The sequence below is a fragment of the Streptomyces sp. NPDC052042 genome (assembly GCF_044548345.1).
Classification (GTDB): Bacteria; Actinomycetota; Actinomycetes; order Streptomycetales; family Streptomycetaceae; genus Streptomyces.
Map to the genome: position 1 here is coordinate 57,196 of NZ_JBIUBU010000025.1, position 43,308 is coordinate 100,503.

General features: G+C 72.8%; 37 protein-coding genes and 2 pseudogenes (1 of these 39 only partly in view). 8 read left to right on the forward strand and 31 right to left on the reverse strand.

Translation table 11 applies throughout. The annotated features are described in order from the left end of the window. Positions 1–1,172, reverse strand: partial view of an MFS transporter gene (locus ACIHCL_RS30135; protein ID WP_399866857.1) — the 5' portion only. 574 nt of this gene lie to the left of the window's left edge; the window shows 1,172 of its 1,746 coding nt (coding positions 1–1,172); it begins with the start codon at positions 1,170–1,172; its stop codon lies off the left edge, out of view. A gap of 564 nt (positions 1,173–1,736) precedes the next feature. On the opposite strand from ACIHCL_RS30135, the gene ACIHCL_RS30140 reads away from it, so the two are divergent. Then, positions 1,737–2,759 carry a phosphatase PAP2 family protein gene (locus ACIHCL_RS30140; protein WP_399866859.1) on the forward strand — a complete coding sequence of 341 codons (1,023 nt, stop codon included), beginning with the start codon at positions 1,737–1,739 and terminating at the stop codon, positions 2,757–2,759. 97 nt (positions 2,760–2,856) lie between these two features. Here ACIHCL_RS30140 and ACIHCL_RS30145 read toward each other — a convergent pair whose 3' ends face one another. The 3 genes from ACIHCL_RS30145 to ACIHCL_RS30155 all read right to left on the reverse strand — a co-directional run bounded on the left by ACIHCL_RS30145 (position 2,857) and on the right by ACIHCL_RS30155 (position 5,963). After that, positions 2,857–3,072, reverse strand: a complete 216-nt coding sequence (locus ACIHCL_RS30145; protein WP_399866861.1) for an I78 family peptidase inhibitor — start codon at positions 3,070–3,072, stop codon at positions 2,857–2,859. 741 nt (positions 3,073–3,813) lie between these two features. Then, positions 3,814–4,683: a transferase gene (locus ACIHCL_RS30150; RefSeq protein ID WP_399866863.1), complete on the reverse strand. Its 870-nt coding sequence runs from the start codon at positions 4,681–4,683 to the stop codon at positions 3,814–3,816. Then, positions 4,680–5,963, reverse strand: a complete 1,284-nt coding sequence (locus tag ACIHCL_RS30155; protein ID WP_399866865.1) for a glycosyltransferase — start codon at positions 5,961–5,963, stop codon at positions 4,680–4,682. Before ACIHCL_RS30155 ends, ACIHCL_RS30150 begins: the two co-directional genes overlap by 4 nt. 353 nt (positions 5,964–6,316) lie before the next feature. On the opposite strand from ACIHCL_RS30155, the gene ACIHCL_RS30160 reads away from it, so the two are divergent. Beyond that, positions 6,317–7,117 carry a hypothetical protein gene (locus ACIHCL_RS30160; protein ID WP_399866868.1) on the forward strand — a complete coding sequence of 267 codons (801 nt, stop codon included), beginning with the start codon at positions 6,317–6,319 and terminating at the stop codon, positions 7,115–7,117. A 136-nt stretch (positions 7,118–7,253) separates the two neighbouring features. Next, on the forward strand, positions 7,254–7,625 hold the full coding sequence (locus ACIHCL_RS30165) for a hypothetical protein (RefSeq protein WP_399866870.1): 372 nt from the start codon (positions 7,254–7,256) through the stop codon (positions 7,623–7,625). Between the two features lie 71 nt (positions 7,626–7,696). Here the strand turns inward: ACIHCL_RS30165 and der are convergent, their stop codons facing one another. From der to aroH, 5 genes are all read right to left on the reverse strand, one after another. Next, a complete protein-coding gene (gene der / locus ACIHCL_RS30170) occupies positions 7,697–9,166 on the reverse strand; it encodes a ribosome biogenesis GTPase Der (protein WP_399866871.1) in 1,470 nt (489 codons plus the stop codon). A gap of 110 nt (positions 9,167–9,276) precedes the next feature. Continuing rightward, positions 9,277–9,936: a lysophospholipid acyltransferase family protein gene (locus tag ACIHCL_RS30175; RefSeq protein ID WP_399866872.1), complete on the reverse strand. Its 660-nt coding sequence runs from the start codon at positions 9,934–9,936 to the stop codon at positions 9,277–9,279. Next, positions 9,933–10,649: a (d)CMP kinase gene (cmk, locus tag ACIHCL_RS30180; protein WP_399866873.1), complete on the reverse strand. Its 717-nt coding sequence runs from the start codon at positions 10,647–10,649 to the stop codon at positions 9,933–9,935. The genes ACIHCL_RS30175 and cmk overlap by 4 nt, the downstream gene beginning before the upstream one ends. 208 nt (positions 10,650–10,857) lie before the next feature. Beyond that, the gene (locus ACIHCL_RS30185) at positions 10,858–11,943 is read right to left on the reverse strand and encodes a prephenate dehydrogenase (protein WP_399866876.1); all 1,086 of its coding nucleotides are present in this window, start codon (positions 11,941–11,943) and stop codon (positions 10,858–10,860) included. After that, positions 11,940–12,302 carry a chorismate mutase gene (gene aroH, locus ACIHCL_RS30190; RefSeq protein ID WP_399866877.1) on the reverse strand — a complete coding sequence of 121 codons (363 nt, stop codon included), beginning with the start codon at positions 12,300–12,302 and terminating at the stop codon, positions 11,940–11,942. The genes ACIHCL_RS30185 and aroH overlap by 4 nt, the downstream gene beginning before the upstream one ends. Before the next feature lie 246 nt (positions 12,303–12,548). On the opposite strand from aroH, the gene ACIHCL_RS30195 reads away from it, so the two are divergent. Further along, positions 12,549–13,274 (forward strand): DNA polymerase beta superfamily protein, encoded by a 726-nt coding sequence (locus ACIHCL_RS30195; RefSeq protein ID WP_399866880.1) that lies wholly within the window; start codon positions 12,549–12,551, stop codon positions 13,272–13,274. A 117-nt stretch (positions 13,275–13,391) separates the two neighbouring features. Here the strand turns inward: ACIHCL_RS30195 and ACIHCL_RS30200 are convergent, their stop codons facing one another. The 13 genes and pseudogenes from ACIHCL_RS30200 to ACIHCL_RS30260 form a co-directional block, all read right to left on the reverse strand. After that, complete coding sequence (locus ACIHCL_RS30200; RefSeq protein WP_399866931.1) at positions 13,392–14,408, reverse strand: ADP-ribosylglycohydrolase family protein; 1,017 nt, start codon at positions 14,406–14,408, stop codon at positions 13,392–13,394. Between the two features lie 189 nt (positions 14,409–14,597). After that, on the reverse strand, positions 14,598–15,329 hold the full coding sequence (locus tag ACIHCL_RS30205) for an NUDIX hydrolase (protein WP_399866883.1): 732 nt from the start codon (positions 15,327–15,329) through the stop codon (positions 14,598–14,600). After that, positions 15,326–16,411 carry an AAA family ATPase gene (locus ACIHCL_RS30210; RefSeq protein WP_399866884.1) on the reverse strand — a complete coding sequence of 362 codons (1,086 nt, stop codon included), beginning with the start codon at positions 16,409–16,411 and terminating at the stop codon, positions 15,326–15,328. Before ACIHCL_RS30210 ends, ACIHCL_RS30205 begins: the two co-directional genes overlap by 4 nt. Next, positions 16,408–17,064 (reverse strand): nicotinamide riboside transporter PnuC, encoded by a 657-nt coding sequence (pnuC, locus tag ACIHCL_RS30215; RefSeq protein WP_399866886.1) that lies wholly within the window; start codon positions 17,062–17,064, stop codon positions 16,408–16,410. The genes ACIHCL_RS30210 and pnuC overlap by 4 nt, the downstream gene beginning before the upstream one ends. 194 nt (positions 17,065–17,258) lie before the next feature. After that, positions 17,259–18,365: a pseudouridine synthase gene (locus ACIHCL_RS30220; protein WP_399866887.1), complete on the reverse strand. Its 1,107-nt coding sequence runs from the start codon at positions 18,363–18,365 to the stop codon at positions 17,259–17,261. Next, on the reverse strand, positions 18,365–19,012 hold the full coding sequence (gene scpB / locus ACIHCL_RS30225; RefSeq protein ID WP_399866889.1) for an SMC-Scp complex subunit ScpB: 648 nt from the start codon (positions 19,010–19,012) through the stop codon (positions 18,365–18,367). Before scpB ends, ACIHCL_RS30220 begins: the two co-directional genes overlap by 1 nt. A 155-nt stretch (positions 19,013–19,167) precedes the next feature. After that, positions 19,168–20,430 (reverse strand): annotated as a pseudogene (locus ACIHCL_RS30230) (segregation/condensation protein A); the annotation flags it as partial. 134 nt (positions 20,431–20,564) lie between these two features. Then, positions 20,565–21,158 (reverse strand): hypothetical protein, encoded by a 594-nt coding sequence (locus ACIHCL_RS30235; RefSeq protein WP_399866891.1) that lies wholly within the window; start codon positions 21,156–21,158, stop codon positions 20,565–20,567. Continuing rightward, entirely contained in the window at positions 21,155–22,192 is a 1,038-nt protein-coding gene (locus ACIHCL_RS30240; protein WP_399866892.1) for a ParA family protein, read from the reverse strand. Before ACIHCL_RS30240 ends, ACIHCL_RS30235 begins: the two co-directional genes overlap by 4 nt. Positions 22,193–22,674: 482 nt before the next feature. Beyond that, entirely contained in the window at positions 22,675–23,799 is a 1,125-nt protein-coding gene (gene ald / locus ACIHCL_RS30245) for an alanine dehydrogenase (protein ID WP_399866894.1), read from the reverse strand. A 135-nt stretch (positions 23,800–23,934) separates the two neighbouring features. Then, positions 23,935–25,998 carry a tetratricopeptide repeat protein gene (locus tag ACIHCL_RS30250; protein ID WP_399866897.1) on the reverse strand — a complete coding sequence of 688 codons (2,064 nt, stop codon included), beginning with the start codon at positions 25,996–25,998 and terminating at the stop codon, positions 23,935–23,937. Between the two features lie 199 nt (positions 25,999–26,197). Further along, positions 26,198–26,824, reverse strand: coding sequence for an NUDIX domain-containing protein (locus ACIHCL_RS30255; RefSeq protein ID WP_399866900.1), 627 nt, complete (start codon positions 26,822–26,824; stop codon positions 26,198–26,200). A 90-nt stretch (positions 26,825–26,914) separates the two neighbouring features. Beyond that, a complete protein-coding gene (locus ACIHCL_RS30260; RefSeq protein ID WP_399866901.1) occupies positions 26,915–28,606 on the reverse strand; it encodes a CTP synthase in 1,692 nt (563 codons plus the stop codon). A 415-nt stretch (positions 28,607–29,021) separates the two neighbouring features. On the opposite strand from ACIHCL_RS30260, the gene ACIHCL_RS30265 reads away from it, so the two are divergent. Beyond that, positions 29,022–30,824 (forward strand): glycoside hydrolase family 15 protein, encoded by a 1,803-nt coding sequence (locus ACIHCL_RS30265; RefSeq protein ID WP_399866934.1) that lies wholly within the window; start codon positions 29,022–29,024, stop codon positions 30,822–30,824. 463 nt (positions 30,825–31,287) lie between these two features. After that, positions 31,288–32,916: a PucR family transcriptional regulator gene (locus ACIHCL_RS30270; protein ID WP_399866904.1), complete on the forward strand. Its 1,629-nt coding sequence runs from the start codon at positions 31,288–31,290 to the stop codon at positions 32,914–32,916. A gap of 25 nt (positions 32,917–32,941) precedes the next feature. Here ACIHCL_RS30270 and ACIHCL_RS30275 read toward each other — a convergent pair whose 3' ends face one another. The 6 genes from ACIHCL_RS30275 to ACIHCL_RS30300 all read right to left on the reverse strand — a co-directional run bounded on the left by ACIHCL_RS30275 (position 32,942) and on the right by ACIHCL_RS30300 (position 38,418). Continuing rightward, positions 32,942–34,039: a glycosyltransferase family 4 protein gene (locus ACIHCL_RS30275; protein ID WP_399866906.1), complete on the reverse strand. Its 1,098-nt coding sequence runs from the start codon at positions 34,037–34,039 to the stop codon at positions 32,942–32,944. Between the two features lie 256 nt (positions 34,040–34,295). After that, positions 34,296–34,481, reverse strand: a complete 186-nt coding sequence (locus tag ACIHCL_RS30280) for a hypothetical protein (RefSeq protein WP_399866908.1) — start codon at positions 34,479–34,481, stop codon at positions 34,296–34,298. A gap of 13 nt (positions 34,482–34,494) precedes the next feature. Further along, a complete protein-coding gene (gene recN / locus ACIHCL_RS30285) occupies positions 34,495–36,240 on the reverse strand; it encodes a DNA repair protein RecN (RefSeq protein ID WP_399866909.1) in 1,746 nt (581 codons plus the stop codon). A 108-nt stretch (positions 36,241–36,348) separates the two neighbouring features. After that, the gene (locus ACIHCL_RS30290; protein WP_399866911.1) at positions 36,349–37,254 is read right to left on the reverse strand and encodes an NAD kinase; all 906 of its coding nucleotides are present in this window, start codon (positions 37,252–37,254) and stop codon (positions 36,349–36,351) included. Beyond that, a complete protein-coding gene (locus tag ACIHCL_RS30295; RefSeq protein WP_399866914.1) occupies positions 37,251–38,066 on the reverse strand; it encodes a TlyA family RNA methyltransferase in 816 nt (271 codons plus the stop codon). The genes ACIHCL_RS30290 and ACIHCL_RS30295 overlap by 4 nt, the downstream gene beginning before the upstream one ends. A 7-nt stretch (positions 38,067–38,073) precedes the next feature. Then, on the reverse strand, positions 38,074–38,418 hold the full coding sequence (locus tag ACIHCL_RS30300; protein WP_399866916.1) for a hypothetical protein: 345 nt from the start codon (positions 38,416–38,418) through the stop codon (positions 38,074–38,076). A gap of 43 nt (positions 38,419–38,461) precedes the next feature. Between ACIHCL_RS30300 and ACIHCL_RS30305 the strand changes: the two genes are divergently transcribed. Next, positions 38,462–38,812 carry an SCP2 sterol-binding domain-containing protein gene (locus ACIHCL_RS30305; RefSeq protein ID WP_399866918.1) on the forward strand — a complete coding sequence of 117 codons (351 nt, stop codon included), beginning with the start codon at positions 38,462–38,464 and terminating at the stop codon, positions 38,810–38,812. Positions 38,813–39,370: 558 nt separating this feature from the next. Here ACIHCL_RS30305 and ACIHCL_RS30310 read toward each other — a convergent pair. Beyond that, entirely contained in the window at positions 39,371–40,402 is a 1,032-nt protein-coding gene (locus ACIHCL_RS30310) for an HAD hydrolase-like protein (protein WP_399866919.1), read from the reverse strand. Between the two features lie 73 nt (positions 40,403–40,475). Between ACIHCL_RS30310 and ACIHCL_RS30315 the strand changes: the two genes are divergently transcribed. After that, the gene (locus ACIHCL_RS30315; RefSeq protein WP_399866921.1) at positions 40,476–41,753 is read left to right on the forward strand and encodes a DUF1015 domain-containing protein; all 1,278 of its coding nucleotides are present in this window, start codon (positions 40,476–40,478) and stop codon (positions 41,751–41,753) included. Positions 41,754–41,853: 100 nt separating this feature from the next. On the opposite strand, the gene ACIHCL_RS30320 is transcribed toward ACIHCL_RS30315, so the two are convergent. Both ACIHCL_RS30320 and ACIHCL_RS30325 read right to left on the reverse strand, forming a co-directional pair. Continuing rightward, the gene (locus tag ACIHCL_RS30320; protein ID WP_399866923.1) at positions 41,854–42,687 is read right to left on the reverse strand and encodes a hypothetical protein; all 834 of its coding nucleotides are present in this window, start codon (positions 42,685–42,687) and stop codon (positions 41,854–41,856) included. Beyond that, a pseudogene (locus ACIHCL_RS30325) lies at positions 42,672–43,308 on the reverse strand (hypothetical protein); the annotation flags it as partial. The gene ACIHCL_RS30320 and the pseudogene ACIHCL_RS30325, both read right to left, overlap by 16 nt.

Sequence of the window (43,308 nt, forward strand, 5' to 3'; positions counted from 1 at the left end):
TCGTACGCCCCGAAGAGCGTGGTCTGCAGCCCGAAGCCGAGTGCGACGAAGGCCACGGCCAGCAGGGCGGGCCGGTCGTGCCGTCCCATCGCGGTCAGGACCAGCACCGAGGCGGCGGTGAGCAGGAATCCCCAGCCGACCATCCGGCGCGGCCCGAGGCGGTGCAGGGTGTACGAGCCGGTGGCGCCCGCGGCCACGGCCGCGAACGTGAGCGGCAGCAGCCGCAGACCGGTCTCCAGCGGGCTCAGACCGAGGACGAGCTGGAGGTACTGCACGGCTATCAGCTGGAGACCGACCAGGGCCAGCATGGCGAGGATGATGCAGCCGACCGAGGTGGAGAAGGCGGGCCTGGCGAACATCCCGATGTCGATCAGCGGATGCGTACGCCGTCTCTGACGGCGCACGAAGAGGACGAGCAGCCCCGCCCCGACGAGCAGCGGTATCAGCGCGGTCGGGCTGAGCAGCCCCTCCCCGGCGCCCGCCCGCTTCACTCCGAGCACCACCCCGAGCACTCCGGCCGCGGCCGTCAGCGCGCCGAACACGTCCCACGGACCGTCGCCGCCGCCGTGGGACTCCGGGAGCAGCAGGCGGCCGACGGGGAGCACCAGTGCCATCAGCGGGATGTTGATCAGGAAGACCGAACCCCACCAGAAGTGCTCGACGAGGAAGCCACCGACCACCGGCCCGGTGGCGGCCCCGGCGGCGGCGACCGCCGACCAGACGCCGATCGCCACGGCCCGCTCGCGGCGGTCGGGAAAGACCTGGCGGAGGATCGACAGCGTCGCGGGCATGATCATCGCCCCGCCGACCCCGAGCAGGGCACGCGCCGCTATGAGCACCCCGGGGGCCTCGGCCAGCGCGGCGGCCGCCGAGGCGACGCCGAAGAGCGCGTAACCGAGCAGCAGGACGCGGCGGCGGCCGACCCGGTCGCCGAGTGTCCCGAAGAGGATCAGCAACGAGGCGCAGACCAGCGGGTAGGCGTCCACGATCCACAGCAGATCGACGGCGCTGGGCCGCAGGTCCTCGGTGAGGGAGGGAACCGCGACGTGGAGCACGGTCGCGTCGAGCGCGACGAGCAGCAGGCTGAGACAGAGGACGACGAGGACGACCCATCGATTGGCACCGCCGGCCGCCGGGCGTGACCGGGCTCGGGCTCTGGTCGTCCCGGACATGCATGTACCTCCCAAAAGGTCCCTCGCGATCGGCGGGCCGGCCGGAAACACGGCGGGCCCGCGCCGCCTCTCGGGGCCCGGCATCGACAGGCGAGTGGTCCGTCAGCGTACGCGAGTTCGGGGAACTCACACGTGGTCCACCTCATACGCGGTTGAGCAGTGGGGTGTGGCCTGCGCCACGCCGCGGGCCGTGCTCGCCCCCTCCCGCCCGCGCCGACGATCTCCGTGCCCGGCACAGAAGGTACTCGCTCCGCGCCGCCCGGCGATCGTCGGGCCCGCCGTCAGCAGCCGGGGCCTGCGGGGCCGAGCGTCCGGTGACCGGGCAAACACCGTCCGTTTCACTTCCCGGGGTGCCGGTTGAATTCATGCCACCGCCCGCCAGGCACTTCCACCCTCGGCAAACACCCTTCCGAAATGAGTGCGAAATGAAAGGGGTGCAGGCATACCGATACGCTTCTCCGGGTCAGGAATTAAGGCGCGCCGAGACGCAGCCCACATCACATCGTCATCACAAAGAGACCTGAATGTCCTGGTCGCGAACTCACTCGCTGTAACGTCGATTGGGTGCGTACCGACATCTTTGCCCGCTTGGACCGGGAGCCGGAGCCGCCGAAGATAGAGCCGCCACGGATGAGCCGTCACCGCGTCGCGCTCTTCGGCGGCACGTTGGCGTTCTACGTCGCCATCGTCGTCGCCGTGCTGGTCTCCTCCTGGCTGGTGGCGCTGGACTGGAAGGTCATGCTCTTCCGGCCGTATCAGCAATGGCCGGACATCCATGCGTTCCTCGACTACTACGTCGTGCTCGGCCAGCGCGGTCCGACCGCCACCATGGTCGCCTGCTGGCTCGGCTGGCGCTCTTGGCGGCAGCACACGCTCCGCCCCCTGCTGACGCTCGGTGCGGCACTGCTGCTGCTGAACGCGACGGTCGGCGCGGTGAAGATCGGTCTGGGGCGGCTCGGCCCGCACTACGCGACCCAGATCGGTTCCGCGGAGCTCTTCGCCGGCGGCGATATATTCCCCTCGGGTCACACCGCCAACGCTGTGGTGACCTGGGGGATCCTCGCCTATCTGGCCACCACCCCGAGGGCCAGACGCTATCTGTCGGCCCTGTCGGCGATCGTCTCGCTCGGCGTCGGGCTCACCACCGTCTACCTCGGCACGCACTGGCTCAGCGACGTGCTGCTGGGCTGGGCCGCGGGGCTGCTGATCCTGCTGGGGCTGCCCTGGGTCGAGCCGCTGATCGCCCGGACGGAGGCATGGATCTTCGCCCAGCGCGAGGGCCTGCGCGGGCTGGGCCGTCCGGTGCCCGCCGCGCCCGTCACGGTCGCGGGTCCCCGGACCGAGACGCTCCCGCTGCCGGACGGCGGCAGCCCGGTCCTGGAACCGGCCGGCGCGGGCGGACACACGGCGGCCCCCACGGTCACGGGCACACGCCCGCGCGCCCATGCGCCCGCGCCGTCGCACCAGATCCACCTGCCGCGCTCGGAGCGGGCCCCGGTCACCCCGGTCGGCAGCCGCCGCCCGCCGAACCCGGACCGGGTGACGCACGGCGGAGCGGCACCGGCCAGTCCGGTGACCGGCGGCTGATCCGCCGAGACGGGCGAGGCGGTACGCACACCCCGCTTCCCGCACGTGTGAGGGCCCCGACCGCGTCGGGGCCCTCACACGTTCCCCGTGCCGGGACTCAGCCCACCCAGCAGCGGGTGACGACCGAGTCCGCGACCTCGAAGTTGATCCGCCCCGCCCGGAACTCCATGGTGATGATCGTGCCCGGCGGCAGGGATCTGACGGTGGTCCAGCCACGTTCGCGGGCCCGCCGTTCGGCCGTGTCGGCGTCGAGTCCGACGTACGCGCCGGGTGAGTCGTCGGGCTGGACGGGAGGGTTCGACTGGGACGCCATACCCCTCACCGTAGGCGGCCGGGCGCCGCGGGGAAAGCCGGGGCCGAGACCGTCGCACGGCATCCCCACACCCCCCGCCGGTCACACTTGTGTCACAGGATCACGACATCCGCTCCGTCACGATCACCCGCCCGGAACACGCGGTCCGCGACCCGACGGACAGTAAGCGGAAATCCCGCGAAAGGGCACGCGAAGAGACCGGGAAAAATTGCTGAATACACCACCGGAAGAGGTCGGAATTTCGCCGCCCTAAATCCGGCACGAACGCCCGCGCCATCAGGAATTCACGCTTCCTTATGGCACCCTTATCCTTTGGTCACAAAATTCGCATCACGGGACGGGAGGGCGACGGGATCGGGGCCCGGGCGGGCGGCGGCCGGTCGCGGTACGGGGAGACCCGGGCGGGCAGCGGGTACGCCCACGCCGCCCGCGACGGCCTCTCGCGCACGGGACGGACCCGGACGGCTCCGGCGACGCGGCGGACCTGCCCGCCGGACGTCATGTGCCAGGCGCGGATGGGCCGGACCCGGTCCGGTGCCGTGGCAGGGAGGGTGCCGGGAAGCCCGTGGCGTCCGGGCGCCGCACCACGCGGCGGTGCGGCACACAACGGAGCATCATCCGTACCGGGTGTGCTCGGGTGACGCGCCGACGCGGCGAGGGACCGGGCCCCTGCTCGAACAGGGCCGAGAGCGCGGGGAAGCACCGGACGCCGCGAGCCGGTGCCCTCTTCCGGTCACGGCGCTACCGGCCCGGCGCCGGCCCGGGCCCGACCCGTACGCAGAGGTCGTTGTCGCCCGTGTAGCAGGGGATGGCCCGCACCCCTCCCCCGATGTCGCGGCCCGGGTAGACGAAGACGTTCTTGCGGTCCCACACATCATCGAGGAGGCGCGAGATCCGCACCGCATCCGTTCCTCCGCCGACGGCCTCCCCGGGGACCAGCCAGAGCGTCCACAGCCGCCCGTCCCGCCCCGGCTCGCCCCCGAGGCGGTCCAGCGGCAGCGTGAAGGCGAACGCACCCTCCTCCCCGGTGACCGGGACCCGGCACACCCGGTCGGGGGCGCCGGCCCGTCTCGCCTCGACGCGGGCACCGTCACCGAGCCGGACGCCGTACAGGGCGCCCCGGACGGTCATCCCGTTCCCGTCGAAGGTCACCGGCCCGGCCTCGGCATGCGGCGAGCGGATCCAGCAGTGCAGGGCGAGCCGGCCGTCAACGGTCGGGTACGGGATGCGGACCACGACCCGCCCGCCCTCGGGCGTGCGGTCCATGAGGCACCGCAGGTCCCTGATTCCGGGCTCGACCGCCGCCTCCCCTCCGCCGCCCGCGCCCGGCCCGCGCACCTGGACGTCCCAGCGGCCCTCCGCGGGCTCCACCGCGCTCGGCAGCACCGCCCGGAACCGCCCCTCCCCGGCCGGGGCCAGGGGGAGCCGGAGCATGGCGCCGTCGCCCTTGCCGCCGCGCAGCCGGAGGAGCAGTTCGGACACCTCGCCGTCGCGGCCGGGCCCGGGGAGGTCGAGTTCGAAGGTGAGCGTCCCGTCCGGGCCCGCGACGCAGTCGGCCCTCGGTGTCCGCCGCTCCGCGGCGCCGGTCGTGCGATCCGTGGAAACGGTCATGCGGACCTCCTTGCGCGGATGACGTCGGCGGCCTTGTGGCGCAGGGCGTACGCCCCGTCCAGCAGGGTGCTCCGGGCCCGGTGCAGCGTGGTGCGCAGCGCGCCGTGCGAGCGGTCGCACGGGGGGCGGGAGACGAGTTCGGTGAAGAGCCGCTCATGGCGCTCGGCGATCCGCGCCGGATCGAACCGCGCGGACGCGGCCAGCGCGGCGCCCCCTAAGCGCCGCCGGGCCTCGTCGTCCTCGATCAGGCCGAGCAGGGCGTCCGTCAGCGCCCCCGGATCGCCGACGGGCACCAGTCGTCCGTCGGTGCCGTCCCCGATGATCTCCCGGGGGCCGTGCGGGCAGTCGGTGGCGACGACCGGCAAGCCGCAGCGCATCGCCTCGACGATGGTCATGCCGAAGGACTCGCGGTCCGACGTGACCGCGGCGATCGAGCCCTTGGGCCACTCGGCCTCCAGGGGATCGATCGCCCCCATCAGGAACACATGGTTGTGCAGGCCGAGTTCGCCGATGAGCCCGAGCAGTGCCCGGCGTTCGTTCCCGGTCGCGTCACCGGCCCCGTAGATGCGCAGCCGCCAGTCCGGGCGGACGGCGACCACGCCGGCGAACGCGCGCACGAGCAGGTCGTACCGCTTGACCCGGTGCAGCCGGCCCGCCGCGATGACCCACTTTCCGGAGCCGTCGGCGGGCGCGATCCGCGGCGCGGGCACGCTGTTGGGGATGGCCTCGATGCGCACACCGGGCAGCTTGAGCCCGGTCCGGTAGGCGCGGGCGTCGGCCTCGGTGACGGTGGTGACCGCGTCGAGCAGGGCGTAGCGGTGTCCGATCTCGCGGCGCAGCCGGTAGCCATGGCTGTCGAGGGTGAGGTGCTCCTGCCCGATGCGCACCGGGCCGCGCCGGACCTGCCGGGTGATCTGCACGTTGAGCCCGGGGCGGGTGCCGACGATGACATCCGCGTCCAGGGAGCGCAGATGGTCCGCCACCCGGGCATCGGTCAGTCTGCTGTACTGCCGGTACCTGCTGTCGCCGCGGGGGAACACGGAGGCGGGGCGGGCGTGGTCGGCGGCGTCGCCGTCGTACGACGGACTCTTCTTGCGCAGGTCGACGAGGTGGCCGAGGCGGACGCCCACCGGGGCGCCCAGTACCGGGACGTCCCGGTGCCGGAAGACGGACACGATCTCCACGTCATGGTGCTCGGCCAGCGTCCCGGCGAGGTTGAACGTCGTACGGATCGTGCCCCCGACCCCGTAGGCGTTGTGGAGCAGGAAGGAAATGTGCATGAAATGCCATGACTCCTGGTTCGCTGGTCGACGGCGGGCGGCACTTGCCAGGACGGGCCGATTCGACTGCGGGTTCACTCCACACTGGACGAGTTTCGGCCATCCTCGCATTCACCCGTTTTCCTGATTTATCGATGTATCGGCGGCCCATTGCTCAGCAGATTGGCCCATCTCACTCGGCACCAACCGTCACGTACAGGGCGCAATCACCCCTCGGATCGTCAGATTCACCCTTTCCGTCAGATGGTTCGATTACGTTCCCTTTCTCGCGTGACTCCGGCCGCGGATCGCCCGTTGTCCCTTTCATGAGCCGGGAAGCGCCCGGCGCACGCACCGAGTTCGAGGAGCCTTCCGTGCCGCGCATGCTCGACGTCAGCGAGGACGTACGCGCCGAGATCGGCGACGCCGAAGCCGACCGGCTGCTCGTCGGCGACAACGCCCCAGGCAGTTACGACTGCACCTCGTGCCGCACCCCCGGCGACTCCGCACAGGAACGCACCAGCACGGTCCTCTTCGTCGGCGAGGAGACCGCCGTCCTGGCCTTCGCCCATGCGAGCTGCATCCCCTCGCAGGTCGTCAGGGTCGCGGAGGAGCAGTTGCAGGGCGCGGTGCGCAGCATCACCGGCGGGCAGACGGAGCAGCGGGCGCGGCCGACGCCGCCGGAGGGCGTCGGCGCCGAGCAGGCCGTCCTCGGGATCACCAGTGGACTCGTGCTGATCGGGGACGATCTCCACCCCGCCCTCGTCGTCGAACCGACGGGCGCGATCGTCCGCCCGGGCACGGACGGCAGCCAGGGCGACGAGTTCCTGCACCTGCTGCTGGAGCAGGGCTTCCATCCGGTGCACCGGATGGAGGAGGTCCCCTCGGCCCTGCCCGGCTGGTCGATCCTGCTCGCCATGGGCAAGCTGCACGCCGTGCTCCAGCCGGGCACCAACGGCGGGCCCCAGGTCGCCTGGTGGCAGGCGCACGCCCCGCTCCAGGTCACCGAGGGCTGGCGCACCGCGGCCAACAAGACGCGGACGGTGCTCGTCTATGCCGCCCCGGCGGGGGCGATCGGCCAGCAGCCCCGTGAGGATCTGATGCGCGACGCCCTGGACAAGGCCGCCGCGAACGGCCTTCTGGTCGCCGTGGCGATGCCGCTGGCCGGAACCTGATCACGTCCGCCGGGCGCTCGGGCTGCGGCGAACAGTTAATTCTCGGCCGGGACCGCATCCGACGGACCTCGGGGTCGTTGGCAGATACGTGCACTCATACGACTCCTCCCACCAGCGCCCGAGTCCGATCCCAGCCATGCGCCCCTCGCGGGAGCCCTCGGGCGGTCAGTCCCAGACCCCGATCTACGACGCGCTGTACTCCGAGTACCGCCGGTCGTTCCGGGCGCTGCCGGGCGACCGCAGCGGTGAGGAGAATCTCGGCTTCGTGGCCTTCGGCCTCGGGCCCTTCGGCGGGCGCGCCCCCCTGAACGGCCATGCCTCCGGTCAGCCGGCGGGCCTCTCCACCGGCCTGTCCGTCCACGGCGCCTCCGCCGCGCACGGCGGGGCCTCCGGGCGGCATGGCGGCGGCTCGGCCGCCCATACCGGCGGTCCGGGCGCCTGGCAGCGGGTGGGGCGGCATGCCGGACGCGCCCAGGCCGCCCTGCCACCGGGATCACGGGGCGTCTGAACCACGCGGCAGAGCCCCGGACCGTATCCCTACCGGTCCGGGGCTCCGTCACGCACGTGTGGGCGTGGGTGTCACTTGTTGCGGCCGCGCTTCTCGCGGACCCGCACCGAGATGTGGATCGGGGTGCCCTCGAAACCGAACTCCTCGCGCAGCCGGCGCTCGACGAAACGCCGGTAGCCGTGCTCCAGGAAGCCGGAGGCGAACAGCACGAACCGCGGCGGCTTGGTGCCCGCCTGGGTGCCGAAGAGGATGCGGGGCTGCTTGCCGCCGCGGATCGGGTGCGGGTGCGAGGCGACGAGTTCGCCGAGGAACGCGTTCAGCCGTCCGGTGGGCACACGCGTCTCCCAACCGGCGAGCGCGGTCTCGATCGCCGGGACCAGCTTCTCCATGTGGCGACCGGTGACGGCGGAGATGTTGACCCGCGGGGCCCACCCGACCTGCGCCAGCTCCGTCTCGATCTCGCGCTCCAGGTAGTAGCGCCGCTCCTCGTCGAGGTTGTCCCACTTGTTGTACGCGATGACCAGGGCGCGCCCGGCGTCCACGGCCATGGTGATGATGCGCTGGTCCTGGACGCTGATGGACTCGCCCGCGTCGATCAGGACGACGGCGACCTCGGCCTTCTCCACGGCGGCGGCGGTGCGCAGCGACGCGTAGTAGTCCGCGCCCTCCTGGAGGTGGACGCGGCGGCGGATGCCGGCCGTATCGATGAACTTCCAGGTGACGCCGCCGAGTTCGATGAGCTCGTCGACCGGGTCGCGCGTGGTGCCCGCGAGTTCGTTGACCACGACGCGTTCCTCGTTGGCCACCTTGTTGAGCAGCGAGGACTTGCCGACGTTCGGACGGCCGATGAGGGCGATCCGGCGGGGTCCGCCGATCGCGGTGCCGAAGCGCTGCGCCGGGGCCTCGGGCAGTGCTTCGAGTACGGCGTCGAGGAGGTCTCCGGTGCCGCGGCCGTGCAGCGAGGACACGGGATGCGGTTCGCCGAGGCCCAGCGACCAGAGCATGGCCGCGTCCGCCTCTCCGCTCTGTCCGTCGACCTTGTTGGCGCACAGCACGACGGGCTTGCCGGCCCGGCGCAGCAGCTTGACGACGGCCTCGTCGGTGTCGGTGGCGCCGACCTTCGCGTCGACCACGAAGACGACCGCGTCGGCGGCCTCGATCGCGTACTCGGCCTGGGCTGCGACGGAGGCGTCGATGCCCAGCACGTCCTGCTCCCAGCCGCCGGTGTCGACGACCTTGAAGCGGCGGCCCGCCCACTCGGCCTCGTAGGTGACGCGGTCGCGGGTGACGCCGGGCCGGTCCTCGACGACCGCTTCGCGGCGGCCGATGATCCGGTTCACCAGGGTCGACTTGCCGACATTGGGGCGGCCGACGACGGCGAGTACGGGCAGCGGTCCGTGTCCCGCCGCGTCGATCGCGCCCTCGACCTCCTCGGTGTCGAAGCCCTCCTCCGCGGCGAGCTCCATGAACTCCGCGTACTCGGCGTCGCCAAGTGCTCCGTGCTCGTGGTCCGAGCCCCCGGAGTGAATCTGGTCGTTCATGAAGTCCGTACCTCTTTGCCTCATCATCGATGGGCCGCCGTCGAGCGGCCCACTGCTCAAGTCTTACCGAAAGAGGCCCCGTGGTCCCTCGCGGGCGCCCGGGACCTCCCTCAGCGCCCGGTGAAACGCCGGGCCTCGTCCAGGTGGGCGGTCAGCCGGGCCCGGATGTGCGCCGTCGCCTCGTCCAGCGCCGCGCGGGTCCGGCGGCCGTTCGAGGCGGCCGCCTCGAAGGGGTCGCCGAACACGACGTCGACCCGGCTGCGCAGCGGCGGCAGCGCCGACATCAGCCGGCCGCGGCGCTCGGCGCTCCCGAGGACGGCCACGGGCACGATCGGCGCCCCGCTGCGCACCGCGAAGTAGGCCAGCCCGGCGCGCAGTGCGGCGAAATCGCCCTCGCCCCTGGTGCCCTCGGGGAATATCCCGAGGACACCGCCGTCGGCCAGCACCCCGAGGGCGCTGGTGATGGCGGTGCGGTCGGCGGCCGCACGGTCCACCTTCAGCTGACCGATTCCGCGCAGGAACGGGTCGAGCGGACCGACGAACGCCTCCTTCTTGATCAGGAAGTGGACGGGCCGGGGTGCGGTCCCCATCAGCATCGGACCGTCGATGTTGTGGGAATGGTTCACCGCCAGTATGACCGGCCCGCCGGCGGGCACCCGCCATGCGCCGAGGACACGGGGCCTCCACAGCCCGTACATCAGGCCGATCCCGATCCCGCGTCCGACCGCCGCGCCGCGTGGTGAGGGCGAGCCCGTGGTGGCTCGGGTCACTTCGCGGTCCGCTTCTCCTCGACGAGGGTGACGACGCACTCGATGACCTGCTGGAGGGTCAGCTCGGTGGTGTCCACCTCCACGGCGTCGTCCGCCTTGGCCAGCGGGGAGGTCTTGCGACCGGAGTCCGCCGCGTCGCGCTTGATCAGCGCCTCCTTCGTGGCGGTGAGATCGGAGCCCTTGGTCTCCTTGCTGCGACGGGCGGCGCGCGCCTCCGGCGACGCCGTGAGGAAGATCTTCAGGTCGGCGTCCGGCAGCACCGTGGTGCCGATGTCGCGGCCCTCGACGACTATGCCCCGCTCGGCCGCGGCGGCGATGCCGCGCTGGAGCTCGGTGATCCGGGTGCGCACCTCCGGGACGGCGCTGACGGCGCTGACGTTGGCGGTGACCTCCTGGGTGCGGATCGGGCCCGAGGCGTCCGCGCCGTCGACGGTGATCGTCGGGGCGGACGGGTCCGTGCCGGAGACGACGGCCGGCTTGGCAGCGGCGGTCGCCACCTCCGCGGCGTTCTCGACGTCGATGCCGTTGTTCAGCATCCACCAGGTGATCGCCCGGTACTGGGCGCCGGTGTCCAGGTAACTCAGGCCGAGCTTGGCGGCGACGGCCTTGGACGTGCTCGACTTGCCGGTGCCGGAGGGGCCGTCGATGGCGACGATCACTGCGGCCGGGGCCGTCCGGGCGGCGGCGCTTGCGGTTTCCACGGTGGTGGACACCTTCCTGATGACACGGGGTGGGCGAACGGGGGCGCGCGAACCCGCCCCGCACAAGGTTACCGAGTGTCGAGCCGGTCCTCCGCACCCCTGTGGACAACCGCACACCGCCCCGGCCCTCGCGCCCGGGGCCGCCGCCCGATTCCACCGCCCCGTGCCCCGGTCCCGCGCTCCGCGCCCCGCCCGTCCCGGTCCGCTGCCGGGCGCCGGCCTACTGCCGTATGGCCCAGCCGCGCTCGCGCAGCGCCGCGGTCAGCCCGACGGCGGTGCTCGGCTCGACCATGAGCTGGACCAGGCCCGCCTGCTGCCCGGTGGCGTGCTCGATGCGCACGTCCTCGACGTTGACCCCGGCCCGTTCGGCGTCGGCGAAGATCCGGGCCAGTTCGCCCGGCCGGTCGCTGATGAGCACGGACACCGTCTCGTACGAGGCGGGAGCCGCCCCGTGCTTGCCGGGCACCCTCACCCGCCCCGCGTTGCCGCGGCGCAGGACGTCCTCGATGCCCTCGGCTCCGCCGCGGCGGCGGTCGCCGTCGGCGGACTCCAGCGCACGCAGCGCACGCACCGTCCCGTCGAGATCGGCGGCGACCCCGGCCAGCACGTCGGCGACCGGACCGGGGTTGGCGGAGAGGATCTCCACCCACATCCGCGGGTCGGACGCGGCGATCCGGGTGACGTCCCTGATGCCCTGCCCGCAGAGGCGTACGGCGGTCTCGTCGGCCTCCGCCAGGCGGGCGGCGACCATCGACGAGATCAGCTGCGGGGTGTGGGAGACCAGGGCGACGGCCCGGTCATGGGCATCGGCGTCCATGACCACCGGGACGGCCCGGCAGAGCGCGACCAGTTCCAGGGCGAGGTTGAGGACCTCGGTGTCGGTGTCGCGGGTCGGTGTGAGGACCCAGGGGCGGCCCTCGAAGAGGTCGGCGGTGGCCGCGAGCGGGCCGGACCGCTCCTTGCCCGCCATGGGGTGCGTTCCGATGTACGGGGCGAGATCGACGCCGAGCGCCTCCAGCTCGCGGCGCGGGCCCCCCTTGACGCTGGCCACGTCGAGGTAGCCGCGGGCGACGCCGTCCCGCATGGCGGTGACCAGCACCGAGGCCACGTGGGCGGGCGGCACCGCGACGACGGCCAGGTCGACGCGGCCCTCGGGCGCCTCGTCCGTACCGGCGCCGAGCGCCGCCGCGGTGCGGGCCGACTCGGGGTCGTGGTCGACGAGGTGGACCCGGATGCCGCGCCCGGCCAGGGCGAGGGCTGCGGAGGTGCCGACGAGGCCCGTTCCGATGACGAGGGCGGTTCTCACTGGGCGATGTCCTTGCGGAGGGCGGCGGTGGCGCCGAGGTACACGTGCGTGATCTCGGACTTGGGAAGGTAGGTCTCGATGTGCGCGAGGATCCGCACCACGCGGGGCATGGCCCCCGCGACGTCCAGCTCCTGGGCGCAGATCAGCGGCACGTCGACGATACCGAGCCCGCGTGCCGCGGCGGCCGGGAAGTCGCTGTGCAGGTCGGGTGTGGCGGTGAACCAGATGCTGATCAGGTCGTCCGCGACCAGGCTGTTGCGCTCCAGGACGGCGGTGAGCAGGTCGCCGACCCGCTCGGCCATGTGCCCGGCCTCGTCCTGCTCCAGCTGGACGGCTCCGCGGACCGCTCGAACCGCCACGTCGTGCTCCTGACTCTCGTGTACATGATCCTTCCGCACGACCAGCCTAAGGGCTGTGGCCGGGGAGGACGCCGGGATGCTCTCCCCGTGGGACGGAGGGCGATTCATCGACAATGTCGGCGAGAACCGGGGCCTCCGCCACCGGAACGCGGTGGGACCGCACCGGCCGGCCCCCGAGGCGCGGGCCGGTCCGGCCCCCGGAAAAGGCGCGGCGCGGCGCACGGCCGCTCGCGTAGCCTCGCGGGCATGACGAGCCCCGAGGCCGAAGCCCTCGTACGCGATCACACGGTCTACTCGTGCGTGATGGGCTCGCACGCCTTCGGGCTCGCCACGGACGGCAGCGACACCGACCGGCGCGGCGTCTTCCTCGCACCGACCCCGCTGTTCTGGCGGTTCGACAAGCCGCCGACCCATGTCGAGGGGCCGGCGGAGGAGCAGTTCTCCTGGGAGCTGGAGCGCTTCTGCGAGCTGGCCCTGCGCGCCAACCCCAATGTGCTGGAGTGCCTGCACTCGCCGCTGGTGGAGTACGTCGACGACGTGGGCCGTGAACTCCTCTCGCTGCGCGGGGCGTTCCTGTCGCGACTGGCCCATGGGACCTTCGTCCGGTACGCGTCCGGGCAGCGAAGGAAGCTGGAGGCGGACGTCCGGCAGTACGGGGCGCCGCGCTGGAAGCACGCCATGCATCTGCTGCGGCTGCTGACCAGCGGCCGGGATCTGCTGCGCACGGGCGAGCTCGTGATCGAGGTGGGGCCGGCCCGGGAGGAGCTGCTGGCGGTGAAGCGCGGCGAGGTGCCCTGGACGGAGGTCGAACGCCGGATGACCCATCTGGTGGAGGAGAACGACGAGGCCGCGCGGACCTCACCGCTCCCCCCGCACCCGGACCGCTCGCGCGTGGAGGACTTCCTCGTCCGCACCCGCCGGGCGTCTGCGCTGTACTCGGCCGCCCCGTTGGTGACACGTAGCCGTCGGTAGGGCGGCGTCCGCGCCCGGGAGTGCCCGGTGCCCGGAGCGTTCTGCCCGGACGGCCGACCGGGCCCGTTCCGCGAGCGAGGACGGGACGAGGAGGCGCTGCGTCTCCGTACGCACGGATCAAGCGTCCCAGAGCGCCCCCAGCGCCAGCAGGTCGCTCCGGTACTCGATCCGCTCCGCCCACTCCTCGGGCCAGGCGCCCGCGCCCAGACGCGCACCGGCGAACGCGCCGGTGAGGCAGCCGAGGGAGTCCGAGTCGCCGCGGGTGCAGGCGGCCCGGCGCAGGGCGGTGACGGGGTCCTCGGGGAAGAGCAGGAAGCAGTGCAGGGCCGTGGCCAGTGCCTCCTCGGCGACCCAGCCGTCGCCGGTGGCCTCGCAGGGGTCGGTCTCCGGGGACGGGTCGCGCAGCGCGTCCTGGACGCGGGCCAGGGCGGTGAGGCATTCCTCCCAGCCGCGCCGGATGTACTGCTCCGGGGAGGAGTCGCCCGCGTGGCGCCAGAGGTCGCCGAGCCAGCGCGTGAGGTAGCGGCCGCTGTTCTCGTACGCGTAGCTGCGCAACTGCCCGATCAGGCCCTTCGGCTCGGCGCCCCTCGCCAGCAGGTACACCGCGCGGGCGGTCAGGTCGGACGCGGCGAGCGCGGTCGGGTGGCCGTGGGTGAGGGCCGCCTGCAACTGGGCGGCTCCGGCACGCTGCTCGTCGCTCAGACCGGGGGCGAGTCCGACCGGCACGACCCGCATGTTGGCGCCGCAGCCCTTGGACCCGGTCTGGCTGGCCTCCTGCCACAGCCGGTCGCTGTCGAGCAGCCGGCAGGCGGTCATGCAGGTGCGGCCGGGGGCGCGGTTGTTGTCGGGCGAGTGGTACCAGTCGACGAACTCCTCGCGCACCGGGCGGACCAGTCGCAGCGGGGTGAGCAGCCCGCGGTCCATCGCGGTGCGTATGCCCCGCGCCAGGGCCAGCGTCATCTGGGTGTCGTCGGAGACGTACGCCGGCTTCGGCAGCCGCATCTGCCGCCACGGCCCGCACTTGGCGAGGATCGACGGCACGTTGTTGAACTCGGTGGGGAAGCCCAGGGCGTCGCCGAGCGCCAGCCCGGTCAGCGCGCCGGTGGCGGCCTGTTTGGTGGTGGTCCTGGTCATGGTCACGGGGTTCTTCCTTCCGGGGTGAGAAACGGCCTTTCGATGTCGGGGGCGGCCTTCCGGGGTGGCCGTCCGGAGGCAGGGCGGCCTTCGGGGACGGGAGCGGGCTTCCGGAGGCGGGGGGCTGTGGTCGGAGGGGATTCCGCGGCCTCGGGGTGCTCCCCGGGCCTCAGCGGTGGGCGAGCGCTCTCAGTGGTGGTCCTCCGGTCTCAGGAGCGGAGGGTGCAGGGCGGTGGCGGCACCGGCCCGGTAGAGCGCCGCGGGCTTGCCCCGTCCGCCGGTGCGGCGCGGCGCTCCCTCCACGGCCTGCACGAAGCCGGGTGTGGTGAGGACCTTGCGCCGGAAGTTGGGCCGGTCCAGCGTGACGCCCCAGACCGTCTCGTACACCTGCTGGAGTTCCCCCAGGGTGAATTCGGGCGGGCAGAACGCGGTGGCCAGGCAGGTGTATTCGAGCTTGGCGCAGACGCGGTCGTACGCGTCGGCGAGGATCCGGTCGTGATCGAAGGCGAGCGGTCCGGTGGCCCCGGTGTCCCACCAGCGGGCGCCGGCGGCGTCTCCGCCCCCGCGCGGTTCGGGCAGGTCGGGGACGAGCGCGGCGTAGGCGACGGAGACGACCCGCATCCGCGGGTCGCGGTCCGGGTCGCTGTAGGTCCGCAGTTGTTCCAGGTGGAGGGCCGAGGCCGTGTGCGCGGCCAGCCCGGTCTCCTCGGCGAGTTCCCGGCGGGCGGCTTCCTCGGCGGACTCCCGGGGCCGGACGAAACCGCCGGGCAGCGCCCAGCAGCCCCGGTACGGCTCCTCGCCCCGCTCGACGAGCAGGACGTTCAGTCGGGCGTCGCGGACCGTGAAGACGGCGAGGTCCACGGTGACCGCGAACGGTTCGAAGGCGTACGGGTCGTAACCCGCGGGGACACCGGTGCTCATCGGTGCTCCGGGAGGGGCGGGGCGAAGTCCCAGCCGGCGGTGAGCAGGGCGTCGACGGCCGCGACGGCGGTGGCCAGGCGTTTCGGGTGGGGCCCGGTGAGTTCGACGAACCGCCTTCCGGTGCGGGTGAGTTCGGCCCGGAACCGGTCGGTCGTCCAGGGCCGCAGTTCCTCCCCGTCGCGCAGCCCGTCGTCCTCGAACCCCACGCCCTCGTGGTCGGTGAGCAGCCACAGGTGGTGCGGGACCCGGTCGGCGATCTCCTCGACGAGGGGGTTGCGGCCGCCGACGTAGCGCTCGTGCCAGACGGTGGTGGCGAAGGAGTCGGTGTCGCAGAAGAGCACCGGCGAACCAGCGCGCGCGGCGGCGTCCTCCGCGTCGTTCTGCGCCCGGGCGATCAGTGGGAAGTCCTCGGTGCCGAAGGTGACGTCCGCCCACCGGGCGTCGGGCCGGCGGGCGCGCAGCGCGGCCAGCTTCCGTTCGCTGAACTCCCGTCCGTACTCGGCGACATACCCGGTCCGCGCCCAGACCCCGCCGCGCCTTCGGTAGTGGTCGGTGAGCGCGCGGGCCATCGTCGTGGTGCCGGTGGATTCCGCGCCGAGGACGACGACCCGGCGGGTGAGGGCGGCCCGTACGGGCGGTTCGAGGAAGTCCCAGCAGCCGACCGGGTCCTTGCGGACGGCGGTGCCGGAGACCGGGAAGACCGTGCGGTCGGGGTCGACGCAGACGGAGGCGGAGGCGGCGCCGAACCGGCGGGCCAGCTCGTCCCCGTACGGCTCGGAGGTGAAGACGGCGTCCACCGGCTCCGGCACGGCCCGGGTGAAGACGGCCATGTGCGCGTCCCAGACGGCGGGGTCGTGGAGGTCCATGGGGATGTCGTCGACGGCGCCCACGACCCGCACGTCCGGGTGCGTCTCCCGCATCCATGCCACCCGGTCGGCGAGCGGCACGGACTCGACCGAGGCGGCGCAGACCAGGACGGTCAGCCGCTCGCACCGGTCCTGCGCGGTGCGGACGAGGTGGTGGTGGCCGGCGTGCGGCGGATAGAACTTGCCGAGGACGAGCCCGTGTCCGAAGCGCTTCACGCCGCCACCTCCACCGGTCGCCGCCGCTGCGGCGTGGCGAGGTCGCGCCGCCAGCCGCGCAGGCCGATCAGGCACAGCATCAGGAAGCCGATGTACAGCAGGGAGGTCAGATAGAGCTCCTTGTGCGCGTAGAGCGGGATGTACACCAGGTCGGCGGCGATCCAGAGCCACCACGACTCGACGAGCTTGCGGCACTGCCCGTACGTGGCCGTCAGGGACAGCGCGGTCGTCAGGGCGTCCCAGAAGGGCACGGTGGAGTCGGTGGCCCGGTCCAGCAGGACGGTGAGGGCGAGCGTCCCCACCGCCCCCGCCGCGAGCAGCAGGACCCATTCGGTGCGTGTGGTGCGACGCACCGGCAGGTCGGGCGCACCTGGTCCACCCCCGTGGGTCCAGGTCCACCAGCCGTACGCGGCGAGGGCGATGAAGACGAGTTGGAGGCCGGCATCGGCGTACAGGCCGGACTGGGCGAACAACACGATGAAGAAGAGGTTGTTGGCGATGCCGATCGGCCAGTTGGCGATGTGCTGGCGGGCCACGAGCCACACGCACAGCGCCCCGCTGCCGAATCCGAGCACCTCGGTCCAGCTGACCGGGGTGCCGAGGACCGTGACCAGGGGTTGCTGCAGGGGATCAAGGACGTCCGCGGGACTCACTCCGCCTCCTTTATAGTCATCCTGACTATAAAGGAGGAACCCACACGACGAAAGGCCCGCGGCTGGTTCCTGTCCGACTTTCGACGACAGGAACCGGCCGCGGGCCTTGGATACGGGCGAAACCGGAGCGCCGCGGGCGCGAGGCACCGGAACACGTGCCCGCCCCGTCACCGCGGACGGGGACGGGGACGGGGCTACAGACCGACCTCGTGCATCAGCATGCCCACCTCGGTGTTGGTGAGACGGCGCAGCCAGCCCGACTTCTGGTCGCCCAGCGGGATCGGCCCGAAGGACGTGCGGACGAGCCGTTCGACCGGGAAGCCGGCCTCGGCCAGCATCCGGCGGACGATGTGCTTGCGGCCCTCGTGCAGGGTCACCTCGACCAGGTAGTTCTTGCCGGTGTTCTCGACGACCCGGAAATGGTCGGCGCGGGCGTAGCCGTCCTCCAGCTGGATGCCGTCCTTGAGCCGCTTGCCCAGGTCGCGCGGGAGCGGTCCCTGGATGGCGGCCAGGTAGGTCTTCTTCACCCCGTACTTGGGGTGGGTCAGACGGTGGGCCAGCTCCCCGTGGTTGGTGAGCAGGAGGACGCCCTCGGTCTCGGTGTCGAGCCGGCCGACGTGGAAGAGCCGTGTCTCGCGGTTGGTGACATAGTCGCCGAGGCACTGACGGCCGTCCGGGTCCTCCATGGAGGAGACGACGCCGGCGGGCTTGTTCAGTGCGAAGAAGAGGTACGACTGGGCGGCGACGGTCAGCCCGTCGACCTTGATCTCGTCCTTGTGCACGTCCACGCGGCGGCCCTGCTCCAGGACGATCTCGCCGTTGACCTCGACGCGCCCCTGGTCGATCAGCTCCTCGCAGGCACGGCGCGAACCCAGCCCGGCCCGGGCGAGGACCTTCTGCAGCCGCTCGCCCTCCTGCTCCGCTCCCGGGAAGGTCTTGGGCGTCCTGCGCTCGGGCCGGTTCGCGTACCGGTCCCGGTTGCGCTGCTCGATCTTGGCGTCGAGCTCGCGCGGACGGGACGGGGCATCCTGCCGACGCTGTCCGCCGGTCCGGCCGTCACGGGACTGCGGGGCCCTGGGGCCGCCCTTGGCGCCGCCGCGGGCCGCCGTGCCCCGGCCCTTGCGGGGGCCGTCGCCGTCCTGGCCTCCCGGAGCGCCCGCGTCGTAGCGTCGCTCCTCCGGCCGTGGCCTGCGGGGACGCTGTCCCTGCCCGCCGTCGCGCCCGGCACCGGCACCCCGGGGATTCCGGTTGCCGCCGCTCCGGCCGCCGCCGCTTCCGCTGTTCCTGCCACTGCTTCGCATCAAAATTCCGTCTTGTCGTCTGCGTGGGTTTCGAGGGTGTCCGGTGCGTCCGGATCGAACGACGGCACACCCTCTCCCGTCTCGGCCTCGATCGCGTCCGCCTCGGGGAGGAAGGGCGCGAGCTCCGGGAGCTCGTCCAGGCCGCGCAGGCCCATCCGCTCCAGAAAGTAGTTCGTCGTCCCGTACAGGATCGCACCTGTTTCGGGTTCCGCGCCCGCCTCCTCGACGAGTCCCCGCTGGAGGAGGGTCCGCATGACCCCGTCGCAGTTCACGCCGCGGACCGCGGAGACCCTCGACCGGCTGACGGGCTGGCGGTACGCGACCACCGCCAGGGTCTCCAGCGCCGCCTGGGTGAGCCGGGCCTGCTGGCCGTCCAGTACGAAGCCCTCGACGGCCGCCGCGTACTCGGGGCGGGTGTAGAAGCGCCACCCTCCGGCCACCAGCCGCAGCTCGAATCCCCGGCGCTGGGCGGTGTAGTCGTCGGCCAGCTCGCGCAGCGCGTCGGCGACGGCCGCACGGGGCCGCTGGAGCACCTTGGCGAGGTGTTCCTCGGTGGCGGGCTCGTCGACGACCATGAGGACGGCCTCCAGAGCGGGCTTCAGCGCGAGCTCCGCGACGGCGGGGCCGGTGATGTGCTGCTGCGTCATGCCTTCCCATCCTCCTGGGCTTCCCGGGCCTCGCCGCCGGTGCCGGTGCGACCGCCGTTGCCGCTACCGCCCTTCCGGGAGTGTGCGGCGGACGCCTCCGCCCCGGCCTCGTTCCTCCGCGCGTCGCGCTCCCCGGTGCCGTTCCCGGCCTCGGTCTCGTTGCCGTCCTCGTCCCCGGTCCCGCTGCCCGCCTCCGCGTCGAACTCGTCGGTGACGACGGGCTCGGTCCCCTCTCCCCCGGCCCAGCGCACCAGGAGTTCCCCGAGGGCCTCGTCCTGGTCGAGCGCGACGGCCTTCTCCCGGTAGAGCTCCAGCAGCGCGAGGAAGCGGGCCACGACGGTGAGGGTGTCCGGGGCGTCCCGGGTCAGCTCCCGGAAGCTGATTTCCCCCGCCTCGCGCAGCCGCGCCACCACCACCTCGGCCTGCTCCCGCACGCTGACCAGCGGTGCGTGGATGTGCTCGACGTACACCCGTGGCTCGGGCTTCGGCCGCATCGCCTTCACGGCGAGCCGGGCGAAGCCCTCGGCCCCGATGCTGATGACGACCTCGGGCAGCAGTTCGGCGTGGTGCGGCTCCAGCCCCACGGTGCGTGGGAAGCGCCGCCCCTCCGAGTCGAGCCGGCCGTCGAAGATCTCCGCGATGCGTTTGTACGCGCGGTACTGGAGCAGCCGGGCGAAGAGCAGGTCCCGTGCCTCGAGCAGCGCCAGGTCGGCCTCGTCCTCCACCTCGGCGGCGGGCAGCAGCCGGGCGGCCTTGAGGTCCAGCAGGGTCGCGGCGACGACGAGGAACTCCGTGGTCTGGTCCAGGTCCCAGTCCGGTCCCATCGCGTGGATGTGCGCCATGAACTCGTCGGTGACCCTGGACAGCGCGACTTCGGTCACATCCAGCTTGTGCTTGGAGATGAGCTGGAGGAGCAGGTCGAACGGTCCCTCGAAGTTGGCCAGCCGAACGGTGAACCGCCCCTCGCCCGGCTGTGCCTCACCGGGCTGCTCGCCGTCGGACGGCCCGTGGTCGGACGACCCGCCGTCGCCCGGGACGGGGAACCGGCCGGATACCGCTGTTCCGGAACCGGACGCGGCCGGACCGGGCACGGTCGTGGCGGACGGCTCCGGTACGGGCCCGGTCGCGGCGTTCCCGGGCGGACCCGCGGGCTCGGGGGACGGATCGGGTGCCGCCTCGGCGCGGCCGGACGCAGCGGGTCCGGACGCGTCGGATCCGGGCGCGCAGGCTCCGGGCCGAACCGGGCCGGGTTCCCCCGGGCCCGAGGGTGCCTGGCCGTTCCCGGTCCGCGGCACGGCGACCGGCTCGCGCCCGGCCCCTCCGCCCTCTCCCTCACCCGGCGCCGGCGCGGCCCGGCCGCCCGGACCGCGCCCCAGGGGGCGGCGAGGGGTACGGGCGGGCTCGTCGGTCGTCGGCATGGGGGTCCTGGGGCATGGGGATACGGACGGCGGGCCGTGGCCCGTACGGAGCGGTCCGGCCGATCGGCCTGCGGCGGCGTCCTCGGCAGGCGGCCGGCCGCGTCGGCACTCCCGGCAGGCTACCGGCGCTCCGGTCAGCGACCGCGCAGCCGCCGTACGAGGATGCTCGCGTCGCCCCGCGATTCCAGGTCGGCGAGCACCACCGCGACCGCCTCCCGGACGATCCGCCCCCGGTCGACCGCGAGCCCGTGCTCCCCGCGCAGCACGAGACGGGCGTGTTCGAGGTCCATCAGTTCCTCGGCGGAGACATAGACCGTGATCTTCTCGTCGTGGCGCTCCCGCCCGCTGGGCCGCCGGTTCGCCCCGCGCCCGCTGCCGCGCCTGCGCTGCTGCTGCTGCACGGCGGAGACGGGCGCCGTCTCCCGGGCCGGGGACGAGGCCGGCCGGGACCTGCGCGCCGGCTGCCGGGCCGCCGTCCCCTGGTCCCCGTCTGCGTCGCGCCCACGCGGTTCCCCGGTACCGGCGTCCGCCGCCGCTCCCTCTTCCCGGCCGTCGGCCTCCTCGGCCGCGTCCGCCCCGGTCCCCTCGGCCCCGGGATCGTTCTCACCGGCGGGGCCCGGCACCCGGGCCCCGCCGTTCGCCTTGCGCCGCCGGTCCACCGGGGACGAGGGCTGCAGCCCCGTCCCCCCGGTGGTACGGAACAGTTCGTCGGCTCCAGGCAGACTCACTCGGCGTGACACCGGGCGAGCACCTCCCTGGCGAGCTGGCGATAGGCGGCGGCACCGACCGAGTTGGAGGCGTACGTGGTGATGGGCTCACCGGCGACCGTGGTCTCGGGGAAACGCACGGTGCGCCCGATGACGGTGTGGTAGACGTGGTCGTCGAACGCCTCGACGACGCGCGCGAGCACCTCGCGGCTGTGCACCGTACGGGAGTCGTACATGGTCGCGAGGATGCCGTCGAGCTCCAGCTCGGGGTTGAGCCGCTCCTGGACCTTCTCGATGGTCTCGGTGAGCAGCGCCACTCCTCGCAGGGCGAAGAACTCGCACTCCAGCGGCACTATGACCTTGTGCGCGGCCGTCAGCGCGTTCACCGTGAGCAGGCCGAGCGAGGGCTGGCAGTCGATCACGATGTAGTCGTAGTCGGCCATCAGCGGCTTCAGGGCGCGCTGCAGCGTGGACTCCCGGGCCACCTCGCTGACCAGCTGCACCTCGGCGGCCGACAGGTCGATGTTGCTCGGCAGCAGGTCCATGTTCGGGACCGCGGTCTTCAGCAGGACCTCGTCGGCCGACATCCCCCGCTCCATGAGCAGGTTGTAGACCGTGAGGTCGAGCTCCATCGGGTTGACGCCGAGCCCGACCGACAGGGCGCCCTGCGGGTCGAAGTCGACGAGCAGCACCCGGCGCCCGTACTCGGCCAGCGCGGCACCCAGGTTGATGGTCGACGTGGTCTTGCCGACGCCGCCCTTCTGGTTGCACATCGCGATGATCTTCGCGGGACCGTGGTCGGTCAGCGGGCCCGGGATCGGGAAGTAGGGCAGGGGCCGACCGGTCGGGCCGATCCGCTCGCGGCGCTGGCGGGCAGCGTCGGGCGCGAGGGTGGCCGCGTACTCCGGATCGGGTTCGTACTCGGCATCGGGGTCGTGGAAGTGCCCGTTGGACACCTCGTCGAAGTCGGCGAAGCGGGCGGTCTCTCGGCCACTCTCGTTGCCGGCCATGGCGTTCACGTGTAGGCCGTCCATCATCTGGGGGGCTGTCGTCATGTGCTGATTAGTGGCGAAGGTGCGGACAGCGACGGAGCCGACAGCCTGCGGCCCGTGCGGGCCCCGGCCCCGTGCGAGCGTCCCTGGACGCACACCCCCGGGAGTAAATGTCGACTCATTCACAAGTCGTCTTACCTCCTTGGAAGTGACCAGGAAACTTATCGATAGGTCAGCGTGGCACCATGCCGACGTTTGGTGACTCTATGGCGTGTCACCGCTTCGCAGCAACACAATGCGCCGGACCCGGCCGGTTGTGTCGGCAATCGAACAGCTCCCTGTCAAGGGTGCGTGGCCACCGAGACGCGCCGTTATCGGGTGTGCGAATCGGTCGAAGGGCGGCGTTCGCGACGAGTTGCGCGACGGCCGGCCGGCTCCCGGCACGCCGTCGGGCCGGACCCTGCTCGGCAGGGTCCGGCCCGACGTATGAGGTTGACGGGGGCGGGGAGGCACCCCCTCGCGCACCGCTCGGACTGCGGGGAGCGTCAGCCGAGGAGCGTGCTCAGCTCGACGTGCTCCAGGCCGTGCGCCTCGGCCACCTGACGGTAGACGACCTTGCCGTCATGGGTGTTGAGGCCCTTGGCGAGGGCGGGGTCACGGCGCAGCGCCTCGACCCAGCCGCGGTTGGCCAGCTCCACGATGTACGGCAGCGTGGCGTTGGTGAGGGCGTAGGTGGAGGTGTTCGGCACCGCGCCCGGCATGTTCGCGACGCAGTAGAAGACCGACTCGTGGACCTTGAAGGTCGGCTCGGCGTGCGTGGTCGGGTGGGAGTCCTCGAAGCAGCCACCCTGATCGATCGCAATGTCGACAAGTACGCTTCCGGGCTTCATCCGGGAGACGAGCTCGTTGGTGACCAGCTTCGGGGCCTTGGCGCCCGGGATGAGCACGGCGCCGACGACGAGGTCGGCCTGGAGGACGGCCTTCTCCAGCTCGAAGGCGTTGGACACGACGGTCTGCACCTTGGTGCCGAAGATCTTGTCGGCCTCGCGCAGCTTGTTGATGTCCTTGTCGAGCAGCGTGACGTGGAAGCCGAGACCCACGGCGATCTGCGTGGCGTTCCAGCCGGAGACGCCACCGCCGATGACGACGGCCTTGCCGGCCGCCGTACCCGGGACGCCGGCGGGCAGCACGCCGCGGCCGCCGGCCGAGCGCATCAGGTGGTAGGCCCCCACCTGCGGGGCCAGCCGGCCCGCCACCTCGGACATGGGCGCGAGCAGCGGCAGGGCGCGGTTCGCGGCCTCGACGGTCTCGTACGCTATCGCCGTCGTGCCCGACTTCAGGAGCGCGTCCGTGCACTCGCGGGAGGCGGCGAGGTGCAGGTAGGTGAAGAGCGTCTGGTCCTTGCGGAGGCGGTGGTACTCCTCGGCGACCGGCTCCTTGACCTTGAGCACGAGGTCCGCGGCGGCCCAGACCTCGTCGGCGGTGTCGAGAATCTGCGCTCCGGCGGCGATGTACTCCCCGTCCGTGATGGAGGAGCCGGCCCCCGCGTCCTTCTCGACGACGACCTGGTGGCCGTTGCGCACGAGCTCGTTCACACCGGCGGGCGTGATCGCCACGCGGAACTCGTTGTTCTTGACTTCGCGGGGGATGCCGACCTTCACGTCGATCACGGTCCTTGGCTCAGAGGGGTCACCCGGACATGGCTACCCATACCCGGATAGAAACTGCGTAATGAGAGACACCGCGAACACACGCGGTACAGCCAGTCTAATGAAGGATTTCTGACTGTCTAGCCTTACAAAGCACTAATTTTCTGTCACCGCACTACGGATTTCGCAGGTGTCACCCTCGTCCCGGAGCAGGCTGTGGGCCAGTCCCCGGTGCAGGCGGGCCGCGGCCGGGTCGCCGAGCCGCTCGAACGTGTCGGCCAGCCTCAGCTGCAATGCGGCCTGGAGCCGCATGTCCCCGGCCTGGCCGGCCCAGTGGACGGCCTCCTGGCAGGTCTGCAGCGATTCGCGCGGCCGGCCCGCGTACTCCTGCACCCGGGCCGCCTCGCTCAACGCCCGCGCCTGGCCCGGTACGTCGCCCAGCCTGCGGTACCCGGCCACGGCGGCCCGCCAGTGCCGCAGGGCCTCGCCGTACCGCCCGGCGTAGGTGTGGACGGTGCCCAGCCGCCCGTACAGCCGCGCCTCGTCGGCCCGCTCGCCCCGGGTGAGGCGCTGGGCCAGGGCCCTCCCGTACCAGTCGGCGGCCCGTTGGTAGTCGCCCAGCTCGGCGTAGGCACCGCCTACGGATTCCATCGCACGGCCGGTGGCGTAGGGATCCTTCGCGGCCCGTCCGGCGTCCAGCGCCGCCCGGTAGCGGGCGAGCGCCTCCCGCGTGCGGCCGGTCCCGACGTCGAGATCGGCGAGGTTGAGCAGCGCCGCGGCCCGCTCCCGCGGCAGCTCGCGCCGCTCGGCGACGGCCAGGACCAGACCGTGCAGTCCGTACAGGTCGGCCGCGGCGGCCTCGGTGCCCTGGTGCACGGCCATCACCCGCACCAGCGCGGACACCAACCGCCTTGCCAGGGTGTCGAGTCCGCCGTCCGCCACGGCGAGCCGGGCCGACGCCAGCAGGGCCGGCCGCCGGCTCCGCAGCCACGCGGCGGCGGCCTCGGGATCGGGGAAGCGCAGGGAGTGCGGCAGCGCGGCGAAGCCGCCGCGGGCCGGGGAGTCCTCGGGCTCGGTGACCGCCCGGCAGGACTGCAGCAGCCGTACGGTCCGCTCCAGCATCCGGGCCCTGGCGAGCTGGACCTCCGCGGGCCGGTCCCTGGCGTCCAGCAGCGCCCACAGCAGCGGTACGAGGCAGCCGGGCACCTCGTACTGCGGCTGGTCCGCGGCGTCGGTGCGCAGCAGCCCCAGGTCCACGAAATCGTCGAGGACCGTCCGGGCGGTGTGGACGGAGCAGCCCGCCAGCGCGGAGGCGGTGTGGACGTCGGCCGTTCCGCCGGGGGCGAGGACGAGCAGGCGCAGCGTCCGGGCGGCGGCGGGCGGCAGGGAGTCGTGGACCAGCCCGAGGACGCGGGCCAGCGGGCGGGCGCCGGTGGACTGCTCGCGGTCGTCCGGCTGCTCGCGCAGCCGCCTGGTGAGGTCGGAGACCGAGGCCATGGGGTGGGCGGCGAGCCAGCCGCCCGCCAGTATCAGGGCGGCGGGCAGCCCGCCGCACTCCTCGGCGAGGGATTCCGCGGTGCGCGGGTCGACGGTGATCCTCACGTCGCCGATGAGTCCGGCGAGGAGCCGGACGGCGGACTTCGCGTCCAGGCCGCCGAGTGTGCAGGGCCGGACGTCCGGGATGCCGGTCAGCGGGCCTTCGGAAGTGGCGACGACGAGGCAGTCGGAGTCGTCCGGGAGGAGCGGGTCGACCTGCTCGGCGTCCGCGGCGTCGTCGAGCAGCAGCAGGGCACGGCGTCCGGCCAGCGCCTCGCGGACCATCTCGGAGAGTTCGTCCGCGTCGGCGCCGGGCGGCCCGGTCACGCCCATCTGGTCGAGCAGTTCGCGGGCGGTGCGCTCGGTGGGCACCCGGGCGCCGCCGGGTTCGGTGAGCCGGGCGCGGAACGGGCCGTCGCGGCGGTCGTCGGCGGCGCGCAGCCGGCGGACGAGTTCCGCGGCGAGCGCGGTGCGTCCGGAGCCGGGGCGTCCGGCGATCAGCAGGACCCGGGCGCGGGCGGGTCCGCGGCCGGCCAGGGTGTCCAGTCCGACATGCTCGATGTCGGCGTGCAGTTGCCTCAACTCGCGGGCCCGGCCGAGGAATCGGGGCGGTGTGGCGTCGGACGGCCCTTCGCTCCCCGCCGTCTCGGCCGGGCTGCCGGTGTCCACCGCCTGATCCGTCACGGGTCACGCTCCACTTCCGCCGCACGCATCGCCCGCCGAGTGTCCGGTCAGGGCGTTCCGAGCGTAGTTCAGACGTATGGACGATCCGTGTGGAGCGTGGCGCGGAGGTCCCCCATTCGGATCATCGCCTTGTCCGATCAGAGGGGGATCCATCCGGTCGGCGGATGGGATCCGACCGTGCCGCCGGAGCCGACGGCCTTCAGGCCTCGAACGGGCGGGCCGGCCACGGCGCCACGGCCGGGCGCAGCGCGTCGGCCCCGTCGCCCGAGAGCACCGCCGCGAGCGAGAGGACGCCCACCACGAGGCAGTTGTTGTGCAGGTCCCCGGCGAGGACGCCCCGCACCAGCTCCTGGAGCGGCACCCGGGCCAGCTCCATGTCGGCCTCTTCCTCGGAGACCTCGTAGCGCTCTCCGTCCGCCTCGGAGAGCCCGCGGGCGAGGAAGATCCGTACGGCCTCGTCGCAGCCGCCGGGCGTGGTGTAGACATCGGTCAGCACCCGCCAGTCCTCGGCCTTGGCGTGCGCCTCCTCGTAGAGCTCGCGCTGCGCGGCGTGCAGCGGGTTCTCCCCGGGGACGTCGAGCAGTCCGGCCGGGATCTCCCAGAGCTTGTGGCGCACGGGGTGGCGGTACTGCCGGAGCACCAGGACCCGGCCCTCCTCGTCGAGGGCGAGGACGGCGACCGAGCCGGGGTGGACCTGGTAGTCACGGCGCACGACCGTGCCGTCGGGCATCACCACCTCGTCGGTGCGGACACTGGTCTTGTTGCCGGTGAAGGGCGTCTCGGTGGCGGTGACCCGCCATTCCTCCGGCGTGTCCTGGATACCCATCTACGTCCTTCCACAGAAAAGGGGAAACCGGGGCACGCGTCCTCGTCGGACCCGTGCCCCGGTCAACGTTAATGCCTGCCCACCGCCGGACTACTCGCCCGACGGGGCACCCTGCCCGCCGTCGGCTTTCGCACCGGTCTTGCGCTCGACGGCCGCCTTCACCAGGCCGGCGAAGAGCGGGTGTGGGCGGGTCGGACGGGAGCGGAGCTCCGGGTGCGCCTGGGTGGCGACCAGGTACGGGTGGACCTCGCGCGGGTACTCGACGTACTCGACGAGCTTGTTGTCCGGGGAGGTGCCGGAGAAGACCAGTCCGGCCTTCTTCTCCAGTTCGGCGCGGTAGGTGTTGTTGACCTCGTAGCGGTGGCGGTGACGCTCCTCCACGTACGGCTCGCCCTCGTAGGCCTCGCGCACCAGCGAGCCCTCGGCGAGCTTCGCCGGGTACAGGCCGAGCCGCATGGTGCCGCCCATGTCTCCGGCGCCCTCGACGTAGGCCAGCTGCTCCTCCATCGTCGAGATGACGGGGTGCGCGGTGGCCGGGTCGAACTCGGTGGAGTTGGCGTCGGGGATCTCGGCGAGGTTGCGCGCCGCCTCGATCACGATGCACTGGAGGCCGAGGCAGAGGCCGAGCAGCGGCACCTTGTGCTCGCGGGCGTACTGGATGGCGCCGATCTTGCCGTTGACACCGCGGTCGCCGAAACCGCCGGGAACGCAGACCGCGTCGACGTCCGAGAGCTGCCTGGCGGCACCGGCCGGGGTCTTGCAGTCGTCGGAGGCGACCCACTTGACCTTGACCCGGGCCTTGTTGGCGAAACCGCCGGCCCGGATGGCCTCGGTGACCGAGAGGTAGGCGTCGGGCAGGTCGACGTACTTGCCGACGAGCGCCACGGTGACCTCGTGGTCGGGGTTGTGGACGCGGTCCAGCAGGTCGTCCCACGTGGTCCAGTCGACGTCGCGGAACGGCAGGTCGAGCTTGCGCACGACGTAGGCGTCCAGGCCCTCGGTGTGCAGCACCTTCGGGATGTCGTAGATCGACTTGGCGTCCACGCAGGCCACCACGGCGGCCTCGTCGACGTCGCACATCAGCGAGATCTTGCGCTTGATGGCGGTCGGCACGTCGCGGTCGGCGCGCAGCACGATGGCATCGGGCTGGATGCCGATGTTGCGCAGCGCGGCGACGGAGTGCTGGGTGGGCTTGGTCTTCAGCTCGCCGGACGGGCCGATGTAGGGCAGCAGCGAGATGTGCACGACGAAGACGTTGTCCCGGCCCACCTCGTGGCGGACCTGGCGGACGGTCTCCAGGAACGGCAGCGACTCGATGTCGCCGACCGTGCCGCCGACCTCGGTGATCACGACGTCGACGTCGTCGGTGGCCATGCGGCGGATGCGGTGCTTGATCTCGTTGGTGATGTGCGGGATCACCTGCACGGTGTCGCCGAGGTACTCGCCGCGCCGCTCCTTGGCGATCACCTGCGAGTAGACCTGGCCGGTGGTGACGTTGGCGGAACCGTCGAGGTCGACGTCGAGGAAGCGCTCGTAGTGGCCGATGTCCAGGTCGGTCTCGGCGCCGTCGTTGGTGACGAACACCTCACCGTGCTGGAAGGGGTTCATCGTGCCCGGGTCGACGTTCAGGTACGGGTCGAGCTTCTGCATGGTGACCCGAAGTCCGCGCGCCTTGAGCAGGGCGCCGAGGCTGGAGGCAGTCAGACCCTTGCCGAGGGACGAGGCGACCCCCCCGGTGACGAAGATGTGCTTGGTCGTCGTGGATGTGGGCTGCTTAGCCAAAGGGGACTCCCGTGGTCGCGGTCATGAGGGGCGTTCCGGCGTCGCCGTCCGGAGGTTCCGGCGTTGCCGTCGCTGCGGTTCGGGGGCCGCGTCTGCTGTCGCCGACGACCACCGGTCCACGGGCTACCAGGGTATCAGCGACAAAGGGGGCCTGCTTCCGGCCACACCCCGCACATTCGCCACACAAGATCATCGCGAGTTGTTCACGCCCTACCCGTTCGGCGCAGACTGGTTGTCAAGACGGTCGCGCGCATCACCCGGGTGCGTCGTATCCTGCTCGGACACTCGCTGCGGGCGAGGTATCGGGTTCGCAGGTTTTCCCTCACATCCTTCTCCCACGACAATCGCTTGTGGTGGCCTCCTGACCCGCATTAATGCCCTACGGGGTGACATGGCCGTTCGACTGGAGATGCACGTGGCCGGGCGCATCGAGGATTACGCACTCATCGGAGACATGCAGACCGCCGCCCTGGTCTGCCGGGACGGCACAGTGGATTGGCTGTGCCTTCCCCGCTTCGATTCTCACGCCGTTTTCGCGGGACTGCTGGGCACCGAGGAGCATGGCTTCTGGCGCCTGGGGCCGGCGTGGGAGGACGAGGAACAGCCCCCGTCCGCGGCTCGCCGCCGGTACCGGGGCGACTCCCTGGTCCTGGAATCGGAATGGGACACCCCGCGCGGAACGGTCAGGGTGACCGATTTCATGCCGCCGCGTGACGGCGCCCCGCAGGTGATCCGGATCGTGGAGGGGATCAGCGGCCGGGTGCCGATGCGTTCGGAGCTGCGGATGCGGTTCAGCTACGGCCGCGTGACGCCGTGGGTGCACAAGGTCGACGGCCGTACGGTCGCCGTCGCCGGGCCGGACTCGGTCTGGTTGGACACCCCCGCGGAGACCTATGGCGAGAACCTGACCACGTACTCCGACTTCACGGTCGCGCCGGGTGACCGGATCGCGTTCACGATCAGCTGGCAGCCCTCGCACCATGAACCACCCGGACTGCCGGACCCGGAGGGCTCGCTGGAGGCGACCGAGGAGTTCTGGCGCGAGTGGGTCGAGCACTGCACGTACCACGGGCCCTACCGGGAGGCCGTGGTCCGCTCGCTGATCGTCCTCAAGGCCCTCACGTACGCGCCGACCGGCGGCATCGTCGCCGCCCCGACCACCTCGCTGCCCGAGGACATCGGCGGCTCCCGGAACTGGGACTACCGCTACACCTGGCTGCGCGACGCCGCGATCACCCTGTCCTCCCTGCTGCGCACCGGCTACCGCGAAGAGGCCCGCGCCTGGCGGGAGTGGCTGCTGCGGGCGGTCGCCGGCGACCCGGAGAACCTGCAGATCATGTACGGCATCGCGGGCGAGCGCGAGCTGGGCGAGGCCGAGCTGGACTGGCTGCCCGGCTATGAGAACTCCGCCCCGGTCCGGGTCGGCAACGGCGCGGCGGGGCAGCTCCAGCTGGACGTGTACGGCGAGGTCACCGAGGCGCTGCACCTCGCCCACATGACGGGGCTGACCCGCAACGACTACGCGACGGGCCTCCAGCTCAAGCTGATCGAGTACCTGGAGAAGCACTGGGACGAGCCGGACGAGGGCATCTGGGAGGTGCGCGGCCCGCGCCGCCACTTCGTGCACTCGAAGGTGATGGCCTGGGTTGCCGTCGACCGCACCATCAAGCTGATCGAGTCCGGTGACGCGGAGGGACCGGTGGAGCAGCTGCGTGAGCTGCGCGACGAGATCCACCGCGACGTCTGCGAGCGGGGCTACGACGAGGAACGCAACACCTTCACCCAGTCCTACGGCTCGAAGGAACTGGACGCCTCCCTCCTGCTGATCCCCCAGGTGGGCTTCCTGCCGCCGGACGACAAGCGCGTGATCGGCACGATCGAGGCGATCCAGCGCGAGCTGTCCACGGAGGACGGCTTCGTGCTGCGCTACCCCACCCACGGCGAGGACGCGGGCGTGGACGGGCTGGAGGGCGACGAGGGCGCGTTCCTGGCCTGCTCGTTCTGGCTGGCGGACGACCTGGCGATGATCGGCCGGGTCGACGAGGCCCGCCAGCTCTTCGAGAGGCTGCTGTCCCTGCGCAACGACCTGGGGCTGCTCGCCGAGGAATGGGATCCCCGGCTCCAGCGCCAGGTGGGCAACTTCCCGCAGGCGTTCAGCCATGTCCCGCTGATCGACACCGCGCTGCGCCTGACGGCGAGCGGGGCGTACGTCGGCTGACCCGGCCCTCTTCCCGCACTCCGGGAAAAGACGCCGGAACTCCGGGCAGGTGCGGGCGCGGCGGACGGGGCGCGGGCCGCTTCTGCCCCCGCCGACCGGGGCGGCGCCCGCCCCTTCCCGTGGCCTGCCCGGTGGGCGGACTCCGCCTCGGGCCCCCGGCGGCACCGTCGGCGCCCCGACCGGTACCGTCCGGACCAGGCCATGTCTTCGAACCGGCGTCGTCCGGCCGGAGGCCGGGCTGCGCGACGTCTGACGCATGCGTTCGAAAGGCGGAGGATGGTCCTCGTACCGGACGAACGAGGACCGTCTCCGGCGACGCGGCGCACGACGGGGCCTCCCCCGCTCGCACGGAACCGAGAGCCGGGGAGGGACGCACCAGGCGTCGCACGGCGGTCGGCGGTGCGACGACCCGGCCGGGGGCGACCGCCCGTAGGACCCGAGTGGAAACGCGAGGCCAGAGCCAGTGGAGACGCAAGGCGGGATCACCGTGCAGCGGGCCCTCGAACTGCCCGGGCTGCGCAGCGGACTCCCCGAGGTGGTGGCCGGCGCGGACCGGCTGAGCCGTACGGTGCGCTGGGTGCACGCGGGCGAGGTGCCGAACATCGCCTCGCTGCTCAAGGGCGGTGAGCTGTTGCTCACCACCGGCCTGGGGCTCGGCACCCGCCCCGCCGAGCAGCGGGCCTTCGTCCGCAGGCTCGCCGACCGGGGGATCGCCGCCCTGGTGGTGGAGCTCGGGCCGCGGTTCGACAGGCTGCCCGCCGCGCTCGTGGACGCCGCCCGCACGGCCGGGCTGCCGCTGGTGCAGCTGCACCGCGAGGTGCCGTTCGTGACGGTGACCGAGGAGATCCACACCGAGATCGTCAATGGCCACTACGCCCTGCTGCGGCAGGCCGAGGACGTGCACCGGCGGTGCACCCAGGCGCTGCTCGGCGGCGGTGGGGTGCCCCAGGTGCTGGGCATCCTGGCGGACTTCGCGGCCAGTCCGGTCTTCCTGGAGACGGCGGAGGGACAGCTGCTGTACGCGGCGGGCCCCGGCTCCGGTCCGGTCTGCGCGGATCCGCTCCAGGTGTGGGACGGGCTGCGCGGCGGCCGGGTGGCCCGTGAGGCGCCGCCCACCGGGTCGGTGCTGGTGGACGTGCCGGGCGGCGGTCCGGGCAGCGGTTCGGTACGGGCCAGGCTGGTGCTTCCGGCCGTGTCGGGGCCGCTGCTGCCGGTGCACCGGATGGCGGCGGAGCGGGCGGCCGGGATCCTCGCCGTCGTGCTGATGCAGGCGCGTCAGGAGGAGGAGCTCGCCGCACGTGGCCGCGGCGACTTCCTGACGGATCTCGCGGAGGGCCGGATCATGCCGGAGGACGCACCGGCCCAGGCCCGTGTGCTGGGCTTCAAGCCGGGTGCGTCGCCGCTGCTGCCGGTGGTGATGCGGCTGGCGCCCGAACTGTCCGGCTCCGGGAACTGGGCGCTGCTGGCGCGGGCGGTGCTGGAGGAGCTGTCGTCGGTGGGGGTGCCGGTGCTGCTGGGGGTACGGCCGGTGGAGGGCCGGGTGCCGGTGCTGCTGGGGCTGCGGGCCGAGTCGGAGCGCACGGCGGTCGCGGACCGGGTCGCCGTGGCCCTGCGAGCCGGTGTGGAGCGCGCCGGTCTGGAACTGGCCGGATCGCATCCGCCGGTCGTGGTGGTGGGCGTCGCGGGCGGCTGGGCCGCGGCCGGTACGGGACTGCGGCATGCCGCGGAGACCGCGACGGCGGCGCACGGTCTCGACGACCGCCCCTGGTACGACGCCCGGCGCCTGGACATCGATCTGCTGCTGTGGCGGCTGAGGGAGCACCCCGATCTGGCGGCGTTCGTGGAACGGGCGATCGGCCCGCTGCGCGATCACGACCGGACCTCCCGGCCCCCGCTGCTCCCGACGCTGGAGACGTATCTGGCCCATGCGGGCCGCAAGGCGGAGACGGCTCGCGAACTGCACCTGAACCGCCAGACGTTGTACAACCGTCTGGCCCGCATCGGAGAGCTGCTGGGCACCGATCTGGACGACCCGCAGACGGTGCTGGCCCTGAGCCTCGCGCTTCGGGCCCGCCGTCACACACCCCGGTGACGGCCGGGACAGGCGGGTGTCCGGCTCACCGCGTCCGCGGCATGACGACGGGCTGCGTCAACTCGTCGTAGATGCTGAGCACCTGGACGACCGTGTCGTCCTCCGTGGGCCAACTCGCGGCCTGCGCCCGTCCGGCGGCCACCAGGCGCGCGCGTCGCTCCGGGTCACCGAGCAGTCCGGCCACCGTGCGCGCGAGCGCCTCCGCGTTCCCGTACGGCACGAGTTCCGCCCCGTCCCCGACGAGTTCGGGCACTCCCCCGACCGCGGTGGCGACCAGGGGGACACCCAGCCGCAGCGCCTGCTGGGCCAGCACCGAGCGCGCCTCCCACCGACTGGGCAGCACGGCCAGGTCGGCAGCGGTGAGCAGTTCCGCGAGGTCGTCGCGCTCGCCGATGAGCCGGACGGGCAGGTCCTCCTCCCTGATCCGGCGTTGCAGAGCGGCCCGTTGCCGCCCCTCCCCCGCGATGATCAGCAGCGGCGCGGTGCCGGGATCACGCCATGCCCGAGCGGCGTCGAGCAGCAGATCGTATCCGTGATGCGGCACGAGGCTCCCGTGCGAGAAGACCAACGGCCTTTCCACCGCCCCGAGTTCGGCGCGCGTCTTGGCCGGGTCGACCTGGTCGGCCGGACGCGGGACGGGCGCCGAGACCGGAGCGAGCCGGGCGTCGCGCGCACCGCGCATCCGTGCCCGGTCGACCAGTTCGGATGTCGTGCCGAGCACGACCGACGCCGCCCGCGCGGCCCGTCGCTCCATGAGGCGGAGCAGGCGTGCCCGCGCACCCTCGGCATGGGCACGGGCGTGCCAGGTCACGACCAGCGGGATCCGGAGCCCGCCGAGGGCGAGGGCGGCGCGCACCGCGGCGTGCGGGCCGTGCGCGTGAACCACGTCCGCCGCCGCGCAGACGGTCCGCAGGGCGGCGACGGCGGCGGGGTCGCTCCGGCGCGGCACGGATGCGAAACGGGCTCCCGTGTCGGCGAAGCGATGGGCGTGGCCCAGTCCGGCCGGGGCGCAGACGGTGACCTGCACGCCCCTCGCCACCAGTCCGGCGGCCAGCGAGCTGACGTGGGCGCTGCTGCCCACGCTGCCGCCGCCCAGGACGTGGACCGTACGCAGCTGTGACACGTTGGATGGCTCCCGGGGCTCCCGAGTCGGCGAAAAAAGGGCATCGCCAAGGATGCCAGCCCGTACGCACGTTCCGGCACAGTCAAGCCAAGGTCCCGGGCGTACACCGACGACCGCCCGCGACGCACCACTCGCACGGGTGAACGAGCGGCGCGAGGTTGCCGACCGGTGCGCCGGGGCCGGTGACCCGGGGTCCGGTACCCGCGGCGGGGTAAGTCCGGTGCCGTGCCCCGGATCGCCGGACCGCCTTCGGGGGTCAGCCCCGCCCGGCGCCCGGCGCCACCCGGTCCCACAGTGACCGAATGCGTCCGCTCACCCGTTCCCCGTACGCCGTGGCGGCGACGAGCCCCGCCGCATGGGCGAGGAACCCGGCCCGGCCGCGTCCCGCGACGGCGACACCCAGCGCCGCGCCCAGGGCGTGGGCGCCGGTGTCGCCGATCATGGTGCGCGCGGCGCTAAGCGTCCGCCCGTGCCGCGGCCAGCAGCTCCTCCGCGTGGGCGCGCGCCGTCTGCGAGTCCTCCTGGCCCGCGAGCATCCGAGAGAGTTCCCGCACCCGGTCCTCGCCTTCCAGGACCGTGACCCCGCTGCTCGTCACCGCCCCGTCGACCGTCTTCTCCACCAGCAGCTGCCGGTCCGCGAAGGCCGCCACCTGCGGCAGGTGCGTGACGACGACGACCTGGGCGGACTTGGCGAGCTTCGCCAGCCGCCGCCCGACCTCGACGGCGGCCTTGCCCCCGACGCCCGCGTCGACCTCGTCGAAGAGGTACGTCGGCACGGGGTCGGAGCCGGCGAAGACCACCTCGACCGCGAGCATCACCCGGGACAGCTCACCGCCCGACGCCCCCTTGGCGATCGGCCTCGGCTGGGCGCCGGGGTGCGGCGCCAGCAGCAGCTCGACCTCGTCGGCGCCGGACGGCCCGTACACCACACTGCGCCCGCCGATGTCGATGCCGGACGCCTCGTCGGCCGCCTCGGTCTGCCGGATGGCGAAGGAGACCCGGGCGTGCGGCATGGCAAGGGAGGCGAGCTCCTCGGTCACCGCCTCGGCGAAGCGTGCCGCCGCCTCCGTCCGCGCATCGGTCAACTGCTGCCCCAGGATGGAGAGTTCGGTGCGCAGGGCGTCCCGTTCGGCCGTCAGCTCACCGATCCGGTCGTCGTCGCCCTCCAGTTCGGTGAGCCGGGCGGCTCCCTCCTCGGCCCAGGCGAGCACGGCGGAGATGTCCTCGCCGTACTTGCGGGTGAGCGCGGCGAGCGCGGCACGCCGCTCCTCCACCGCGGCGAGCCGCAGCGGGTCGGCGTCCAGCCGGTCGGCGTACCCGGCCAGTTCACCGGCCACGTCGGCCAGCAGGATCGAGATCTCGCCGATCCGGTCGGCGAGGGCGGCCAGGGCCGGGTCGTGGGCGCGCACGGCGTCCAGTGCGCGCCCGGCGGCCGAGACCACGGTGGTCGCGTCGACGCTCTCCGGGTTCTCCGGGTCGCCGGCGAGCGCGGTGTGGGCGAGGGCCGCCGCGGAGGCGAGCGCCTCGGCGTGCCCGAGCCGCTCGGCCTCGGCGGCCAGGTCGGCGTCCTCGCCCGCGACCGGTTCGACCGCGGCGATCTCGTCGAGACCGAAGCGCAGCAAATCCGCTTCCTGGGCGCGTTCGCGGGCACGCGTGGTCAGCTCGTCGAGTTCCATGAGCACGGCCCGCAGCCGCCGGTACGCCGTCGTGTAGCGGACCAGCGGCACGGCGACGCCGTCGCCCGCGTACCGGTCGAGTGCCTGCCGCTGCCGGGCGGGCTTGAGCAGCCCCTGCTGGTCGGTCTGGCCGTGGACGGCGACGAGTTCGTCGGCGAGTTCGGCGAGCACCCCGACCGGCACGGACCTGCCGCCGAGGTGCGCCCGGGAGCGCCCCTCCGCGGAGACGGTGCGGCTGATCAGCAGGGCCCCGTCGTCGAACTCTGCCCCGGCCTCCTCGGCCCGCGACGCCACCGCGTCGCCCTCGGCCACCGTGATCCGCCCCTCCACGACCGCCGCCTTGGACCCGATCCGTACCAGGGCGGGATCGGCTCGTCCGCCGAGCAGCAGCCCCAGACTGGTGACGACCATGGTCTTGCCCGCGCCGGTCTCACCCGTCACGGCGGTGAACCCGGGCGACAGCTCGACCACCGCGTCGTCGATGACTCCGAGCGACCGTATCCGCATCTCCTCCAACACGGACATGACCTTACGAGGTCCGGGGCCCCGAGTGCGACGGACCCCGCCCCCGCGGTTCACTCTCCCGTGTGCACCTGGAGCTTCCCGTACCGCTGCGGGGGACCCGTCCGCAGGTCAGTGCGGGGCGCCCCGCCATCCCGAGACGGGCAGGGCGAACTTCGCCACGAGCCGGTCCGTGAACGAGGCGTGGTGCAGCCGCGCCAGCCGTACCGGCACCGTGCCACGCCGCACCTCGACCCGCGCGCCGGCGGGCAGCGCCACGGTCCGGCGTCCGTCGCACCACAGCACCCCGTGCGGGGCCTGCTGCTGGACCTCGACGGCGAGCACCGAGTCCGGCGAGGTCACCAGCGGCCTGGCGAACAGCGCGTGGGCGCTGATGGGGACCATGAGCAGCGCCTCCACCTCGGGCCAGACGACGGGGCCGCCCGACGAGAAGGCGTAGGCGGTCGATCCGGTCGGGGTCGCGCAGACGATCCCGTCGCAGCCGAACCCGGACACCGGACGGCCGTCGATCTCCAGGACGACCTCCAGCATCCGTTCGGGCGACACCTTCTGCACGGCCGCCTCGTTGAGCGCCCAGTCGGTGTGGACGACGTCGCCGTTGCTGCGCACCACGACATCGAGCGTCATCCGCTCCTCGACCTGGTACTCCCGGCTGACGACCCGGTCGACGACCTTGTCCAGGTCGTCGCGTTCGGCCTCGGCAAGGAAGCCGACCCGGCCGAGGTTGACGCCGAGCATCGGCACCCCGGAGGCGCGGGACAGTTCCGCGCCGCGCAGCAGCGTCCCGTCCCCACCGAGCACGATCAGCAGTTCGCAGCCGTCCATGGCCCCGGGGGTGATGTCCGTGACCATCTCGACGGACGGCGGCAGCGGCAGATCGGCCGCCTCGATGGCCAGCACCCGCACGCCGAGGCCGTTGTGCAGCAGTCCCTGTACGACGAGTTCGGCGCTGCGGATCGCGGCCGGGCGGCCCGTGTGGGCCATGAGAAAGACAGTTCGTGCCGCATGCGTCGTCAACGAGGCCCCTCCGCCACTGCACGGTCGACATCTGTGGGGTCCAGCTCCGGTGCTCCGGCCCGCAGCCACAGAAAATACTCGACGTTCCCCGCGGGCCCCGGCAGCGGGCTCGCCGTCACGCCGCGTACCCCGAGACCCAGTTCCCAGGCCCGCTGCGCCACCGCGCGCACCGCCTGTGCCCGCAGCGCGGAGCTGCGCACCACACCGCCGCTGCCGAGCCGTTCCTTGCCGACCTCGAACTGCGGCTTGACCATGAGGACCAGATCGGCGTCGGGGGCGGCGCAGCGCACCAGGGCGGGCAGGACGAGGCCCAGCGGGATGAACGACAGGTCGCCGACGACCAGGTCCACCGGCTGCCCGTCGATGTCCTCGATCGCCAGTTCCCGCACGTTGGTGCGGTCCTTGACGGTGACGCGATCGTCGGACTGGAGCGACCAGGCGAGCTGCCCGTAGCCGACGTCGACGGCGACGACGTGTCCGGCGCCGGCCCGCAGCAGCACGTCGGTGAAGCCGCCGGTCGACGCGCCCGCGTCCAGGGCCCGCCGCCCCTCGATCTCCAGCCCGAGGGGCACGAAGGCGGCGAGGGCGCCCGCCAGCTTGTGCCCGCCGCGCGAGACGTACTCCGGGTCGCTGTCGTCCTTGGTCACGACGACCGCCGCGCTGGTCTCCACCTGGGTAGCGGGTTTGGTCGCGGTCACCCCCCCGACGGTCACCCGCCCCGCGGCGATCAGCTGGCTCGCGTGCTCGCGCGAGCGGGCCAGCTCACGGCGCACCAGTTCGGCGTCGAGGCGGCGACGTGCCACTCCTGCCACGTTCGGTTCAGCTCCTGTCGTCGTACGAGGGCATCGGTGCGGGTACCGGTGCGGGTGCGGGCCCGGCGTCCAGCGCGGTCAGCGTGGAGCGCAGGCCACCGTGTACATCCTCGTACACCGCGAGGTGTCCCTCCGCCGCGAGGTGGTCGGCGTCGGCGAGACGCTCCAGCCAGGCGTCGACCCCGGCGTCCCCGGTGGGGGTGCGGGCGACGCCGAGCGGCGCGGGGGCTGAGGGGTCGGGAGCGGGGGCCGGGGGCACGCCGTCGCCCGACGGGGCGCCGGCCGTCTCCGCGGACGCCGTCGAGGGCGCCGCACCGGCCGCCGCGCCGGGCCCCTGCATCGAGTCGCTCATGCGGGAAACGCTACCGCGAAGGGCTGCGGTACCGTCGGTCACGATGGCGACCATGGCTGAGTGCCGCAGCGCACTCGACAAACTTTCCGACAACCTCGCGGAGGCCTCCGGCGACGTGCGCAGCGCGGCCACGCTGGACCGTTCGCTGAGCTGCCACGTCAAGGACCTCGATGTCACCTTCACCGGGCGGTTGGTCGATGGCCGGATCCAGGTGTTGGACACGGCGGACGGGCCGCCCCGGGAAAGGGCCGAGATCCGGCTCGCGATGAACGGTGACGACCTGGTCGCGATGGTGGACGGCCAGCTGGACTTCGCGAGGGCGTGGGGATCGGGCCGGGTCCGCCTGGAGGCCGGCTTCCGTGATCTGCTGAGGCTCAGATCGCTGCTGTCGTAGCGGTCGCGGGGCGCGCCCGGCCGTGGTGACCGTACGGGCCCGGCTGGTACGGATACGGCTTCGGTGGTCGTACGGTCCCGGCGGGGCGGACGCGATTCCGACCCGCCGGGACCGTACGCGCTGCCGGTCAGCCCTTCGCCGACGCGCCCGGCGGCGCCCTGCCCACCCCGCTGTCCCACGGCCTGCGCACGGCCGGGGTTACCAGGGACGTTGCCGCCCCAGCGGCGTCGATGACCCGAGAGCGCGGCCCGAACACCCGCCGCGCCGGCTCCGCGATGACGACGTCCCCCGGCGTGCCCTCGGCGATCACGCGCCGTCCCGCCTCGCGATGAGGCGGGTGACGTACCGGGCGGCGTGGTTGGGATCGCACCGCACGGCGACCGGCGTGCGCCCCGCGTCCCATGCGGTGCCGCACGGCGGTCGGGGACATCGGGCCGGCGCCGGGCCCGCACCGCCTCGCCGTACGGGCGGCCGTCCGGGCGGCGCACTGCCCGGCACAGCAAAGCCGGACCTGCCCGCCCTCGCCCGCCAGCCGATCGCCGGGAGCCGCCCCAGGGTCTACAGACCCAACCGGGCGAGCGCCTTGCCCGCGTCCAGGCCGCACGAGCCGTCCCCTGCGTACGACCACGCGGCTCCGCAGAGCGCCCGCAGCCCGTCGAGCGCCTCGTCACCGTCTCCCTCCAGCACCAGGTCCCCGCCGCGCGCCGAGGCGCTCCAGCCCCCGCAGTCGAACCGCTCGCCCGTCCGTGCGACCCCGGGCTGCGGCCTCAGCAGGCCGCGCAGATCCGCGTCGACGTAGGTGGGCCGGTGCCTCGGCTCGGCGGCCAGCAGCCGGGCCGCGTCCGTCACGCCGGTGAGCACGAGGAGGGAGTCCACGCCCCCGTTGAACGCGCCCTCGATGTCGGTGTCCAGCCGGTCCCCGACGACCAGCGGGCGCCGGGCCCCGGTCCGCAGCACCGTCTCCCGGTGCATCGGGGGCAGCGGCTTCCCGGCGATCTGCGGTTCGGCCCCGGTCGCGATACGCACCACCTCGACCGCGGCCCCGTTCCCCGGCGCGATCCCCCGGGCGCTCGGAATCGTCAGATCCGTGTTGGACGCGAACCACGGCACCCCGCGCCTGATCGCGTACGCGGCCTCGGCGAACCGGCCCCAGGTCATGTCGGGCCCGCCGTACCCCTGTGCCACCGCGGCCGGTTCGTCGTCCGCCGACTCCACCGGCACCAGACCACGCTCCCGCAGCGCGACGCGCAGCCCCTCGCCCCCCACCACGAGCACCCGCGCCCCGGCCGCAAGCTGATCGGCCATCAGCCGGGCCACGGCCTGTGCGGAGGTGATCACATCGGCGGCCTCGGCCGGAATCCCGAGTCCGGTCAGGTGCTCGGCGACGGCGGCCGGCGTGCGCAGCGCGTTGTTGGTGACGTACGCGAGGTGCATTCCGCCGTCGCGCGCCGCGCTCAGGGAGTCGACGGCGTGGGCGACGGCGCGACCGCCCGCGTACACCACCCCGTCGAGGTCCAGCAGCGCCGTGTCGTACGCCTCGCTCAGGACTGCGTCGCTCCCGCTCGGCCTGGTCCTGCTCTCCTGACTCATTCTTTGCGCTCCTCGGTACGTGCTTCTGCCCCGATCATCGCGCATCACGGCCATGCATACTTACGATGCAGTAATGAACACATCAGGTCCGGCCGGCCGGGGACTGCGTCTGGTCCCGTTCCGCGGGCTGCGCTACGTCCCCGAGCGGGTCGGTAGTCTCGCCGCGGTGACCTCTCCGCCGTACGACGTCGTCGTGCGCCCCGACGGGCTGCACCACTTGGAATCGGCCGACCCTCACAACATCGTCCGGCTGATCCTGCCGCAGGCGGACACGGCCGCGGCCCGCAACAAGCAGGCCGCCGAGACCCTGAACCACTGGCTGGCCGAGGGGATACTCGCCCCCGACCCCGAGCCCGCGCTGTACGTGTACGAGCAGCGGAACGCGGAGATCCTGCAACGCGGCATCGTCGGCGCGCTGGCGCTCTCCTCCCCCGCCGACGGCGTCGTGCTGCCGCACGAGGACGTGATGGCGCACGTCGTCGAGGACCGGGCCGACCTGATGCGCACCACGGCCGCCCATCTCGAACCCCTGCTGCTCACCTACCGCGGCGACGACGACGCCTCGGGCGCGACCGGCGTGGTCGAGCGGACCGTCGACCGCCCGCCGCTGCTCGCGACGACCACGGAGGACGGTTTCCGACACCGGCTCTGGGCGGTCACCGACCCGGCGGACCGGGCCGAGATCGAGACGGATCTCGCCCGTCACCAGGCGCTGATCGCCGACGGCCACCACCGCTGGGCCACCTATCTGCGCCTCCAGCGGGAGCACACCGTGCCCGGTCCCTGGGACTTCGGTCTGGTCCTGCTCGTCGACACCCACCGCTATCCGCTGCGGGTCCGGGCCATCCACCGCCTGCTGCACCGGCTTCCGGTCGCCGACGCGCTCGCCGCACTGACCGGGCTCTTCCGCGTGCGCGCTATCGAGGGCCCACTGCCCCATGCCATGGACGCGCTCGCCTTGGCTGCCGAAGAGGGCAACGCCTTCCTGCTCGCCGGCGACGGCGGCTTCCACCTTGTCGACCGCCCGGACCCCGCGCTGCTGCACCGTACCGTTCCGACCGACCGCCCGGCTGCCTGGCGGTCCCTCGACGCGACGGTGCTGCACGCGGCCCTGTTGGATCACGTCTGGCGGATTCCGGACTCCCCCGAGCACATCGCCTACATCCATGACACGAACGCCGCGGTGGAGCAGGCCGAACGCCGCGACGCGACGGCGGTCCTGATGCATCCGGTGCGCGAGGACGTGGTGCGTGACCTCGCGCGGCAGGGTGTCACCATGCCGCGCAAGTCCACGTCCTTCGGTCCCAAGCCGGCCTCCGGTCTGGTGCTGCGGAGCCTCGCGCTCGGCTGAATCCGGACAAAAGAAGAGGGGCGGCACCCCGCGTTGGGTGCCGCCCCTCTTCCTTGTGTCACACCTTCTGTGTCACACCTTCTGTGTCACACCTTCTGTGTTACGCCTGCGACGGGCCGTCCTCACCCTTGGCGTCACTCTTTTCCTCGGCCTCTTCCTCGGCCTCGCGCTCGTCGGCGTCGTGCTCGTCCTCGGCCTGGGCGGCGAGCGGCTCACGCGCGGGGGCGGCGGCCTCCTCACCCCGTTCCTCCCGGCCCCGCTCCTCGCCCGGGTCCTGGTCCTGGTCCTCGCCCTGGTCCTCGGCGAGGGCGTCCACGAACTCGACTCCGTCCAGTTCGGCCAGCCGGTCCGACGCGTCGGTGACGCCGTCCTTGTCGGCCTCCAGCGCCTTGCCGAACCACTCGCGTGCCTCGTCCTCGCGCCCGGCCGCCAGCAGGGCGTCCGCGTACGCGTACCGGAGCCGCGGCGTCCACGCATGCACGGCACTCGAAGCGAGCTCGGGGCTCTGCAGCGTGACGATGGCCGCGTCCAGCTGTCCCATGTCCCTGCGGGCACCGGCAGCCACCAGACGCATCTCGACCTGGCCGGCCTTGTCCAGCTTCCGCACCTCGGGCTCGCCGGCCATGGCCAATGCCCGCTCGGGCCGTTCGAGTCCACGCTCGCAGTCGGCCATGACGGGCCACAGATCGACGGAACCGGTCATCCGCCTGGCCGCCCGGAATTCCGCGAGCGCCTCCGCGTACCTCTGCGTCGAGTACGCGGCGAACCCGGCCGCCTCGCGTACCGCGGCGACGCGCGAGGCCAGCCGCAGAGCGACCTTGGAGTACGTGTACGCCTGCTCGGGATCCTCGTCGATCAGCCGGGCCACCATGACGAGGTTCCTGGCCACGTCCACGGCGAGGGTCTTCGGCAGGCTCATCAGTTCCTGCCGCACGTCCTTGTCGATCTCGTCACCGGTGACGTCCTCCGGGATGGGCAGCCGCTTGATGGGCTCGCGGTCACGGTCGCGGTCGCGGTCGTCGCGTCGGCCGTATCCGCCCCTGTCGTCACGCCCCCGGTAACCGCCTCGGCCACCCCGGTCATCACGCTGCCCGCGGTAACCCCCGCCGCGGCTGTCGTCGCGACGGTAGCCGCCGCCACTGCGGTCGTCGTCCCGGCGCGGACCACGGAACCCGCCACGATCGTCGTCCCGGCGCGGACCACGGTCCCGGTCCCGGTCGCGGTCATCGCGGCGGAACCCACGGTCCCGGTCATCCCGACGGTCATCCCGACGGAACCCGCCACGGTCATCGTCCCGGCGCGGACCACGGAACCCGCCACGGTCATCGTCCCGGCGCGGACCACGGTCCCGGTCCCGGTCATCCCGACGGTCATCCCGACGGAACCCGCCACGGTCATCGTCCCGACGCGGACCACGGAACCCGCCACGATCATCATCGCGGCGCGGACCACGGAACCCACCACGGTCATCGTCCCGGCGCGGACCACGGTCCCGGTCCCGGTCATCCCGACGGTCATCCCGACGGAACCCGCCACGGTCATCGTCCCGACGCGG

Bases quoted from the DNA above. Each gene is read 5' to 3' on its own strand.
- ACIHCL_RS30315 (WP_399866921.1), top strand. From the start codon at position 40,476: ATGAACACATCAGGTCCGGCCGGCCGGGGACTGCGTCTGGTCCCGTTC.
- ACIHCL_RS30165 (WP_399866870.1), top strand. From the start codon at position 7,254: ATGCGCCCCTCGCGGGAGCCCTCGGGCGGTCAGTCCCAGACCCCGATC.
- ACIHCL_RS30300 (WP_399866916.1), bottom strand. From the start codon at position 38,418: ATGAGCGACTCGATGCAGGGGCCCGGCGCGGCGGCCGGTGCGGCGCCC.
- ACIHCL_RS30200 (WP_399866931.1), bottom strand. From the start codon at position 14,408: ATGACCAGGACCACCACCAAACAGGCCGCCACCGGCGCGCTGACCGGG.
- ACIHCL_RS30280 (WP_399866908.1), bottom strand. From the start codon at position 34,481: ATGATCGGCGACACCGGCGCCCACGCCCTGGGCGCGGCGCTGGGTGTC.
- recN (WP_399866909.1), bottom strand. From the start codon at position 36,240: ATGTCCGTGTTGGAGGAGATGCGGATACGGTCGCTCGGAGTCATCGAC.
- ACIHCL_RS30305 (WP_399866918.1), top strand. From the start codon at position 38,462: ATGGCGACCATGGCTGAGTGCCGCAGCGCACTCGACAAACTTTCCGAC.
- ACIHCL_RS30220 (WP_399866887.1), bottom strand. From the start codon at position 18,365: ATGCGAAGCAGTGGCAGGAACAGCGGAAGCGGCGGCGGCCGGAGCGGC.
- ACIHCL_RS30205 (WP_399866883.1), bottom strand. From the start codon at position 15,329: ATGAGCACCGGTGTCCCCGCGGGTTACGACCCGTACGCCTTCGAACCG.
- ACIHCL_RS30240 (WP_399866892.1), bottom strand. From the start codon at position 22,192: ATGACGACAGCCCCCCAGATGATGGACGGCCTACACGTGAACGCCATG.
- ACIHCL_RS30145 (WP_399866861.1), bottom strand. From the start codon at position 3,072: ATGGCGTCCCAGTCGAACCCTCCCGTCCAGCCCGACGACTCACCCGGC.
- ACIHCL_RS30195 (WP_399866880.1), top strand. From the start codon at position 12,549: ATGACGAGCCCCGAGGCCGAAGCCCTCGTACGCGATCACACGGTCTAC.
- scpB (WP_399866889.1), bottom strand. From the start codon at position 19,012: ATGACGCAGCAGCACATCACCGGCCCCGCCGTCGCGGAGCTCGCGCTG.
- ACIHCL_RS30155 (WP_399866865.1), bottom strand. From the start codon at position 5,963: ATGCACATTTCCTTCCTGCTCCACAACGCCTACGGGGTCGGGGGCACG.
- der (WP_399866871.1), bottom strand. From the start codon at position 9,166: ATGAACGACCAGATTCACTCCGGGGGCTCGGACCACGAGCACGGAGCA.
- ACIHCL_RS30255 (WP_399866900.1), bottom strand. From the start codon at position 26,824: ATGGGTATCCAGGACACGCCGGAGGAATGGCGGGTCACCGCCACCGAG.
- ACIHCL_RS30150 (WP_399866863.1), bottom strand. From the start codon at position 4,683: ATGACCGTTTCCACGGATCGCACGACCGGCGCCGCGGAGCGGCGGACA.
- ACIHCL_RS30310 (WP_399866919.1), bottom strand. From the start codon at position 40,402: ATGAGTCAGGAGAGCAGGACCAGGCCGAGCGGGAGCGACGCAGTCCTG.